We start from the raw sequence: 57,671 nt of genomic DNA on the forward strand, positions 1-57,671 counted from the left end.
ATATGAACAAAACAAAATCTTCATAGGTTCTCCTATGTTAATCCACCCCGGGACGTGCGTAGCTATTGAAACGGCCTTCGAATTCGATTTTGAACCCGTTATCTTATCGCTCCTGCTATCGGGCTTGAGGCTGAGGCGTAGAGGCGTTTTGGCATGCGGCCCGAAAGGTAAGCGAGGCGGCCGGCCTCTACGGCGAGTTTCATTGCGGTAGCCATCTGTGCCGCGTCTCCGGCTTCGGCGATGGCGGTGTTCATCAGGATCGCGTCGGCGCCGAGCTCCATCGCGATCGCCGCGTCCGAAGGCACACCGACCCCGGCATCGACGATGATCGTCGCGTCCGGCAGTTGTTCGCGCATTATTCGCAGATTTGCCGGGTTCTGCACGCCCAATCCCGAACCGATCGGCGCCGCCAGCGGCATCACCGCCGGGCAGCCCGCATCAAGCAGCTTTTTCGCCATAATCAGGTCGTCGGAAAAATACGGCAGCACGATGAAGCCCTCTTTGACCAAGACCCGAGCCGCCTCGAGCGTCTGCTCGTTGTCCGGCAGGAGCGTTACGGGGTCGCCGATCACCTCAAGCTTTATCCAGTCGGTTTCGAGAGCCTCGCGGGCCAAACGCGAAGTCCGAATCGCGTGCTCGGCGTCGTAACAGCCGGCCGTATTCGGCAGGATCTGCATCGCCGGGTCAAGGTGGTCGAGAAACGATTCCGTCTTCCGGTCGAGCGGAACGCGGTTGACCGCGACCGTGACCATCTCAGCCCCCGAAGCCCGGTGCGCCGCCTTCATCTCATCGAACGACCGATACTTTCCCGTCCCGATGATCAGCCGAGACCCGAAGGTCTTACCCGCAAGAGTGAATCCACAGTCCATAGCGCAATGTTATCAGAGAAAAGGAGAAGAGGAGAAAATGAGAGTACCCGATCTACGTTTCCGGAGTCATCTACGGGGAGCCGGCTTGTTGGCAAAAACCCATTGCTTTGAATTGGCAGCCATAGACACCAACATCGCAATTACTTCATCAAACGACCTGTACAGTTCCGTGGCGATATCTCTCTCTATGTATTCGCATTTGACGGCAAACTCAAGCCATGTCTGCGTCTCGGCCGCTTCGCCTTCGGCATCATTCAGTTTTGCGATGAAGGCTGCTTCATAACGCCGCTTCCGCCAAGCCTCAGCGAGATTTGCACAGACTGAACGCGATGAACGCCGGATCTGGTCCGTCATCGAATATGTTTCCTCTTTCGGAAACCGTTTCGTCAGTTCGAAAATGAGCATTGCGGCCGCAAATGCTTTTCGATACACCTCAAGTTCCTGATGCCGCGTGATCTTCATCGTCCGAACCTGAGCTCTGTTCTCCCCTTCTCCTCTTCCCCTTTTCTCCTCTTCTCTCCACTAGCCGCCGCCGACGAAGTGAACGACTTCGATCCGATCCTCGGAGCTGACTGTCGTCTGTTTCCAGTCCTTTCTGCTAATTACCTCTTTGTTGAGCTCGACCGCTACACGCTGCCGCGGCAATGAAAAAAGATCGAGAAGCCGGTCAAGCGTGACCTCGCTCTCGATCTCTTTCTTTTCACCGTTCAAAATTATCGTAACCATGCGTTACGACAATTTTCGCTTATCTGCCCGCGAATTCAAACCTTGCGGCATTCTAGCCGTGCTCGATCGGCCGGCGGACCTCCGCTTCCTCGCCCTCGCTCATCGCCCTGACCATGAACGCGGCCCGGCCCGTGTTGAACCGCGGGAATTGGACATTTATCCGGGCGATGCCGTTCGTGTCGGTGCTGGCGTGAAAGATCAGCGGCCGAAACGCGGTCCCAAGCACCTTGACCATTATCTGTGCGTTGCCGACGACGCGCCGCTCGCCGCTGCGGAGCACCATTATCGTCACCGAACGGCGGTCGCCGCCTTTGAATTTCGCGTCGCCGACCAGTTCGATGGTTAGCCGATCGGTTTGGGCCCGATCGCGCCTGCAAGGTCGCTAACAACCGCAACAGCATGTTCGGGTGCGACAATCGGTTCCTCTATGACCTCGACCGCATCTACCAGCAGTTCTTCTATCTCGATCAGCGGATCGGCAAAAACGTCGGCCTCGGCCTCGGGCATCGGTATCGGGATACCGTTGTCGCGGGTCTCGAACGGGTCAAAGGGCTTTGCGATCGGCTCGGGAATCACCCTGGTTCAGCAACCGCCACCGTTCCGTTGCGCTATCGCCGGTTCGCCGGCGGACATTCGCTTCAGGTCCTCGATCCTACCGGCCTTTATTGCCGCGCAGATCAGCCTGTGCTGACGGTTCAGCCGCTCCTCGAGCGCCTTTTCGTCAAAGCCATTCTTTAATAGGTCGTCGTAGGGCGACCGCTTGGCGGCAAGTATCGTCCCGCGGTCATAGACCAGCGAGAGAATTATCGGCCGCTCAAGGCCTTTATCTTCGGTCTGAACGTGATACGTAACACCTTCAAACTCGATATCTGTATTGAATCCTGAGATCACTTGGGTTAATCGGCAGCGGAGCGGAAAGGAAAATGTGTGAGGCGGCTCCTCGAAACCATTTTGAAATTAGCACGAAAAACACTTATGGGTCAATATTTTTTGATGCATTCGGCGCGCTTCGCAACGTCGGCGATGGCGTCGAATGTCCGCAAACGCCGCGGAACGCCGAAATCTATGTGCCTTGACACTATCAAGGGGTTAACATACGATTTACTTTGAATCGAAGACAAGGGATCAGCACAGCGAAGCGTTGAGGTTTGATCTTCGATGCGTTTCCGGTCCCTGCTCCAAGGACGAAAATGGCCACATTCAACCTAATGGATTACGCCCCGATCGGCTTGATGTTCATCGTCGCGCTCGGGTTTGGACTTAGCCAGCTTCTCGTAACTCAGCTCATCGGCCCGCGAAAGCGGACCGCGACCAAGCTGATGCCCTACGAGTGCGGTAAGGACCCGGTCGGCTCCGCCCGCGACCGCTTCTCGATCAAGTTTTATGTGGTCGCCGTCACCTTTCTTCTCTTCGACCTCGAAATTCTTTTCATGATCCCGTTCGCCGTCGCGTTCAAATCGCTGCTCGGCATTGAGAAGATGACCGGCGTAATGTATGGCACCATTGCCTTTATCGGGATTATGATCTTCTTGGCAACGGTCGTTATCGGATTGGTTTACGACTGGAAGAAAGGAGCATTTGACTGGAGTTCGCAGGCTCGGGCCTCGGCAAGGCTCAGGCGATCGCGATGCGAAAATCGCGGTCAGAGAGGTTGATGGCCACGGCGACCTTCAGCGTGCGGCCTAATAAGAACAAGTATGGGTTTAGAGAACAAAATCTTCGAGTCGCTCCCGGACGTCCTGACCGTCAAGCTTGATGCCGTCGTCAATTGGGCACGCAAATCGAGCCTCTGGCCGGCGACCTTCGGCCTCGCCTGCTGTGCCATCGAGATGATGAACACGGTCTCGGCCCGCAACGACCTTTCGCGCTTCGGTGCGGAAACCTTCCGGGCAAGCCCGCGGCAGGCGGACGTAATGATCGTCTCGGGCCGCGTTTCGCGTAAGATGGCCCCGGTGCTCCGCCGCATCTATGACCAGATGCCCGAGCCGAAATGGGTCATCTCAATGGGCGCTTGTGCGACCTCGGGCGGCGTTTTTGATAACTACGCCATCGTTCAGGGCGTTGACAAGATCGTGCCGGTCGATGTTTACGTGCCGGGCTGCCCGCCGCGGCCCGAAATGCTCGTCCATGCCATCACGATGCTGCAGGACAAGATAATGAAGGAATCGGTCAAGGATCGGACCGATACCATTGAGTCAGAATCCCGCGAGTCCTTGGTCCCGGGCACGCTTCCCGTCACGGAAGGCACTGCCCTCGAACGCGAGACCGAGGTCGAGGTTGCTCAGAATAATGTTTCGCGGCCCTATACGATCCCGTCGCGGCACGAACGCCGCCGGTCGTTCTAGGCTGCATTTGTTTCGAGGTCCTTAATTTATTGGGTTCGGCACGCCTTGCGAGGTGTGCCTTTTATCGGATTATGACCGAAAAACTCCACGAATTCGTGGAAACACTCAAAATTGCAAACCCCGAATGGGTCGGTGATGTAAAGGACGCCCTCGGCGAAGTGACCGTTACCGTTCCGCGTGAACATATCTTTGCCGCCTGCGAGTTTCTTCGCGATTCGCTTGGCTTTGATCTGCTTGCGGATCTTTGCGGTTGCGACCGCGGGCCGGAGGAGGAGCCGAGGTTCGAGGTGAACTATCACCTTTTCTCGACAACGCACCACAAACGGCTTCGGCTCAAGGTACTCCTCAGCGAGGACGACCCAAATGTCGAGAGCGTTGTGCCGATATGGAAAACGGCCGATTGGCATGAACGCGAGACCTTCGACCTGGTCGGCGTTATTTTTGAGAATCACCCGGACTTGAGAAGGATCCTGCTGCCGTCCGACTTCGACGGCCATGCATTGAGAAAAGATTACCCGCTGCGCGGCTATGAGCCAATGACATCAGCAGTTGAAACCATTGCCGCAGATTTCGACGCGATCGACGAGCCCGTTTGAAACGCAGATGACGCTTTCAATGGGCCCGCAGCACCCCTCGACCCACGGCGTGCTCCGGCTTGATCTGCGGCTTGACGGCGAGCTTGTCGTCAAGGCCATTCCGGACATCGGTTATCTCCATACCGGAATGGAGAAGCTCTTCGAATACAAGAAATATCAGCAGGGCATCGTCATCACCGACCGGATGGATTACCTCAATCCGCTCGGCAATAACCTTGTTTATGTGATGGCGGCGGAGAAGTTGCGCGATCGAGATCCCCGAACGGGCTCAGGTCGTCCGCGTGCTGATGTGCGAACTCCAGCGGATCGCCTCGCACATGGTCTGGCTCGGTACGCACTGCCTTGATATCGGTGCGATGTCGGTGTTTTTCTATTGCTTCCGCCAGCGTGAAAAGATCCTTAACTTGATCGAGGCAGCCTCGGGCGGGCGAATGACGCCGAGCTATTTCCGAATCGGCGGGCTGATGATGGACCTTCCCGCGGGGTTTGACAGGCGAGTTCGGCAATTTCTGGAAGATTTTCCGGAAGGGATGCAAACTTTCGACACGCTCGTGACCGGAAACCGCATTTGGCAGAGCCGGACCAAGGATATTGCTACATCAGCAAAGAAGATGCCATTTCATGGGGCCTCACCGGTCCGTGCCTCCGGGCAAGCGGTGTCGACCTCGACCTTCGCCGCGATAATCCTTACACGGGTTACGAGACCTACGATTTCGATGTCCCGGTGGAAACGGGCGGCGACGTTTGGGGCCCGCTTTATGGTCCGGATGCGTGAGCTCGAAGAAAGCTACAAGATCGTTCGGCAGGCACCCTGACCGGCCCAAACCCGGCCCGATCAAGGCCGATGCCCTGAAGGTGGTTTTGCCCGACCGCGACGATATGCGGAAGCATATGGACTCGCTGATCCACCACTTCCTGATCGTCGCCGAGGGCTTTAATGTACCTCCCGGCGAAGTATATTTTCCGATCGAGGCTTCAAAAGGCGAGCTCGGCGTTTATATGAAATCCAACGGCGGGCCGAAGCCCGAACGCGTGCACTTCCGCGGCCCGAGCTTCGTAAACCTCGCCGCTTTGCCCGTAATGAGCGAAGGCGAAATGGTCGCGGACGTAGTAGCGATCATCGGCAGTTTGGATATCGTTTTGGGAGAGATCGATAGATGAAATCCCCAGTCTTACAAGCTTTCGGACTGAATCTATTGTTTTCCGCAGCTGTCCTTCTTCTTTTGTTTGATGTGGCGGCAGCGGGACAGAATAAGACTTGCGGTTTATCGTTAAAAGTGGTTGATGCAGTCGGAAAAAAAGAGATAGCTGAAGCATATGCCGAAGCATATGCTTCAGAGCTCTCAAGAGCGTTCTACGCCTACCCCGAGGGCTCGAACCATACTTTTGAAAACCTGGAATCGGGCTATTATCTGTTTACGGTGCAGAAACGAGGCTACAAGGTCAGCAGGTATTTCAAGCATCTCGACTGCTCTGATTTAGAATTAGATCGAAAGGAGTCGATTTTGATTCCTCTTCATGAAGGAAACATAAGCGAGCAAGAGGATGTAACCCCAAGACCCAACGCCACCACGAGTGGTTCGAGCCGATTCACCGATGTTGGAAAAAAACCCTCTCTCGAGGACCTGGCTCGCCTAGCTAATTATTTAAACTTTCTCGCCGCCGAACTGGGTAGGCCAAACTATCCGCCCGCAGCGAGGGCAGTTAAGGCCGCGGGTCTCGTGACAGTTCACGTAATAGTGAATGAAAAAGGAGAGATAGAATCGGCTGAAGCATGGACGGGACACCCGCTTCTGCGAGCGGCCGCCAAACAGGCAGCACAGAAATCGAGGTTTGATCCCGTATTGGTCAGGAACAAACCGATTAAGATACAAGGTTTCATTGTATATAATTTTGTCCCCTAGCGAATGAGATGGCAACAGCAACACCTACAAGTTATACCGACCAAATAGTTTACACGGACGAGGTGGCTGAGTTCTCGCCCGAGGTCGTCGATGAGATGCGGTCGCATCTTGCCAAGTATCCGTCCGACCGGACCCGCTCGGCGCTGATCCCGCTGCTGTTCGTCATTCAGCGGGAACGCGGCTATGTCGATAATCCGGGCGTCAACTTTCTGGCCAAGTTCCTGAACCTCGAAGTTACCGACGTTTGGGAGACGGCGACGTTTTATTCGATGTTCAATCTTCGAAAGGTCGGCCGCCACCACATCCAGATATGTAAGACGCTCTCGTGCAAGATAATGGGCGAGCCCGACATAACCGACCATATCTGCTCAAAGCTCGGCATTCATCCCGGCGAAACGACCGCGGACGGCAAGTTTACCGTCTCGCTTGTCGAATGCCTCGGCAGCTGCGGCACGGCTCCGATGATGCAGATCGGTTTCGATTACCACGAAGATTTAACGGTGGAGAAAGTGGACGGCATTCTTGCTTCGTTGAAGTAAGCTTTACTAATGAGCAACATTTACAAATTGCCGCTTGTACTTGAACCGCAGCCCGAAGGAGGGTGGACGATCACCTGCCCGATCCTTCCCGGTTTGATCACAGAGGCCGATACCGTGGAAGAGATAGATGTAAATGTTCACGATGCTCTTGAAGCTTTGATCGAAGGTTATCACGATCTAGGGCAGCCGTTACCCGAAGTATTGCGGCCGCTTTCGACGAATGTGCCGGTCATGACCGATGCTCTTCTAGAGCTTAAGGCCGCATGAGATATCGTGAGGTCACGAAGAAATTGAGCAAGTTAGGCTGCCTTGAAACGAGTAGCAGTGGCAGAAGCGGCGGTTCGCATCGGAAGTGGTACAACCCATTTCAGTCGCCGATCGTTGTAGTTTCGGTCCCCGACTGGGGGAGTAAGGACCTCAAGACCGGAACGCTTCGGCGGATCGTTAAAGATTTGGGTTTCGATTGGGAAGAGTTTACGAGTGCGTAGCTTCGATGGATCGGAACGAATAGTTCAAGGATCATTTATGACCAACGGTGAACTCATAAAAGGCGTTTACGATGCATTTGCGACCGGCGATGTCCCGGGCGTTTTGGGAGCGTTCGACCCGAATATCTCATGGACCGAGGCCGCGGGGTTTATGTATGCCGGCACTTATGAAGGTCCGCAGGCCGTTCTTAAGAATGTATTTATGCGGCTCGGGACCGAATGGGAAGGCTTTGCCGCCGTCCCGGAAAAGATAGTGGACGGCGGCGATGGGAACGTCATCGCGACCGGCACATATTCGGGCAAGTTCAATGAAACGGGCAAAACGACAAAGGTCCCGTTCGCCCATGAGTGGGAGATCCGCGACGGAAAGGTCGTCCGCTTTCGTCAGCACACGGATACGCTGATGATACATCGCGATCTTGGGTTGTAGATTGCTCCGGCTGCGTCGTTGATTGAGGATCTGGCGCAGTAATGATCGCCAACAGGAAGCGAAAATGCGACTTGTTTTTGCTCTCATTCTTTTGATCTTTGTTTGTTGTCTGGTTGGGTGTAGTGGGGTGGCTTATCGTTTGCCCGGTTCGAACATGGCTCCGACGATCACTCCCGACGACATGGCGGTCGTAAACCCGGTTCACTATACGTTCAACGACGTCGAGCGGTTTGACATTGTTGTTTTCGAGGCCCCGGAGGAGATCAAGTTGATTTCACGCGAGCCTGGTATGCGTCTGATGATGCGTGTTATTGGCCTTCCGGGTGAAGTTGTTGAGCTTAGTGATGGAGAGGTGTTGATTAACGGGAAGAAGTTGATTCAGGAATTTGATGTAACGATTGAAAGAAAGAACTTTTGGGCCGATAACCGTTGAACCGAATAAGTACTTTCTGCTGGTGACAATCGACCAGAAAGCTTAGATAGCCGACAATGGAAAGATCCGACGATTGAACGAAGCCAGATCTATTCAAAAGTAGTTCAGATAAAAAGGGCTTCTACAACGGAAACTAAGATGGAAATCAAAGCAATAGGCTGCGAACCTCTCTCGCTAAAGCGTGTCTATATCGAAAATGGCCACACGCTCAAGGTTTATCGCGAGACGGGCGGTTATAGATCGCTGGAGAAGGCGATCGGAATGACGCAGGACGCGATCATTCAGGAAGTGAAAGATTCAGCGCTCCGCGGACGCGGCGGTGCCGGCTTCCCTACCGGGATGAAATGGTCCTTCGTCCCCCGCGATTCGCCAAAGCCGAAGTACATCGTCTGCAATGCTGATGAATCCGAGCCGGGCTCGTTCAAGGACCGCTATCTGCTCGAGTTCGACCCGCATTCGCTGATCGAAGGGATGATCATCGCCGGCTTCGCCCTCGGAGCCGCAACCGGTTACATCTACTACCGCGGCGAGTATAACTATCTTATCCACGTGATGGATGAGGCGTTAAAAGAAGCCCGTGAGGCCGGTCTGCTCGGCGACAACATTTTGGGCTCAGGCTTTTCGATGGACATCCACACCCACACCGGTGCGGGTGCTTACATCTGCGGCGAAGAAACGGCCCTGCTCAGTTCGCTCGAGGGCTTCCGCGGCCATCCGCGGATGAAGCCGCCCTTCCCGGCGGTCGAGGGGCTCTATGCATGTCCGACCATCGTCAATAACGTCGAGACGCTGACCTCCGTCCCGCAGATCATCGAAATGGGCGGCATTGCCTGGCGCGACCTCGGCACAGAAAAGAGCGGCGGGACAAAGCTCTGGTCCATCAGCGGTCACGTCAAGAAACCGGGCGTCTATGAACTTCCGATGGGCTATGCCGATATGGAAAAGTTCATTATGGAAGACTGCGGCGGCATGCTCCGGAGCGATAAAAAGCTTAAGGCAGTTATCCCGGGCGGATCGAGCGTTTACATAATGAACGCCGGCCAGATCCTTGGCCAGGGCGTCACGCTCGACTACGAAGGCCTCGTCGAGGCCGGATCCATGCTCGGCACCGGCGGGATGATGGTGATGGATGAAACGGTCGACATAATGGAGACGACCAAGAATCTCTCGGAGTTTTACAAACACGAATCTTGCGGTTGGTGCACACCCTGCCGCGAGGGCACGGATTGGATCGTCAAGATATTCGACCGCATTGCGGCCGGAGGCGGAAAGCCGAGTGACGCTCAGCTTTTGCTCGATATCTGCGACAACATTGAGGGCAAGTCATTCTGTCCGCTCGGCGATGCGGCCGCGTGGCCGGTCCAGAGCGCGATAAAACAGTTTCCGGATGATTTCAAGAGGTGGATCGCCGGGAAGACCAATGGAAACGGTACTCAGCCGAACAACTGAGAGAGGTAATTATGGGAAAAGGCGATAAACGAACACGGAAAGGAAAGATCTCAGCCGGAAGCTACGGAAAGACCCGCCCGAAAGGCGGCAAGAAAAAGACCGGCGGCCAACCGAAGACCGGCGAATAGGCCTGATTTTGATAATGCCCGGCCGCGGCCGGATGTAAACTCTTAATGTCACAAGAGAAAGTAAAAGTAGTCTTGAACGGAGTGGAGGTCGAGGCCGATAAAGGTGCGGTCCTGATAGATGTTTGTCGTGAGAACGACGAGAACATCCCTTCCTTCTGTTATTACAAGGACCTCGAGCCGCAGGCCTCATGCCGGATGTGCCTTGTCCGCATCGACAAGATGCCGAAGCTCCAAACCTCCTGCACCATAAAGTGTTCGGACGGAATGGTCGTAACGACCGAGAGCCCTGAGATCGAAAAGGCACAGCGGGCGATGGGCGAGTTTCTGCTTGCCAACCATCCGCTCGATTGCCCTGTCTGCGACCGCGGCGGCGAGTGCGAACTGCAAGAGGTCATCTTCGATTGGGGCGACGTCGAAGAGCGTTTTACTGAACGCAAGAACGTCCAGCCCGAGAAATACCTCTCGCCGATCGTTGCTAACGACCCGCAGCGGTGCATTCTCTGCAAACGCTGCACCCGCGTTTGTAACGAATGGATGGGCGAGGACGCCATTGAGGCCGGCAACCGCGGCGTCAATACCGTTATCGGCACCTACGGCGGGTGGCTCAATTGCTCGCAGTGCGGAAACTGCATCGAGGTCTGCCCGACCGGGACGCTTCTCGACGCCGTTTACCGGCATGAAACACGCCCTTGGGAGCTAGACCAGACCGTCTCGACCGATGTTTACAGCTCGGACGGAATGCAGATCTCTATCGGGTCACGTGGCGGCAAGGTGCATCGCATCGTCGCCCGCGACCGTTACGTCAACGGGCTCAACGGCGAGTTCCTCGATGTAAAGGCCCGCTTTGCACACGAATTCATCAATCACCCCGACCGCATCAAGACGCCGATGATCCGCTACTCAAAGGGCGGAAAGCTGATTCCCGCAACCTGGGACGCGGCCATCACGATGATCGCCGATCGGTTTGCCGAGTACGGTTCCGCAGTCGGTGTTATCGCCAGCCCACGGCTGACAAATGAATCGCTCTTCACGCTCGGCCGCTTTGCAAAGGAAGTCGTCAATAGCGACAACCTCGCCGTTGCCGACCCGCTGAGCATGGCCGCCTTTATGGCCAATCTGAGTGCTCCGCTCGCGACGCATAACGATATTCGCTACGCCTCGGCGATCGTCATCATCGGCGGCGAGCCGGAAGAAGAACAGACCTTTACCGCAAAGCAGGTTCGGCAGGCCGTCCGGAACGATGGAGCGAAACTCGTCATGGTCAACGACACGCCGATCAGGCTCCGGGCACAGGCCTCGCAGTTCGTTCACATCAACCCCGCAAGCTACGATGCTTTCGCTCTAGCCTTTGCGGGCGGCGACAGCTCGGCCCTCGATAATGCCGGCGTCGGTTCGGACGAGATCGAAGCGATCCGCACCGTCATCAGCGAAGCCTCGGGCGACGTTGTGATAATGGCCGGGAACCAGCTCTCCGAGGCGGCCCAAGCGGCGATCGCGGCCTCGGCCGGAAGCTTTGCAGGCGAGGGCCGTCGCGTTCTTCTGCATCCGCTTCTGCTTCACAATAATTCAATGGGCGGCGTGGACATACTGCCGTGGGCAAAGCCGGTCGAGGACGTCGTCTCTGCCTCAAAGGCGTTGCTCATCGGCGGCAGCCTATCTGATGCCTCCGTGCTTACGGGCAAGGAATTCGTCGTCGTTCAAGAGCTTTTCGAAACCGAAACGACCGATCATGCCGATGTCGTCCTTCCGGCTGCATCATTTGCCGAGGCGGACGGCACATTCACCAACAACGCCGGCAACGTCCAGCGTGTCCGTAAGTCGATCGACCCCGTCCATCAATCAAAACCCGATTGGATGATCACCTCGCTAATCGCCGCGGAAATGGGCGTCGATCTCGGCTACAACTTCTCTGCCCCGGCCGTGTTTCGGGCTCTAGCTGATGCAGTCCCGGCTTATGAAGGGCTCCGCTATCCGGCGCTCAAGGACGAATCGAACCCGGTCCAGGCAAAATACTCGATCGAGACCGGCCGCGATATCTCAGCGAGCATCGACAAACTAAAAGCGTCTGCGGCGTCGCTGGAGCCCGGCGAAAAGATCACGGAGACGCCGCGAATCGGACATAAACTCCATCGGTTGACGACCATGACGAGCAAGACGGCCCAGTTCCACCTGCTCGCCCACGGCAACCCGAAACCGGATAACCTGCTTGTCGCTCCGCTCGTACAGTTCAACCCAGACGGGACGCCGCGTGAAGAGGCGGAATCGGCCACGGTCGGTATTGCGGACCGTGCTCAAGTTGGAGGGACGAAGTAAATTTTCTATATGGAAACTGCTTTCAAAACGGCTTTTCCGTTGATCGTTTATTCGCTCGGCATTGTTGCGGCGTTTGGCGGCGTGATGATGATCGTCGCGTACACCGTTCTTGCCGAACGCAAGGTGCTCGGCTGGATCCAGGGCCGCATCGGGCCGAACCGCGTTGGCCCTTGGGGCGTGCTCCAGCCATTTGCCGATCTGCTCAAGTTCATCCTTAAGGAAGACCTTACCCCGGATAAATCGACCAAGTTCGTATATTTTCTAGCTCCGATCGTAGCTTTGACGGCGGCATTTCTGCCGATGGTGGTTTATCCCTTCGGCCCGCCGCTCAGCGATCCGCTCAGTTGGTTGGTTCCCTATCTGCCGGTCGTTCCGCTTGGTGCGGAACCGAACATCGTCGCATGGATCGCCGAGCAGGCCAAAAACATGCCGCTGACCATCGCCCGGATCGATATCGGTGTGCTTTTCGTTCTGGCGGTCACCTCGGTCGGTGTTTACGGCATCGCTCTGGCGGGATGGTCGTCCAACAACAAATATTCGCTGATGGGCGGACTTCGCTCTTCGGCCCAGATGATCTCTTACGAGCTTGCGATGGGAGCCTCGGTGCTCGGCGTCGTAATGCTCGCCGGAACGCTCGACCTCAACGGCATCATCAACGCCCAGGCAAATTCGCCGTGGTACATGCGTTGGTTCATCATCCCGCAGTTCATTGGCTTTATCGTGTTTTTGATCTCCGCATTTGCGGAAACGAACCGGGTGCCGTTTGACCTGCCCGAGGCTGAGACCGAACTCGTCGCCGGTTTCCATACCGAGTATTCGGCACTCAAGTTCGCGCTGTTCTTCATGGCAGAGTACGTAAACATGTTCACCGTTTCGGTGATGTGCGTCGTGCTCTTCCTGGGCGGTTGGTACATTCCGCGACTCGATTACCCAGCCCGTGCGGCCGGCATGGAGGGGCTCTTTGGGGTCGGAACCATTGGCTACGCACTGGTCAGCCATGTCGGGTTCTTGCTCAAGATCTTTCTCTTCCTGTTCCTTTATATCTGGATCCGCGGAACTCTTCCGCGTTTCCGCTTTGACCAACTGATGGCATTCGGCTGGAAGTTCCTGCTGCCGGTCGCCATCGGCAATGTGATCGTTACGACCGTCGTGGTCTTTTTGATGAATCGGTAATTGACCGGCCGGCGTCAACTCCGGCCGTCCGCACGTTTGCGGTAACAAGTTATGGCAGGCACTGTCCTTTTCTTTTTGTTTGCGGGATTCGCGATCGCTTGTGCGATCTCAATGGTCTATCACCGCAACCCGCTTTACTCGGCGATCTCGCTGATCGGCGTTTTTCTGGCTCTCTCGGCTCTTTATTTGACGCTGGCGGCGCCGTTCATCGCCATCACGCAGATCCTCGTCTATGCAGGAGCGATCATGGTCCTTGTCATCTTTGTGATCATGCTGCTCAACTTGGATGAGGACAAGCCGCTCAATCGGCTTAAGTATCTTTACGCCGTCGGCGGCGGGCTCGGGGTTGCGTTGCTTGCTCAGACATTCTTTATTTTTTATGCGGTGCTCAAAGCGCCGAAGGCCGAGGTTGACCCGAATACGACGGTTGGCAAAACAATGTCCATTGGCCGGGCGATGTACACAGAATATCTGCTGCCGGTCGAGATCGTCGGCGTAATGCTCCTGATGGCGATCATCGGCGCTGTCATTCTTGTCCGCAAGCTGGAGCACCCGCATCTTGAATTGGTCGGCGAAGACGAGGACGAGAAGGAATAGAAAACGTCGGTTGAGATAGATTTTAGGGCGGCGAGCCGCCTAGTACGAGATAAGAAAATGCAGCCAGGACTGGAAAGCTATTTGGCACTCTCGGGCATCCTCTTCACCATCGGGGCGGTCGGGGTCATCTATAAGCGCAACGCGATCGGTATGTTCATGTGCATCGAGCTGATGCTCAATGCCGTTAACCTGACCTTCGTCGCCTTCTCGCGTTACTACGGAGATGTCTCGGGGCAGTTGTTCGTCTTTATGGTGATGAGCGTCGCCGCGGCAGAAGCTGCCGTCGGCCTCGGCATCATCATCGCGTTTTTCCGCAACCGGCTATCGGTCGATGTGGACGACGCAAGTATTTTGAAGTTTTAGGGCGCTTTTAACGAATGAACTGGCGTGTTCGACAAATTGCAGTAATTGGGTGTCTGGCTTTTGCCGCGGCTTCCTCATCGGCGCTTGGACAGACGGCCAGCCAGTGCTTGCCGCCCGCAGAATCGGCATTCAGGTCGATGAGCCGTGCCGAAATGGAGGCCGTGATCGCGGACGTCGCCGAAACAAACCCGGCGTTGATCGAACGGCTACGCGACGAGCCTGAACTGCGAAAAGCCCAGGTCGAGAATATTCGCGAGCTACTCGCGTTTGCGTCTGCGGCGGTAAAGGATGGCCTTGCCGCCGAAAGCGTCAATTGTGCCGAACTCGCAAACATTCGCGATGAGTTGGTCGCCGGCCACTTCTCGCTTGGGGCGGGCGAGGCGAAGACCCTCTTCCGCGACACCGTAAGCGAGGAGCAGGTCGCTGCCTATTGGAAAGGAAGCAGTGCCCAGGAATCGGCCGAACGAAAAGCTAGTTTCGAGCGGTTCATCGCCGTGAAACTTGCTTTGCTCGCCCGCGACTCCGCCGATGGCGAAGAACCGTCAGTCACCCAAGAGGAGCGCAAGCAGGCAGAGGACTTTTTCGCTCGAACAAAGATCGCCGTAAGCGAGTTTGAGTCACGGAAAACTCAGGTCTCGGACCGGACCAAAGGCTTGATCGAGATCAACATCAAGCTTCAACAGGCTCAGTTCCTTGCTCGTCGTTATTCTGAAACGATCGGAAGCAAGACCTCTGCTACCGATGATGAGATTGCCAAGTTCATTGCCGCGCGGCCGGAATTCGACAATTCTGCAAAAAAGGCCAAAGCCGAACAGATCTTGGTGCGTGCAAAAAAGGGCGAGGACTTTGCGGTATTAGCGAATGAATTCTCGCAGGATCCGGGAAACCGCGATGAGAGCGGCAAGTTGGCGGGCGGGCTTTATAAAGGTGTAGGCCGCGGCGTCTTTCTTCCCGCGTTCGAGCAAGCAGCACTTTCGCTCAAACCCGGGGAAATCTTCCCGACGTTGGTCGAGACCGACTTCGGTTTCCATGTGGTCAAACTCGAGCGAAAGGATTCGTCTGCCGATGGAACGTTCGACGTGCGGCATATTCTGATCGATACGACCGTCGCCGACCCGAAGGCCCCCGAAGGACGCGGACTGCCGGTTGGCGAATATGCTCGGCAGCAGATTGAAACTGAGAAAGAGCGAAAGCTTTTGGCCTTGCTTATCCAGACACACCAGATCACGGTGGCCGATGATTTTGTGCTGCCCGCAGCGGCTGAAAAGCCGCAACCGAGAGATCGGAATTAAGGGTTCTTTGAGGTTTTGCAGTTGTGTTTTTCCGGAAGGCGATCGATGGGGACGAGCAGCGGATAGAAGAGTTCGCTACTGCTCTTGTCGAGCAGCACGTTGGTTACGACGGCAAGCGGTTCACGAATATGCTCGTCGCGGGCAAGACGGCCGCGTTCTACCGAAGCCGTTTCAACGACCCGAACTCGTGTGTGCTGGTCGCCGAGGTTGACGGTGAGATCGCAGGTTTTGCGTACCTCGAGTTTGATGAGTACAACTTCGAGGAAATGCTCCGAAAGGGCGTTTGGCTGCACGACATTTACGTTGACGCCGCCTTTCGCGGACGCGGCATCGCAAAGGAGTTGCTCAGGGCCTCGGCGGAAGAGGCGAAAAGATTTGGAGCCGAAAAGCTGCTTCTGACTGTTGCGGCGGCAAACAGCGAAGCTCAAAGGATTTTTGCGAAAGCTGGATTCCGTCAAACGATGATGGAAATGACACTGGATATACCCGGTGAAATGTAATGATCGAGAATAATCTCTTAAGCATAATCATCTTCGCCCCGCTTGCGGGTGCGTTGATCAACTGGCTCGTCGGCGGAAGGCTCAAGAACGAAATGTTCAGCGGCTTGGTCGCCTGCGGCTCTATCGCCATTTCGACCGTCGTCGCGTTCTATCTCGCTTTTTTTGCGAATGGCGGGGCATTGTTCATCGAGAAGCCGATCCTTGACCATATCTGGACTTGGGTAAACGTCGCCGGCTTCCGTGCCGATTTCGCCTTGGGCATGGATCCGCTCTCGGGCATTTATGCCTGCTTCATTACCTTCGTAGGGCTCTTGATCCACATCTTCGCCACCGGCTATATGCACGGCGACAACGGATTCTACCGCTTTTTCGCTTACCTGAACCTTTTCATGTTCGCGATGCTGACGCTTGTGCTTGCAGATAACTATCTGCTGATGTTCGTCGGCTGGGAAGGCGTCGGTCTTTGCTCATATCTGCTCATCGGTTACTACGTTAAAAAGAACGAAGCCCGCGAAGCGGCCAAGAAGGCGTTCGTGATGAACCGCATCGGCGACTGGGGCGTGCTGATGGGCATCTTTCTTATCTTTACGCTTACGGGTTCGATCTCGTTCTTCGATAAGACCGTTGATGGCGTCGAGGTCCAAAGCGTTTTCACCTACGTGCTTGCCAATATGCAGGCTGAGCCCTTCACCTGGGGAGCGATCATCGCCGGCGGGCTGACCTCGATCGGTGTTTTGCTCTTCATCGGTGCCACCGGCAAATCGGCACAGATACCGCTCCTGACCTGGCTTCCGGATGCGATGGCCGGCCCGACGCCCGTCTCGGCCCTCATCCACGCCGCGACGATGGTCACCGCCGGCGTCTATCTCGTCGTCCGCTCGAACGCCATCTATCAGCTTTCGCCGACCGCGATGTGGATCATCGCCGTAATCGGTGCCGCGACCGCTATATTTGCCGCGACCATCGCCATCGCCCAGAACGACATCAAGAAAGTGCTCGCCTATTCGACCGTTTCGCAGCTCGGCTTTATGTTCCTTGCCGCGGGCGTCGGGGCTTTCGTTGTTGCCATTTTCCACGTGATGACCCACGCCTTCTTTAAGGCACTTCTCTTCCTCGGTTCGGGTTCGGTCATCCACGGAATGCACCACGAGCAGGACATGCGCAAGATGGGCAATCTGCGCAAATATATGCCGATCACCTTCATAACGATGGTGATGGGCTGGCTCGCCATCGCCGGCATCCCGATCTGGGCCGGCTTTTTCTCAAAGGACGAGATACTTTACAAGACCTTTGCCGCCGACAAATATTTCCAGAACGGCTACTTCCCCGGCAATGAAATGCTCTGGGGCGTCGCGGTCGTAACTGCCATCCTGACCGCCATCTATATGACGCGGATGATGGTGATGACGTTCTGGGGCGAAGAGCGTTTCCATGCGGTGCTGCCGGGCGAAGAGCATCACGGCCACGACGATGAAACTCACGCGGACGCTCACGGTGCCGAGAATCACGACGCTCATGCCGACGATGACGACGAGCACCACGCACTTCCGCCAGACTTTAAGCCGCACGAATCGCCGTGGGTGATGACCGTTCCGCTGATCATTCTTGCATTTCTCTCGACCGTCGGAGGATTGGTCGGAATACCGTATGCGATGAGCTCGCTTGTCGGCGTTAAGGACGCGAACGTTTTTGAACACACGCTTGAGCCCGTCGTCGCCGAGGTACAAACACCGGCCGCGGAAAAGGCCCGTGAAAATGCCAAGGCACATTCGCCCGAGGCCGTCAGCACAGAGCGTTGGCTCGCTCTGCTCTCGACCGTTCTTGCAGTTGTCGGAATCGCTATCGGCTTTGCCCTCTTCCGCAACAATCCGCTCCGGACGATGCCGAAGATACTCGAGGACAAGTGGCGGCTCGACGAGCTTTACAACGGTTACATTGTTGATCCACTGACGCGGCTCTCGACCAACACTTTGTGGAAAGGCTTTGACCTCGGCTTTATTGACGGCATAGTCAATGGCATCGGCAGCTTCGTCTCCGAGCTCGGCGGCATAGCGCGAAACATACAGGGCGGATTTGTCCGCTCCTATGCGGCGTTCATCATCGGCGGTGCGGTTCTGGTGCTCGGCTATTTCGTTTATTACGGCTATAAGCTGATCGGTTAGTTTTTGACGTATGTTTTTCCTTCGGTCGATCTTTGCAGTGTTATTGCTCACCGTCGCAGCGTCTGCGGGCTCGCAAGCGATCAAGAGCGGCGAATACGGCAGCCTGCTTATCGGTGTTGCCGCCGATGGAACGCTGACCGGCCACTTCCGCGAAACGACCGGAATGGACGAAAATGGCCGACCGCGTTTTACCTGCTCGTTCGTTATCCGCGGCGAATCCGGCGACGATGGATTCTACCGGATCAAAACATGGCATCCGGAGTTTCGCGAGGACGTGATCGAGGGCGAACTCTCTTTCGTTGAAATGGACGGGCGTTCCGGCCTTCGGCTTAAGCTCGGAGGCGAGCACGGCGGCTGCTGGAATGTAGCTCCGATGCTGAAAGAAGACGAGGGCGTCGAGTTTGAACTGACCACGCCCGGCGATTGGACCGAGATCAGAATGGCCAAGGCCGCGAAGGCTTATTTTCATAGCTCTGCCGATGCGAAAACGAAGGGCCGAGCGTTCGTTGTAAAGAACGACGTCGTCCGCATTTCGGAAATTCGGGCCGGTTGGGCAGAGGCGACATTTAAGAATGACTCCGGCCGCACGACCCGCGGTTGGCTGAAAACAGATGACCTTTATCCGGCCGCACCGTAGGCTCCGGATAGAAGAACAAAAATGGACTTTGTATCTGAAAATCTTTTGACCCTGCTTATCCTGCTGCCGGTTTTCGGCGCGGTGGGCCTCGTCGCCCATCAGATGTTCTGGAAGCAGGAAGAGCATCTCAAGTGGGTCACACTCGCCATCACAGTGGTGATCTTCCTGCTTTCGCTTCTGCTGCTCGGCGAGGGCGGAACGAAGGCGGGCGGTTTCTCGTTCGTCAAGAATGTCCCGTGGATCGAGGCGATCAATACGAATTACCACGTCGGCATCGATGGGCTGAGCCTCTGGCTGGTCATTCTTACGACGTTCATAATGCCGATCGCTATCCTCTCGACCTGGCACGCCGTCGAGAAGCGGCCGCTGGCGTTTTATGCGTTTCTACTTCTGCTCCAGAGCGCAATGATCGGCGTTTTTGTCTCGCTTGACCTGCTGGTCTTCTATTTGTTCTTTGAGGCCTCGCTGGTCCCGATGTTCTTTCTCATCGGCATCTGGGGCGGAGCGAACCGTATCTACGCCGCGGTCAAGTTCTTTATCTTTACGGCCGTCGGCAGCCTTCTGATGCTCGTCGCGATCATCGCGCTTTACTTCATGCATCAGCAGGCGACCGGTGTCGGGACGTTCGATTTCGTAACGCTTCTCGGATCTATCGAATCCGGAACGCTCGTCCTTACCGGCTCGGCCGGGCTGCTGCTCTTCATCGCGTTCGCCCTTGCGTTCTCGATCAAGGTGCCGCTCTTCCCGTTCCACACATGGCTTCCGGATGCACACACCGAGGCACCGACGGCCGGCTCCGTGATCCTTGCCGCCGTTCTGCTCAAGATGGGAACCTACGGGCTGATGCGGTTCAATTTTCCGCTCTTTCCCGAAGCGGCCCGCGAGCTTGCCCCGATCTTCATCATTCTTGCGATCATCGGCATTATCTACGGTGCCCTCGTCGCGATGGTCCAGCCGGACGTAAAGCGGCTCGTCGCTTATTCATCGGTTGCCCACATGGGCTTTGTCATCCTCGGGATGTTCTCGTTCACCGAATGGGGAATGCAGGGCGCACTTTACCAGATGCTCAACCACGGCATCTCGACCGGTGCACTCTTCCTGCTCGTCGGCTTTATTTACGAACGCCGGCATACCCGCGAGATCAGCGAATTCGGCGGGCTCGCGAACGTGATGCCGATCTACGCGACCTTTTTCGTCATTACGGCGATGTCGTCGATCGGCCTGCCGTTCCTTAATGGTTTCGTCGGTGAGTTCCTGATCATGGTCGGGATGTGGAAGTCGTCGATCCTCGCCGTCACCGCAACCGCCAACTGGAACTACATCGCCACCATGGCAGCCGGAACCGGCGTTATCTTCGCCGCCGTCTATCTGCTCTGGATGATCCAGCGGGTCTTCTTCGGCAAGGTGACCAACGAAAAGAATCGCATTTTGACGGACCTGACTCCGCGTGAGATCGGCATCATGATCCCGCTTCTTTTCCTTATGGTCTTCATGGGTGTTTATCCGCGTCCGTTCCTTGATCGCTCGCGTGACGCGGTCGTCGCCATTCAGGAACGCGTTGTGAAACAGGCCGGCGGAACGGTCGAGGTGGTTGAGACCTTCGAAAAGGAATAGCGGCCCGAGAAAGTTTGTATGCAATTGTCTGACCCGAACGTAAATCTTTTGATCATAATGCCGGAGATCATCATCGCCCTGACCGGCGTTATCGTGATGCTCTACGATTGCTTTTTCCCGAAGAACCGCGGGATAACCGGCACGATGTCGCTCCTCGGCATTGCGGCGGCTGCCATCTCAATCGCCCTTATATGGCCCGGCGGCTCGGTGCCGGACTCGGCATGGGGCGGAATGATCGTCCATGACAGCCTTAGGCTGAGTTTCTCGGTCGTATTTTTGCTCGTCGCGGCTCTTACGATCTTGGTCTCGAGCGTCTGGATCGAACGCGAGGATGTGCCCGGCGGCGAGTACCACGCACTGCTGCTCTTCGCGACATTCGGAATGCTCCTTATGTCCTCGGGAAATGACCTGGTCATCATTTTTCTCGGGCTCGAGACGCTTTCCATCGCCACTTACGTAATGGCCGGACTCCGCAAATCCGACCTCAAGTCGAACGAATCAGCGATGAAGTATTTCATCCTCGGCTCGCTCGCCTCGGCGTTTTTGCTTTACGGAATGGCGTTGATCTATGGAGCGACCGGTACGATGAATATCACCGAGATCGCCGCGAAGGTGGCCGACCCGAACTTCCCTGCCCTTCTGCTCGTTGGTGCGGCGATGCTTATTGTCGGCTTCGGTTTCAAGGTCGCGGCCGCTCCATTCCACGTTTGGGCACCGGACGTTTATGAAGGTGCTCCTTCGCCCGTTACCGGCTTTATGGCCGCCGGGCCGAAAGCCGCCGCGTTCGCCTCGTTCCTTCGCATCTTTGTCATCGGCTTCCCGGTGGTCGGCGGGCTTGAGGCAGCGGGCTATCTCAACTATTCCTGGACGACCGCCCTCGCCGTAATGGCGATCGCAACGATGACCGTCGGAAACGTCGCGGCGATAATGCAGAACAACGTCAAGCGTATGCTTGCGTATTCTTCGATCTCGCACGCGGGCTATGCACTCGTCGGATTTGTCGGAGCGGGCGTTGCTCTAACCCAATCGAACCGCGACGCCGCCATCGCTGCCGTGGCGTTCTATATGCTTTCTTACGCTGTGGCGAACATTGGCTCATTTGCCATCATCACCTTGCTGGGACAAAAGAACGACCGCCGAACCGAGTTTGAGGACTTCAACGGCATCGGCTTTAAATCACCCGTGCTCGCCTTTACGCTTTCGCTCTTTATGCTCAGCCTCCTCGGGCTTCCGCTGACCGCGGGCTTTATCGGCAAAGTGCTCGTCTTCCGCCCGGCTCTCGAGGCCAACAACCTGCTGCTGACGATAATGGTCGTCGCCGCCGTTATCAATACAGCGATCTCCGCTTACTATTACCTGCGTATTATCGTCGTGATGTTCTTCAAGGAGCGTGCGACCGATTGGGTCGAGCCGCGAATCCCCTCGGCACTTGCCGCGGCGATCCTGGTTACGGTCATCGGCACATTCTATTTCGGCATATTTGGTAATCGTGTCATCGAGCGTTTCAGCACGCAGCCGATCGCCGAAGCCGTTTCACAAAGGTAATTCCGACATGCCGGATGCCGTCGCGTTTGCGGCTGCATCCGGCTTTTCTATTTTAAATTCAGGTGCCCGGACGGGATGATGACAGGAGCTGCAGAGATACGAAATGCCATCGGCGAAAACTGGATACCGCACATCTACGCGGACCGCGTTCGCCCGCTGCGGACCCGAGCCTTTGAGATGGACATCGCCGAACGCGAGACGTCGCCCGTAATAATGGACACTCTGCTCGGCTGCGAGTTGAAGGTCGGCCGTGTCCGCCTGCAATGCCCAACACGTCCCGTCGCACGCTATCTGGCTGTTTTCGCCCGCGTCGGCTGCCGGAAAGTCGCCGTTCCTTACGACATAACCCGCATACCAGAGCTCGCCGAAGAATTCGAGGCCGCCTGGGCAAATACCGAGTCACAGATCGTCTCCACAAGTGCGGGGCTTTCGCCGCAAGCGGCCGGCCGAGTGCGGGCCGCCGTCGTCCGCGAGATGCGTGATGAGATCGCAAAGATCGGCTCGGGCGAGATGATGCCGCTCTTTGAGACCTCGACCAAGCAAAGGAAAGACTGATATAATCATCAAATTGTTCTTTACCCGGTATTACGGGTTAAGGAACAGTTCACTTTGGGATAAAGATTATGTTCGATGCCGTTCGCCAGTCCGCCGTCCGAGAAGAGTTGCCGTTCCCCCATGGAAACCGAACCTTCTGTCTTTACGAGCCGATCGAAAAGACCATCGACAGCGCCCGCGTCCTGATCGTCAATAATCTGCTGCGTTACGAAACCGACCTCTCGCCGCTGGCGTTTGAGGACTGGCAGGACTCGATCCCGTCGCGGCTTCGCTTCGAACGCAAGGTCGCCGGAATGGCGACGGACAACATCGCACAGAACCTCAACCGGCTAGTGCGTTCGCCAAAATCGACCACCGTCCATCTTTCCGAGATCGCTCGTGCCGTCGCTGATTTTCGCCCGGAGGCTGTCGTCTTAAGCGGCACCTTTAGCGATTTTGATTACTACAATCCCGAGCACATCGAGAGCTTCAAGGAGTTTATTCACCAGACAAAGCTACCCGTGCTCGCCATCTGCGGAGCACATCAGCTCGTCGGCGTCGCCTATGGTTCGGAGCTCAAAACGCTCGATGGTCTTGAGCTGCACGAAAAGCGAGCGGACCGGCTCGTCGAATATCAATATCGATTCGTCAAAATAACCGACCGTTCGGACCCGATCTTCGATGGGATCGACGATACGATGTCCGGCGTTTGGCAGGATTACACGAAAGAAAGCGACGTACTCCGCGTTTGGCAGAACCATGGCGTCCAGGTGATGGGCGTGCCCGAAGGTTTTCACCTTCTCGCAACCTCGTATCTTTGCCGGAACCAGATGATGGTCAAGCGGTCTGATGGCCAGTTGATCTATTGCGTTCAGTTTCACCTCGAAAAGTCGTTCGAGGATTGGTCAAAGAATCCGACCCGCTGGGAACACCCGAACGAGTCCCGCGATGGCCGCATCCTCTTCGAAAATTTCCTCAAGCTCGCAAAGCAACACCGATAGTTGGAGACTAAAATTGAAAAGGTGGCGGCCCCGAGATCCGAGGCCGCCTTTTTCGTTGCTTCTACGAAACCGTCGTCAATTCAGTCGAAACAGTGCTCGGGGACGTTTTCGAGCGTGTCTTCGATTAACATATCGACTACGGCCTTGAAATCACCGCCTGTCTCTTCGTAAACCTTAAGCTGTTTGTCGGCCGAAGTTCCCCGCTCAAGGATCGTGTGGATGTGCTCGACCTCTTTCCGCGAGTCAAGCGGGTCAAGGACGTCGTCTACGAAATCGAGTAGTTCACGGATCAGGTCCTTGACCGGCACTTCTTTCTGCTTCCCGAGGTCGAGCAGTTTGCCGTCAAGCCCGTATCGAACCGCACGCCATTTATTTTCCTGGATGAGCCGCCGGTGATATAGACGGAAACCCAGATTCTTGTCTATCAGCACGTTCAGCTTGGCAACGATGGCCTGGAATAGGGCCGCCACGGCGATCGTATCGTCTACCCTGGTCGGGATGTCGCATATCCTGAACTCGAGCGTCGGGAATTTGCAGTGCGGCCGGACGTCCCACCAGATCTTTGTCCCGTCCTGAATGCAGTTCATCTTGACGAGCAGATCGACGTAACTCTGATACTGTTGAAACGACTCGAAATGATCGGGAATATCCGTTCGCGGGAACTTCTTGAAAACCTCCGAGCGGTATGACTTCAGGCCGGTATTAAAGCCAAGCCAGAACGGCGACGAGGTCGTCATCGCGAGGACGTGCGGAAGGAAATAGCGGGCCGCGTTCATAATGTTGATCCGCCGGTCCAAGTCCTCGACCGCAACGTGGACATGGACACCGAAGATCAGCAGGCTTCTCGCTACCATCTGAAGCTCGTCCACGAGCAGCTTGTAGCGGTCGCCTTCGTAGATCTCCTGCTCCGACCACTTTGAGAAGGGATGCGTTGAGGCCGCAGCGATCGCCATTCCCTTTCTGCGGGCGAGCCCAGAGATGATGCAGCGAAGTTTCGTGATATCTTCGCGAGCTTCCTGAATATTGGCGCAAACGCCGGTGCCGACCTCGATCATCGACTGGATCATCTCCGGCTTGATCTTTTCGCCAAGCAGGAGCTTGCCCTCATCGAGGATCTCGGACACGTGTGACTTTAATTCCCGTGTGTGCGGATCGACGATCTGGAACTCCTCTTCGATGCCGAGTGTAAATTGTTCAAACATTCGTTGTTTCGTCCTTCCCCTACAATATGCTGCCAGTGTTTCTATTCTGTTACCTTGTTTATGCCGCTGTTCCTTCAGCAGCCGGCTCGCCTGGACGTGCCATTTCCTCGGCAAGTTCGAGGAACGCCTTGGCCGCGTGTGAGAGCGGCGAATTTCGGCGGTACACAATATGGAGCCGCCGTTCGAGCCTCATTTCCTTGACCGAGATCCCAAGCAGTCGTCCACTCGCGATCTCAGCAGCGGCCGTCAGCCTCGGTACAAGTGCAACTCCTGCATTTTGCTCGACCATCCTCTTGATCGCTTCGAGTGACGGCAGCTCAACAGTGATCCGAAGCGGAGTGCGGTGGCTTGCAAAACACTCTATCACTTTTTCGCGATAAGGCGATTTCGCATTGTGTGCGATAAAGGTCTCGTCGGCCAGTTCTCTGATCGGGACCGAAGCCCGGCCCGAAAATCTATGGCCCGGAGCAACGATCAGGACCAGCTCGTCCGTCAACACCTGCATCGCCCGAAGCCCCGGATCGGCCGGCTTGAATGAAAGCACGCCGAGTTCCACTTCCCGCGAAGCGATCTCTTTCGGTATCCGGCTCGCAACGCCCCGCTTTACCTCGACCTTGATCTGCGGATGCCGCTGGCGAAACTCGATTATCAACGGCAGGAGGTAAAAGACGGTGTGCTCGTTCGCGCTGATCGTTACCTTTCCGCGGTGGAGTTCCGAAAGTTCCTTTACCGCAAGCTCCGCATTGCGGCGGAGATTGAGTATCTGCCGCGCGTATTCGACCAGCACCTCGCCGGCATCGGTCAGTGTACCGTCCTTTGATGAACGGTCGAAGAGCCGCTGTCCGAGGTCCTGCTCGAGCCGGCTGATCGCCTGGCTGACGGCCGGTTGCGTGCGGTCGAGTATCTCGGCGGCCCTTGAAAAGCTCCGCTCATTGGCCACCGTTATAAGAACTTCAAGCTGGTTAATGTCCATCTTTTATTCACGATTGTGAGATTATCCTATCCGATAGTTGTATAACTTTCAATTATAAACAGAGTGAATTTCAACCCTCTCGAAGCGGCCCGAGATGCACTTACAATTCGCACTTTTCCGGAGTCCTTGTTTCGGCCTTAACTTGTTTGACATACAAGACTTCGACCGATACCATTTCGGTTGGTGATCAAAGTCCCGCCGGGTTGGTCAATTTCCTCAAAAGCAGTTAAAATGGCTGATTATTAAGTTCAGCGTTTCTGCTCTACCAAGTATGGGATTTTCAACAATTGCGATCCACGCCGGTAACGAGCCCGATCCGGCAACCGGCGCGGTATCGGTACCCATCTACCAGACCTCGACCTATGCCCAAGACGGCCTCGGCCGCCATAAGGGTTACGAATACGCTCGAACGCAAAATCCGACCCGCACCGCTCTCGAGAAAAATATTGCAGCACTTGAAAATGCACGCTTCGGCTTTGCCTTCGCCTCCGGGATGTCGGCGATCGATTCGGTGCTCAAGCTCGTGAAAGCTGGCGAGCACGTCCTGCTCGGCGATAACACCTACGGCGGAACGTTCCGGCTCTTCGACCGAGTGCTCAGAAACTACGGCGTCGAGTTCGATCTGGTTGACAGCTCCGACCTCTCAGCGTTCGAAAATGCCTTTAAGCCGAACACCAAGATGGTCTTCGTTGAGACGCCGACGAATCCGGTGATGACGGTTACGGATCTCGCCGCCGTCGCCGAGCTTTCGCATGCCCGCGGGGCCAAGGTCGTTTGCGACAACACGTTCATGTCGCCGTATTTCCAGCGGCCGCTCGATCTTGGATGCGATATCGTAGTTCATTCGACCACCAAATATCTTAACGGCCACTCGGACAGCGTCGGCGGCTTCGCGGCTTTGAACGACGAGAAGGACGCCGAATGGATCGGCTTTATTCAGAACAGCATTGGTGCCATACTTTCGCCGATGGATTCGTTTCTCGTCCTTCGCGGAACCAAGACGCTCGCCGTCCGAATGGAGGCACACGACCGCAACGGGCGGCAGGTCGCGAACTTTCTGGCCGAGCATCCGCGGGTAGAAAAGGTCTATTATCCTGGGCTCGCTTCGCACCCGCAGCACGAACTTGCAAAGCGGCAGCAGTCCGGCTTTGGCGGGATGGTCGCGTTCGAAACCGGTTCGCTTGAGAATGCAAAAAAGGTGCTTGAGGGCGTCAAACTGTGTACACTTGGAGAGAGCCTCGGGGGCGTTGAATCTTTGATCTCGCACCCGGCGTCGATGACACACGCATCGGTGCCCGAGGAGCGGCGTAGCCAGCTCGGCATCACCGACGGGCTCGTCAGGATCTCCGTCGGCATTGAGGATGCGGAAGATATCATTGCGGACCTCGATCAGGCACTTGCCTGAAGCGTCCGATGAAATTGCGGAGGCAACGTCTCCGCCGTAATGGCTACCCGCGGCCGTGCTCACTGATCGTATATGCTAAATGTTGAGGTTCATGCCACGTCCCACGTCGGACGCGTAAGGAAAGGCAATGAGGATAATTACCTCATGCTGCACATCTCGCGTTCGCTCGCCTGGACGGGCACACAGGAAGATTCTGAGTTCATCATTGAAAGCCAAGCTTTCGAAGTTGACGACAACGGTGTGGTGCTTGCCGTCTCGGACGGAATGGGCGGAGCGATGGCGGGTGAGGTCGCGAGCACGATGGCGGTCGAATGCGTCTGCGAAAAGCTGCTCGAAGAGGACCTTGAAGAGACGCTTACACCAGAGGCTTACGACTACAATCTCATCGCAAAGCTCTACAACGCAACAGTTTACGCAAATTACCTCATCCATCAGCAAGGCCGCTCGGACACCCAGTTTCAGGGAATGGGCGCGACCTTTACCGGGCTTGGCGTAACGTCTCGCGGCGTCGATCTCGTTCAGGTTGGCGACAGCCGAGCATATCTCGTCCGCAACGGAAAGATCTATCAGGTAACCAAGGACCAGTCGCTCGTTCAGCAGCTCATTGATGCTCAGCAGATCTCGCCCGAGGAAGCGGAGACGCACACGCTGAAGAACGTCATCCTGCAAGCCCTCGGCGCCCAGAACGAGATATTCCCCGTTGCCGCCCGCTTAAAGCCCTGCGATGGCGATGTATTGCTGCTTTGCAGCGACGGCCTTTCAAACAAGGTGACTGCAGCCGGGATCCAGCGGATCGTTACGGAAAATTACGAAACGCTCGCCCAGGCCGCAGCCCAACTCGTTACCGAAGCCAACAACAACGGCGGCGAAGATAACATCACGCTCGTCGTCGCAAAGCTGACCGGCGATAATCTGCCCGCTCCGAACGGCGACGATGTTCAATTGGAATTGCTTGATCTGGGGAATGTTCACGACACCGCCGAGCAGGACACGGCGGAGATACTCGAGGACGAGGTCTAGTCTTGCTTCCAGCCCGGAATTTCCTTTCGCGAGGGGCGGACAAAGATCTTCGCTCCTTCGACCCGGACAACCTCTACTTTTTCGCCGGCCACGAGCACGGTCTCTTCATCGGCAGGGATCGCAGTCCATTCCGAGCCCTGCACGTTGACCGAAGCTGCGTTCAGCGCTCCTTTGCTTCCCTCGAGAACCGTACCGACCTTCCCCGGCAAGGCATCTACGCCAAACTTTGATTCCCGATCGCCCTTGCCCCACATATAATTTGAAAAGATGGTCCGCGACATCGCCGTCAGAGCACCGGAAACGGCAATGAACGCGATGAACTGCCAGAGGTAGCCAAAGCCCATCAGCCCGACGAGCGCCGCCGCCAACGCACCGAGCCCGAACCAAAAAAGCACGAAGCCGAGCGTAAAGACCTCCGCCACGATCAGCGAAACCCCGAGCACCACCCACACTATCCAAGCGTACTGTTCCATCAGCCAAGAACCTCGAACCCTGCCCAAATGATAGCATATCGCCGCCCGGCCTCACTCCTTCAAGCAGCCGCCGCCGGCCCGTGCATTTCTTTAACCTCGGAGTCGGTTGTGCTAATCTCATCATCGTGCTGGGGTGGCGGAATTGGTAGACGCCCAGGACTTAAAATCCTGTGACCTTAGGGGCGTACGGGTTCGATTCCCGTCCCCAGTACCAACCAAAGTTCGGTATTGCTCCGAGGGCGATCTGGGTCGGTTGCAGGCGTGAGTTGAACGCGGTCGATTCCCAGCGGCCGTTGCCGAGTTGCATTGAGGTGACGGCACCGGCGGGGTTGTAGGTGAAGTTCTTTGCGTAGTTCCAGAGGCTGGCCTGTGCGGTGCAGTCGGCGTCGGTGCCCGCCGCGGCGTCCCTGCACCGGGCACTCTGCACCATCGAGAGATCGCCGCTTGCGTCGAGCACGTTCTTCACCACCCGCCCGCTCGGGTACCGCTGCTCCACCATCGTCCCCGAAAGGTTATACGCATACTCCGTCTCATACCCGACCCCATCCGTCGTCTGCCGATGCCCCTTCACACGACCTAAAATGTCCCAGTCAGTTCCCACAAGCGAGCGAGAAATTATTCACCGATCATAAATTCCTTACCATTCCAGTAAATGTGAACTCCTGTACCACCTTCAAAAATGAATGTAATAGACTCCCCTTTTGCATTGGGTGAAATCTTATTTCCAAGAATATTAACTTGCGATCTAGTTTCTTCTTTTGATGAAATTTCCCATTGATTTGTTATGAAATTGTCATCATCAAAGCTCGAAACGGATAGCTTAGATTTAGCTAACGCTGCAAAAAGAAATGGCCGTTGTGCATCCTTGCATACCACGACTCCCCGTTTCCGAGTCGTCTGACCTTTAACAAGAATTGCATAGTCCATGTGCTTATTCCCGTCAAAATCCGCCCTCAAGTAGAATGGGTTGAAATCAGTCTCGAAATTAAACGGCTCGCCAACATCTACCTTTGAGATACACTCTTCAATTTCAGTAGGAATCCAAATCTCCTCGTTTCCATTAGCTGAGCGCGATGATTTTTCGTCTTCAGATTTTATTGAGATGTTACTTGGGAATTCCTTTGAATTCAGAATCGGACTTTGACAAGCCAGCAACAGAACGATAACAAACACCGTAAGTAAGAGTGTATATTTCATAATCATGTCTCGTAAATTTGCCCTCTATTTCCTCCTAGGAGCAGTCTTCCCAATATGAAGATGATGGCGATGAACCTTTTCAGTTGGACTACGCGATTTAGGGGTATTGTCTGGACGCCCAAACCTAGTTTCGTCGCCGGTATACGAGTAAGGAAACCCAAACGCTTTTCCGGCATCGATGAGCCAATTAGTTCTTCCGACATCGGCATTTTTGTACGCGTTATCTCCTTGTAATGGCTTCCCGCTCGAATCCATGTACCTCAAATCAATATCATTGCCCTTGTGTCCACCGTGGCATGGTTTTCCGTTACAATTGCCGGGTTTACCATCACTTGCATTACCAGCGGTGAATACGAGCTTTTCATCGTTAGAATATTTTTGGTGATTTAGCTCCGCGATGTTGAATAGGCTCCCGGCAGCGTTTACTGACAAATATTCTTCTGGAACCTTCTGTCCATCTGCGACGATAAATTGGGCGTCATGATGTTGCGATAGCTTTCTGACATCAATCTGACCATCTTTGTTCGCGTTGTACTCCGTTATATCGCTTGCATTTTTCGATCCATAAACATTAAGTCCCTTCTTTTCATTTTCCAGCGCTAGGGCTGTAAAACATGTTGTGTTCTTGGGACATTTATCTACCCATTGTGGATTTTGCTGCCCTTTCACGATGATCCACAACTCGCCATTTGGGTCTACAAAGAATAGTGGATTATTAAGCACATATAAGTACCGGTTCATGCTTTGGGGCAATGCCGTGTCCATACTTTCAAATATCGGATCGACCGCGTTGAATCTGCCGTGCTGGAAGCTGTACATTCTGGCCTGAGCAAAGTCTAAAGAAGCCTCATTATCCCGTTCATAGCCGGTGAATTTCTGGCGGATGGTGTCGGAGCCGTAGTTTTGTCGGGCGATCTCTTCGCCGTAGGGCATGAAGTCGCGGCGGGAGATGGTTGCGCCGTTTTCGTCGGTTAGGATACGCGGGCTGCCGAGGTGGTCGGCGGTGGTGTAGCTGACCTTTGGTGCTTGGGGGGCGGCGATGGTTGAATATTCGCCGATGAGTTTCCCGCCGGCGTCATAGACGAACACCGTCAACTCGCCGGTCGAGGGCACGTGCTTCTTCACCCGCTTGCCGTCGCCGTCGTATTCGTACTCGCCGACTGTAGAGACCGGGTTGCCGTTCGCGTCGAGCGTTTCCACCTTCACCTGCTTGTTCTCGCCGTCATACGTAAAGCGTCGGCCCTGCGGGTCGCGGACGGCGTTGCCCGGGATTCTTACGCCGTTAGGTTGTCAAAGAACTGATCTGGGGACGAGTATTTGTTTGAGTCGGGTAACCCGCCCCAAGTTGCCCGGGGGCATTATAGACCGCCCGGCCGGGAAATGCGTCACCAAATTGGTGTAGGTCGGTGCATGCGATGGCCGAACCTGAAACGTTGCTGATCTGTGCCGCTTCGGTCTGTGCTTTCTGTGCGGCTTCATTCTGTGCCTTCAGTGGTTCTAGGGTTTGCTTTTGGTCGAACACAGAATTCACAGACGAAAGCCACAGAAGGCTCATACGAGCTTCCGGTTTTCTTCTTTTCTTGTTTCGTGGTTAAAAATCAGCACGGAATATGCCGCCGTCCTCAACGGTTCAGATTCGGTTTAAGAAACGCGACCCACATCTCGCGATGTGGGCTAGACCAAACCCGTCGTCTCCGACGACTCCGCGGGCCGGTCTGTGCGGTTCGGATCTGGTTCTGTGCATTCTGTGGTAATGGCTTTTTTTTTGAACACAGAAGACACAGACGAAAGACACAGAAGGCACAGGCTCAGAACCTCCTACCACCCCGTCCGCCGAAGCGGCGTCCACCCCTCCTAAACAAGGAGGGGAGCTATAGGAATGCGGAATCTACGATTCCAAACTTCGCAACTCTGCAACTCTGTAACTCTGCAACTCACAACTATCCATTTCATCCATATCTTCCATATCTCACGGATCGCCATTCACTTGTGGGCGGAGAGTGGTGACAATGGAGGGCAGCGACCAATTGCGAATGGATAATGGAAAGTGGACAACGGAAAATGATCAAAAGACAAGTATGCGGCTTTTCGGGGAAGCGGATCTTAACGCGGAGCCCGCCGCGAGCGCAGAAGCCGTTTGGCCGAAGTCAAATATTTGTAGCGATCAGCTTTTAGCTGTTAGCCATTAGCCGTTAGCCATTGATCGAAAAGCAATGACGACGAATCAAAGACCAAAAACCAAAGACCAAAGACCAAAGACCCAAGCCCGGCCACGCGTTCCATGTTGCCGGGTTCGGAAAAGGGGGAGAGAGGGGGGGGGGGGGGGGGGGGGGGGGGGGGGGGGGGGGGGGGGGGGGGGGCGGGGGGGGGGCGGGGGGGGGGGGGGGGGCGGGGGGGGGGGGGGGGGGGGGGGGGGGGGGGGGGGGGGCGCCGGGGGGGGGGGGGGGGGGGGGGGGGGGGGGGGGGGGGGGGGGGGGGGGGGGGGGGGGGGGGGCGCGGGGCGGGGGGGGGGGGGGGGGGGGGGGGGGGGGGGGGCGGGGGGGGGGGGGAAGAGGGGGGGGGGGGGGGGGGGGGGGGGGGGGGGGGGGGGGGGGGGGGGGGGGGGAGGGGGGGGGGGGGGGGGGGGGGGGGGGGGGGGGGGGGGGGGGGGGGGGGGGGGGGGGGGGGGGGGGGGGGGGGGGGGGGGGGGGAGGGGGGGGGGGGGGGGGGGGGGGGGGGGGGGGGGGGGGGGGGGGGGGGGGGGGGGGGGGGGGCCGCGGGGGGGGGGGGGGGGGGGGGGGGGGGGGGGGGGGGGGGGGGGGGGGGGCGGGGGCGGGGGGGGGGCGGGGGGGGGCCGGGCGGCGGGCGGGGGGGGGGGGGGGGGGGGGGGGGGGGGGGGGGGGGGGTGGGGGGGCCGGGGGGGGGGGGGGGGGGGGCCGGCCGGGGGGGGGGGGGGGGGGGGGGGGGGGGGGGCGCGGGGGGGGCGGGGGGGGGGGGGGGGGGGGGGGGGGGGGGGGGGGGGGGGGGGGCGGGGGGGGGGGGGGGGGGGGGGGGGGGGGGGGGGGGGGGGGGGGGGGGGGGGGGAGGCGGGGGGGGCCGGGGCGGGGGGCGGGGGCGGAAGGGGGGGGGGCCCGCGGGCCCCGGGGGGGCCCCGGGGGGGGGGGGGGGGGGGGCCGGGGGGCGCCCGCGGGGGCGGGGGGGGGGCCCGGCGCGGGCGGGGGGCGGGCGGGGGGGCGGGGGGGGGGGGGGGGGGGCGGGGGGGGCCCGGGGCGGGCCGCCGGGGGCGGGGGGGGGGGGGGGACAAACCTATACCAGGTTTACCACCAAAATGTGTCAACTTTTTTCAGGACGACACAGTTGTTTCATCTGTTTCAGTTGTTTCATCTGTTTCACTTTGTTTCAGAAACATAAGGCCTTTTTAAAAAATGAAACGCTCGGGACGCGGAAAAGCGAGGGCTCAGGTTTTTTGGCACGGCGGTTGTTATTATGTTTGCGGGGGAAATTATGTTGAACAAGCTGATCTTGATCGTTGCGTTGACGGCCGTTGCCGGGGCGACGGGTGTGTTTGGGCAGAACCGGCAGGTGCTGGCCGAGGCTGAAAGGGTGACGCAGGACCGGTTCACGGTTGCGGTCCGAACGCGGAAAGGTGCGAATGTTTACGCCGTCCGCCAGCCGAATGCCCGGATGCTGGCCGCGATAGACAAGGGGCTCGACGACCTTTTCGCCGTCGCCCGGAAGAACGGCTATAGCCGGCGCCTCAGCCACCGCGATTACTCCGTCTTTATAGGAAAAGCGGACCGCGTTCGCGACGCGGCGGGCAAGTATTCGCCGGACATCGCCGTCGGAGCGGCCCAATATGCCGGCACGGATTACGACCAGGGCGGCTTCATCTACGCTGCGGGAATGGTCATCGCCTTTAACCCGATGGCGTTCGTCATCGCCGAGCACGAACGCGACTACGCAAGGGTCTCTGACCTGGTTCGGTTCGAGGGCGAGCACCTCGTGCTTTTCCACAACGACCGCCGCCGTTATCAGCAGACCGCCGACCACAGCCAGGGCGGCGGCCACCCGATCTTGCAATGAGCCAGCGACCGATTTCGTATAGGATGCAACCGAAAATGTCGAAAGGGCCGCTCGGCTGCGGCCCCTCGGTAAGATGGAAGCCCCGTGATTTGGAGCTTTATTTCCCGGCAACTCGCTGGCACACGCGTTGCATCCTAGAAAGCGAAAACTTGGTGGAGCGGTTTATCCGCAAAGCCAGTCAAGAGAAGTCCGGTGTGAAGGGGAGAGCGCACCGGGCTTTTCTATTTAGCGGCGGCGTTTCGCTTTGCCGCGGCGACCATGTCGCGAACCTCGGCGGCAAGCGTCGGGGCATGGTACGGAATGCCGTCCATGATCGTCCATTCGATACCACCGGTCTTCACCGCCTTGCCGTCACGGATCTCCTCGACCCCAAGCGGCGAAAGCACCTTGAAATTCTCAAGCGGGTTTCCGTTTACGACGATCAGGTCGGCCTTGTAGCCGACGCGGATGCGGCCGAGTTCGCTCTCCTTGCCGAGAATGCGGGCGCCGTTGCTGGTCGCGTGCTTGACGACCGTAAGCGGATGAAAGCCGGCCTCCTGATGCAATTCAAGCTCGCGGATCAGCCCAATGCCATAGATCTGGTAGATGAAACCCGCGTCCTCGCCGGTGCCGATCGTCCCGCCGCGTTTGCCGAACTCGTGCAGGGCGTCCATCCAGATCCGGTAGTTCTCTTTCCAATAGGTCTCATCGGTCGTCGACCATCCGATGAAATACGAACCATGGTTCGCCGGATTGGGCCGGAAGAAGTCCTCAAGCACCGGATGAAGATACTCTGCAAATGCCGGGTTGGTCTGCGCCCGCTGAAGGTCTCGCGAGGCTTCGTAGATAACAAGCGTCGGGTTCCAGGCGACGCCCGCTTCGATCATACCGTCAAGCACCTTCGAGAGCCGCTCGCGGTCAGCCTCTCGCCAGAGCCTTCCGGCGTAGCGAAAGCGGTCAATTTCGTCGTTGTAGTTATAATCCGGCGGGAAATTCTGCCGCCCGCCGATGATCGCCGCGTCCGGAATTCCGTACCAATGCTCGATCGTCGTCGTGCCGAACTTGATGTCGTCCCAGGCGTTCGTCTCCTCGACGCCGGTATGGTGCATCACCCGCATTCCCTGCTTCTTCGCCTCGTCCATCATCGCCGCCATCAGGTCGCGGTCGATGGTGTAAAGCTTTATGCCGTCGTAACCGGCGGCCTTCAGGTCGCGGACGCGTTGGCGGGCCTGCTCGGGCGTGTTGATGTTCGGAGCGGGAAACCCGCCATAGGGGAATATCCGCGGACCGACCAGGGTGCCGGCATTGATGCGTTTGCTGTATTCGAGGATCTTCGCGTTTGCCCAGGCATCGCGGACCGTCGTGATGCCGCAGGCGAGCCAGAGCTTGGTCACATATTCGACCGGCATCGGCACACCGCCGCGTTCGTCCTGCGTGTGGCCGTGAAGATTGATGAGCCCGGGCAGAACGTATTTGCCCGCCGCGTCGATCTCAACGTCGCCCTTCGCCGGCCGGCGGGCCCGGTTTTCCTTCGCCGCGACCGGGTCAAAGGAAGCGATCTGCGCGATGCGGTCGTTCTCAACCACGATGTCATAAGGCCCCGCCGCCGGCTTCCCGCTCCCATCCACCATCATCGCCCCGCGAATAACGATCCGCTTCGCCCGCTTGCCCGATACGCTCGGCGGTGCGTCCTGCGGAAATGCACTTATAGCGAACACCGAAACCGCAGCGAGCCACAAACTCGCCGCCCGAATTGCCGCTTTTCTCATAATCTTTCTCTAACACGTTTGCGGGATGTTTTCTCACATCATAGAATAGTTCCTTTAACAAAACACGCTTATAAATCAACTATTTGGAGAAACTAAGAAATGGCTGGAAGAAACAAGGTTACGGTTGTTGGGGCAGGAAACGTTGGTGCGACGGCGGCTCATTGGATCGCGAGCAAGGAGCTGGCGGACGTCGTTTTGGTTGACATCGTTGAGGGCACGCCGCAGGGCAAGGCCCTTGATTTGGCGCAGGCTGCCCCGATCGACGGCTTTGACGTAAAGCTCGTCGGTGCAAATTCCTACGAGGAAACGGCAGATTCGGACATCGTCATCATCACCGCCGGACTTCCCCGCAAGCCCGGAATGAGCCGCGACGACCTCTTGAAGACAAACTCGGATATCGTTGGCCAGGTCACCGACCAGGTCGCGAAGTACAGCCCGAATTCGTTCATCATCGTCGTCTCAAACCCGCTCGACGCGATGACGCAGGTCGCATTCCGCCGTTCGGGCTTCCCGAAGAACCGCGTGATGGGAATGGCCGGCGTGCTTGATGCCGCCCGCATGCGCTGCTTCCTGGCTGAGGCGCTGAACGTCTCGGTCGAGAACGTTACTGCGTTCGTCCTTGGCGGCCACGGTGATACGATGGTGCCGCTTCCGCGTTACTCGACCTGTGCCGGAATCCCGATCACCGAACTTCTGCCGAAGGAGCAGATCGATGCCATCGTTGACCGCACGGCTAACGGCGGTGCCGAGATCGTCGGCCTGCTCAAGACCGGCTCGGCATTCTACGCCCCGTCGCTCGGTGCGGTCGAAATGGCCGAAGCGATTCTCAAAGATAAGAAGAAGATACTTCCTTGTGCCGTTTTCCTCGAAGGCGAATACGGCGTCTCGAACCTCTTCGTCGGCGTCCCGGTCAAGCTCGGCAAGAACGGCGTCGAGCAGATCATCGAGATCAACCTGACCAACGACGAGCGTGTTGCCCTCCAAAAGAGTGCCGCTTCCGTACAGGAATTGATCGACGTGCTTCAGATCTGATCCAGACCTCAAACTGCTTTTTTCTAAAGGACGCCCTCGGGCGTTCTTTTTTTTCGGTCAACTTGACCGAGCAATTCATTCAACCTGCCAGAGCATTTTGCATCATCTGCACCCATCTCTCACGCTAACTCATTCTATTTCTTCACTTAGCTTAGTGGCACATCCCTTGTATTTAGAAACGGCGGCAGAAATGCCCCTTCTCCCACGATTTAGGGTATTGCAGGAGCTAATAGAGATGATTATCGAGAGCCGAATAAAAGGAACGTTCAGAGCAGCAGTCGGGGCATTTGCCCTCGCCTCGCTGCTCTTCTCGAACGTCCTTATGATCACCGCCGCACCCGCGGCCGGGAACGCCGAACGAAGTTTGACCAGTGCCGAATTTACCGTTGACCTTACGCAGCTTGGCCGTCAAGGAAGCCTGCGAGAGGACCTAAGCTTTGATCGCGAGGCTCTTGACCTCATCAATGCGTTAGTTGGTAAGTCCGGCCGTCAGCTTCTTCTCATCGACGAATTCAACAGCGCACAGCGACCCGTTGTTGAACAGCTCGCGATCCGCATTGCAAAGGGCAGCGTACCGGCACCGCTTCAGGGCAAGGCGGTCGTTGTTCTTGACGACGCGAATCTCTTCTCGAACGCCCGCTCGCAGGCTGACCTCGCACATCGGCTCACCACCGTTATAGAGGACGCCGCCGCACAGGAAGGCGAAGTCATTCTTTTCATCAACAATATCAAGGGGTTTGTTCAGGAATCATCGCTCAGGTCCGTGCTTTGGGAAGCTATTACCGAAGGTGACGTCCGGCTCATCGCCGGTGCCTCTGCTTCGGTTTACGGTGAACTCATCGCCGCCCACCCGGAACTCAGCGAAGTATTTGACGTGATCGAGATCGCTTCGATCGCCGGAGCAAACGTAGCCGATGCCTCGGCCGCTTCGCCTAATGAATACCGCGGCGACAACGTCTCGGCCGACCTCCGCGACATGATCGCCTCGCAGCCCGCCAACAAGCGGATCAACGCGATCATGCAGGCGAAAAACGCCAATTCACCCGTGCTTCGCGAGACGTTCGACCGACACGGGATCCTTGTTCACGACCGCATCGGAACCTCAAACACGCTCGTCGTCGAGCTTCCGATAGGTTCGCTCGAAGAGCTTTCGCGAAGCGGACTCATCAACTACATTTCGCCGGATCGCAAGACCGCACGCACGGGCCACGTGGAAGATACGATCGGCGCGACCGGCAGCCGGATTCAGCAGATCGGCGGCCAGTCGATGAACCTGACCGGTACAGGCGTTGGCATTGCTGTTGTCGATTCAGGAATTTTCACCGGACACGCGGGTTGGCTTGATGCGAACGGCCAGTCAAGGGTCAAGGCAAATGTTGATTTTACCGGCGACGGAACCGGCGATGCCTATGGACACGGATCTCACGTAGCCGGGCTCGCCGCCGGCAATTCGGCAAAGAACAATGGCGCCTATCGCGGCGTAGCTCCGAACGCGAACATCATTAGTGTCAAGGTTCTCAACAACAACGGTGTCGGCCAGACCTCGTGGCTGCTGAACGGACTTAATTGGATCCTTCAGAACCGCACCCAGCACAACATCCGGGTCGTTAACCTCAGCCTCGGCACGGTCGCGGTCGATACCTATACCAACGACCCGATCGGCCTCAAGGTCAAGGAACTTGTAAATAACGGCATAGTTGTAGTTGCTGCAGCTGGTAATCTCGGCCGAGCTCCTGCCGGAGGAAAGCTCTATGGCTCGATCCACTCGCCCGGCAACAGCCCGTGGGTGATCACGGTTGGCGCAAGCAACAGCTACGGCACCACAAATCGCAGCGACGACCGCGTTACGACCTATAGCTCACGCGGCCCGACCCGCAGCTTCTATACAAATTCGCTCGGCCAGCGCGTTTTCGATAACGTGATGAAGCCGGACCTCGTTGCCCCGGGCAACCAGTTGATCTCGTATCGGGCACCGAACAACCTGCGCTCCACCTCAGCCCCTGAACTCGATGTTCCTCTTGCCTCAGGTGAGACTGCCGCAGACGCTCTGATGTACCAGAGCGGAACTTCGATGTCCGCCCCCATCGTCGCCGGTGCAGCAGCATTGCTGCTCCAGGCGAACCCGAACCTGACCCCCGGAATGGTTCGGATGATCCTTCAATATACCGCTCAGCCGCTGGCCGGTTCGGATATGTTCGAGCAAGGAGCAGGACAGCTCAACCTTGACGGTGCCTTGGCTCTTGTCGGCGGTTTCCGTGGCGATCTCAATTATTCATCGGGAGTCGGCCGCGCTTCATGGATGATGGTCTCCGGATGGTCGATGCCTGCAACATCCTCGACCATCGGCGGAAACACCTTCCCGTGGTCGCAGGTGATGACAACGAGCCATTCCTTCATTACGGGTTCAAATCTCGTAACGCGGTTCCAGGTCGTTTACCGGCCGGCCTTTACGCCCGATAGTGGCATCGCGAACTCACTTGGCTTGTTCACCCTAAATACGACCTCGTATTACTCGGGAGGACTTTCGCTCAATACTAACGTGATGACCAGCAACGGCGGAGCTTCAGGTTCAGGAACAGTCCTGATGCCTTCCGGCGTGCTTGTCGGAGACGGAGTGCTGGTCGGCGACGGCGTTCTCATCGGCGACGGCGTTTTGATCGGAGATGGTGTCCTCATCGGAGATGGTGTTCTTATCGGAGACGGTGTTCTTATCGGCGACCGTACGCCGAGAATGGAGCCTGTGCTTACTTTCTAAGAATACCTGAGACCGAGAATACCTTTAGGAGGAGGATCACCGTCATGCTGAACGCGTATGTTGCCGCAACGCCAGAAGTGTATCCGGACATCGAACCGGTCACAGCGAGCATTGCTTACGATCTTTCAAACCTACGATCACTGAACGCCGAAGACCTTGAAGCGGTTACCGAGTTCCTCGCAAGGCGGCCGGTCCACACCGTCGTGATGAGCAGCTTCATTACCGACAACGGCATTGAAGGCAAATTGAATCGAGGCGTGTTCTACGGCTACTTCGACGAGAAGTGCGAGCTTGAAGGTGTCGCACTGATCGGCCATTCGACGCTGATCGAGGCCCGGTCGGATCGCTCCCTGCGGGCATTTGCCCTGAAGGCACGCCAGTCGCGAATCCCGATCAACTTGATCATGTCCGACGACGACGTAGCCGAACGGTTCTTTGAACTCTATGCCATCGGGACAATGACCCCGCGGCTGAAATGCACCGAACTTCTGTTCCAGACGGATTTCCCGTTTCCGGTGCAGCGATGCGACTGGCATATCCGCGAGGCTCGGCTTGAGGATCTGGACCAGATCGCGAGGGCACAGGCAGAGGTCGCCTTTATCGAATCCGGCATCGACCCGATGAGCCGCGACCGCGAAGGCTTCATGAAGCGGTGTGCACGGCGAATAGAACAAGGCCGGGTTTTCGTGGTCTTCGATGGTGACCGGCTCGTTTTCAAAGCCGACATCATCGCCGAGGCATCGGATGTTATCTACCTCGAAGGCATTTATGTTGCTCCGGGGTACCGCGGACGGGGGATCGGTGCAACCTGTTTGGCAGAGGTTTGCCGGCGGCTTTTGGGCCGGGCGATGTATGTTTGCCTGCTGAGCAACGATGAGGCAAAACACGCCCACCGCAGCTTCGCCAACGCAGGACTCCGGAATACCGGGAAATGCACGACATTGTTCGTGTAAAAACTTGTTTATTTTTAGTGTGGGAATGGGTTATACTTCTCTTTGGGTCTAACCCGTCCCATCTTCCTCCCTCGCTATTTCACCCCCCGGCTCCTTTACAGAACAAGTGGTAATCTTATGCCCGAGAGCTCAACCGAGCAGTTCCCCGCTTCGAACGCAATCAACTACTATGTTGGTTTGACCATCTTGGTCGGCGCCGCGGTCTTCGCCTATGCAGCCGCGACGCTCCCTGTCAATTCGCTGGACACCCGGTTTCTTATACTCGCCGGTTGCACGATACTGCTCGCCTCGCGAGTACTGATCCGCATCCCAACGATCAAATCGCACATAGCCGTCTCTGACATCTTCGTTTATCTGACGTTACTAATGTTTGGCGGTGAGGCGGCGATCCTGCTTTCGGCTGTCGATACTTTCTTTTCGGCCTGGCGATTCTGCAAAAAATACCGGACGATTCTTTTCAACACCGCGGCCCTCACAATCTCGACTGCCGCAGTCTATGGCGTCTTGGTCATCTCCGGGCTTTATTCGGAACCGCAGCTCCACGGACAGGCACCGTATTTCCGCGATTTTCTCCTGGCGCTTTCGCTGATGGCCTTGACGCAGTTTGCCGTCAATACCGTCCTCGCTTCACTCTACGATTCGATCAATCAAGGTGCCCCGCTGCTTGAGACCTGGACATCCAGATACCTCTGGAGCTTTATAACTTATCTGGTCGGCGCCGCCGGGGCGGGCCTTCTGGTGCAGTTGGTCGATTACGCAGGCTTCGTCGTTGCCCTCCTCGCATTCCCTATATTGCTCTTCATTTACTTTTCGTATCGTATGTACATGCGGAACGTCGAGATGAGTGCCGAACAAGCCGAAAAGGCGCAAGAGTATGCCAAGATGATCGAAGAGCGCTCTGAAGCCCTTACCGAATCCGAAGAGCGGTTTCGTAGTGCTTTCGATAATGCTCCGATCGGCATCGCACTGGTCAAACCAGGCGGCAAATTGCTCAAGGTGAACACGGCTCTCTGCGATATGCTTGGCTATCCGAATGACGAACTGCGCGAACTTTCTGTCCGTCACATCTTTTTCAAGGAAGACCTTCCAAATGTCTTTTTCCGCGTTGGCGAAGTCGCCTCGGGCACTGTCGCATCGCATCAGATGGAACAGCGTTGCCGAAATCGAAACAATGAGGCGGTTTGGACGCTTTGGAGTATGTCGCTCGCTGCAGCGGATGTCTCAAAGGGCCGCGAAATAATATTTCAGATGCAGGACATAACTGCCCGCAAGATCGCAGAAGAAAAGCTTGTGCACGAGGCGACGCACGATCTGCTGACCGGCCTCCCGAACAGAAACTGTTTTCAACAGAAACTCACCGAGGCCCTCGAACGCTCGCATAGGGAAAAGAACCACCGCACCAGTGTCCTTTTTATCGATCTCGACCGCTTCAAGTACGTCAATGACAGCCTCGGGCACATGGTCGGCGATCAGCTCCTGATCAGTATCTCGAACCGGTTAAAGAATTCGATCCGTCCACACGATCTCGTCGCCAGGCTCGGCGGCGACGAGTTTACCGTCTTGGTCGAAGGAACCTACGACGACGTTGAGATCGCCGGCATGGCCGAGCGAATCCAGCGAAACCTGGCCAATCCCTTCAACCTACGCGGACACATAGTTTACAGCTCGGCGAGCATCGGTATCCTTCATGCATCGGAGCGGCACGAGCGGGCCGAGGACATGATGCGCGATGCCGACACCGCAATGTACCACGCGAAGCGGTCAGGAAAGGCGAGATACGAGATCTTTGATGACTCAATGCACGCGGAAGCCAGCGAAACACTTCGGCTCGAGACCGATCTGCGGCAAGCGATAAAGGAAGGAAAGATCGAGGTCTGCTTCCAGCCGCTCTTCTCGCTGACTGACCGCGAGTTGACCGGCTTTGAAGCCCTTGCCCGCTGGCATCATCCGGAACTTGGCGAGATTTCGCCGGGCCGTTTCATTCCGCTTGCCGAGGAGATCGGCTGGATAGATACGCTTGGCGAAAACATTCTTCGAGCCGCCTGCACCCACGTTCGCAATATACATCGCAAGTTCCCTCGCTATGCTCATACGAAGGTGAACGTAAATCTTTCGTCGCAGCAGTTTCGCAGCACGGGCCTCGTCGGCCGCATCCAGTTGATACTCTCGCAGGCCGGCTTTTCGCCCGAAAATCTTCGGCTTGAGATAACCGAGTCGGTTTTCTTTGAACACCAGGACCGTGCCATCGCGATGCTTGCCCAACTGCGCGACCTCGGAGTTGAGATAGACATTGACGATTTCGGCACCGGCTACTCAAACCTCAGTTATTTGGTGCGGCTGCCGATCTCGCGGCTGAAGATCGACAAGTCGTTTGTCCAAATGATCCGAGAGGATGGCTCGAACACCGAGATCGTCCGGACGATCATCGCCTTGGCACGCAACCTCGATCTGGGCCTGGTTGCCGAAGGCATAGAGCACGAATATCAGATATCGGCTCTGCGGACACTCGGCTGCGACTCCGGCCAGGGTTACCTTTTTAGCGCGCCGCTACGGCCTGACAAGCTCGAGGAGTTTGTCGCCGATTGCGACCGCGGTCTCATCGGCAGTACCGACGTGCCGGAATACGCACACATCCTTACCGTCCAATAGAAAACGGCCGCATCGGCAGCGGCCGCTGAGTCCTAAAATTACCCTAAGCTTACTTCTTTAGCCAGCCAAAAAGCGCGTTGACAGTGATGTCGCGGTTCGTTTCGTAGATCGCCTTTGTCAGAGGCACAGACATCGGGCAGACCTGAACGCAATTCTGCGCATTGCCGCAATTGGTGATGCCATCTTCGCCCATCAGCCCATTGAGCCGTTCATCAATATCGGTCTTGCCGACGGGATGCATATTGAACAGCCGAGCCTGAGCGATCGCCTGTGGGCCGATGTAATTGTCGTCGCCGTACTGCGGGCACGCCTCAAGACAGCAGCCGCACGTCATGCACCGCGAGAGAGCGTAACGCTCCTGTGCGACCTCGTTCGAGATCGCGGGCCCCGGCCCGAGGCTATGGCTGCCATCGAGTTCGACCCAAGCGTGGACCTGTTTCAAGTGATCAAACATCTTCGTCCGGTCAACCTTAAGGTCGCGGACATTTGGGAACTTCGACATCGGCTGAAGCGTCACCGTGTCCGAGCCCGAAGCAAGCAACAGATCATCGATCAGCGCCGAACACGATTGCCGCACCGTCCCGTCGATCACCATCGTACAGATGCCGCAGACCTGCTCAAGACAGCTCATGTCCCAAACCGGCGGCGTTGTCGCTTTGCCCTCTATGGTTACCGGCTCTTTGCGCACGTCCATCAATGCCGAGATGACGTTCAGGTTTCGCCGATACGGCAGCTCAAACGTGTCCCAGCTCACCGGTGCGCCCTCTTTCTCACGCCGCTGTATCTTCAGCTTGAACTTCGCCGGCGGCGTCTCCAGCCGCTTTTTTTCTATATGGTTGCTTTCACTCATTTTCTGCTTTTTTCACCGTGTTGTAACGAACGGAATGACAACCAAAGCTCTCTGGTCCGTGATCAAAAATCGACAGCACGACCCATGCCCTTTGCTTACACTCTCATTCAGCTATACTCTACCGGACGAGTTCCCAAATATAGCCCATGTCGACTTTGGGATCATCAGTTGAAATACCGCCTGTAATCAAGTATCTGCCATCGTGACTAAACTGCATCGGCATGCTGGAATTAGCCAGAGTCTGAAGTCGTTCTCCTTTGATATTCCAAACTGATATCCTGGTCTTGATACCTTCAGTCACCGCAATCATCGAGTCATCGGCACTCCATTTGATAAAAGATGCTGATTTCTCCCCCGTTCGTCGAGGAACACTCGCCAAAAGCTTGCCCGTATCGGTTTCCCATAGATGAAAGAGTACGGAATTATCATTCTTAGGTTTAGTTAAGAGCATCTCTGAAGTATTTCCTATAGACGTCTCGCCGGATGAAGAATCAGGAAAGTCAAAAAGGAATTTGCCGGAAGTTGAGTCATAACCGCCGATACCTTTACCGTCTTTGGCCTGAATTAGAACTTTCGTTCCTGCCCTATTCCATCCGACTACAATGCCTTTGGACTTCTTGGATCCGATAGAAGTAACTAATTCCAGTCCTTCCGTCTTGAAAACTCTCGTAACTCCCTCATCGTCCGAAATCGCTAGGTAGCTGTCGTCCCAACTGAATCGGCAAGCTACAATTTTTTTCTTAAACGCGACTTCCTTTTCGAGTGCGCCGGATCCCAAATTCCACAGCGAAACTTTCTTCAAAGTCGGAACAGCCACAAGCATAAATTTTTCGAAATTGCTTATAATGCTGTGTGAACTCGGACCAATAAGAAGAAATCGGGAATCCGACTTATCTGACCGCCTTGATGCGCTTTCACCTTCGTTTCTGTCAGTTTTGTCTGAAACGTTGTCGGCGAGAATGGTTTGCCAGTCAGCGTTAAGATAAACGCTTTCCATTTCTGGATTGGCCGGCGGCGAGATTCCACCCCTTTGGTGGACAATACCGCCGGTCAGAAAAATAAGGAATCTTCCGAAGTTACTTACCCCCTTCACCTTTTTTACGACGGAGCCGTTCGAGAGGTCAAAAATGGAATGAGAAAGATCGCGAGCATGATGGCCAACCGCATACTCGCCGTCAGGACTAAACGAAAACCCGGCTAACGAACGCCCCGAGAGTCGGCTCTGAATTTTGCCTGTCTCGATATTGTAAACAATGATTTCTTTCGCATTGCCGTTGATCGCAGCGAACTTTCCATCTTGGCTAAAACGGGCTAAACCTAATCGCCCCTTCCATACCGAAATGTCACGAAAGTCAGGCAGCTCATGCTTCACAACAAACGGTCCGTCTTGCTGTCCAAAAATAGATACATGAAGGCAACTACGGTGATCAAGACCCACGTTAATTTTCAGATGAATCGTTTCGTCACTTTTTCTCAGCCGAACGTTGGTCTCCGGAACTTTCCGTCGATTACTACCTTGCGTCTCTCGCCTCTTCAAAGTCTGCTCTTTTTTAGCGTCCGGATCACGCGGCCGCGTTTCTTCCCTGATTCTTCGGCGTTTCTTCCCGAGCTTCGGTTTTGTTCGGCCGCGGCGGCGGACGCTTGCCTGATGAGTAGTCCCGCTTTCGCGGTTCTACGATAGAAACGTCGATCGCTTCGTAGCTGAAGACCGGTGCCTCGGCGGAATATTCTGCGACGGTCGTCTTCATATACTCGTCGTCGTTGCGATCCGGAAACTCCGGCTTGTAATGTGCACCGCGTGATTCGTTCCGGTTCAGGGCACCGAGTGTAATAACCCGGGCAAGCTCGAGCATATTCTTAAGCTGCCGGGCATGTGGCACCGCTTGAGTCGCCCAAAGGTTTGAGTCGTTGATCGAGATCCGCTTCAGCCTTTCCTGTAGCTCGACCAGCTTTTCGTCCGTGGCCTTGAGTTTGTCGTTATAGCGGACGACCGTTACGTTGTCGGTCATCCACTTGCCCATCTCTTCGTGAAGTTTGTATTGATTTTCGCCGCCTTCGCTCTTGATTATCGAGTCGTTGATCTCCTGCTGACGCTTCAGTTCCGCATCGTAGATACCATTCGTTTCGGTCTCGCCACGCTCGACGTTCTTGGCGTATTCCATCGCCGCCGGAGCCGCTACAAAACCGCCGTAAACGCACGAAAGAAGCGAGTTTGCCCCGAGCCGGTTGGCACCGTGAATGGAGTAATCGCACTCGCCCGCGGCTAGCAGCCCGGGCACGTTCGTCCGCTGTTCGAAATCCACCCAAAGGCCGCCCATCGAGTAGTGAACGCCCGGGAAAATTCGCATCGGAACATATCGCGGGTCGTCGCCGACGAACATCTCATAGATCTCAAGGATCGCCCCGAGCTTCCGCGTCAGCGTTTCGGCCGGCACGTGCGTCAGGTCGAGAAATACCTGATTCTCACCGCCGACGCCGAATCCATCCAGGCAGACCTGAAAGATCTCGCGGGTCGCAATATCGCGGGGCACAAGGTTCCCGTAGGCCGGATATTTTTCTTCGAGGAAGTACCAGCGTTCGCCCGTCGGAATGTCTTGCGGCTTCCGCTTGTCGCCCGGATCACGCGGCACCCAAACTCGCCCGCCCTCACCGCGAGCAGATTCGCTCATCAGCCGCAGCTTGTCCTCGCCGGGTATCGATGTCGGGTGAACCTGAATGAACTCGCCATTCGCATATCGCGCACCTTGCTGATATGCAGCCGAAACGGCCGACCCGGTGCACGTCTGCGAGTTGGTCGATTTTCCAAAAACTAGTCCCGGCCCGCCTGTCGCCATTATCACCGCGTCGGCCTTAAAAGCCTTTAGTTCAAGCGTTTGCAGGTTCATCGCGATCAGCCCGCGGCAGACCTGATGGTCGTCCATCACAAGCGAGAGCATCTCCCAGCCCTCAAACTTGCGGACCTTTCCGGTTACCTCAAACTTGCGAACCTGTTCATCGAGCGCGTAAAGAAGCTGCTGGCCGGTCGAGGCACCTGCAAACGCCGTTCGGTGGTGAAGCGTACCGCCAAACCGGCGAAAATCGAGCAGGCCTTCCTTTGTTCGAGAGAACGGCACGCCCATCCGATCAAAGAGGTAAATGATCTCCGGCGCCATGTCGGTCATTCGTTGGACCGGCGGTTGGTTAGCGAGAAAATCGCCGCCATAGACCGTATCGTCGAGGTGCTTCGCCGGCGAATCACCCTCGCCTTTTGTGTTTACGGCTCCATTGATGCCGCCCTGGGCACATACCGAGTGCGACCGTTTGACCGGCACGACCGAGATCAGATCGACCTCGTGCCCGGCTTCCGCGATCTTCAACGCCGCGGCAAGCCCCGCAAGGCCGCCGCCGACGATCGCAATCTTTATCCCGTTTGATGACATATCTTTATGTTCGCGTCTGAACCGCGGACGCATCGCAAACCAATTTCGCTAAACACGTTTCGGAGCCGATGAATTTGCCTTTGCAGGCTGCTCGCAGAGTGCTGCCGGAAGCAAACCGCACGGCCTGAGGAACGAAACAGCCGCGTTCGTCCCGACCGCAAACAGCCCAAATGCCAGTGCCGCACAACCGTAAAGAGCATATCGCTGGGCATTTGTGCCGATCAGAATTCCCCAATCGACCGCAAAGAGCCAAAAGCCATAGGCCAGATGCCACGCGGTCGCGGCAACACCGAGAATGTAAATGGCAAGTACCCACGGGATCGCAAGGTCGTTCGCAACAATATCAAACGAGCCAACGGCATTTCCCGCCACCGCGATGTCCGTTAATCCCGGAACTAAGCCAAATCGATAGTGCAGCAAGTGGAAAACGATGAAAAAGAAAAGAAACACCCCGGTTATCCGCTGGAACAGGTAGAACCAGTTTCGGCCGTAGCCGTAGTTCATCACATTCGACCGCGCTTCGGACGAAATAATAATGCCGTAGATCGAGTGAAAGGCAAGCGGAAGAAATATCCCGAAGATCTCTAGAAACAGCAGAAACGGCAGGTCGTGGATGTCCTGTACGGCCTTTTCAAACACTTTTTCGCCGTTCATCGCCTTCGCGTTCGTGAACATATGGACAAAAAAGAAAAGCCCGAGCGGCACGATACCCGTCAACTGGTGCAGCTTTCTCAATAGGAAGTTTCTGCTATATGTAACAGCCATTTAGTTCCCCGTTAAATTCTGACGTTAAATTCTTCGACTTCAGAATTTTACGTTCATCTTCGTTTTTCGGCAATTCTCCCGCAACGGATTTAAGAATACAGGCGAATATAGCTACGATAGTTATAAGCGAAGATGAATTCGCATGAACGGTTAGTTAAGCATTCTTAATCAATACAATGCATATCGAATCATTAAAAATATTCAGCGACCTGGTCGATCTGCAGAGCTTTTCTTTGGCAGCCGAGCGAAATTTTGTTACGCAGTCTGCCGTCAGCCAGCAGATCAAGGCCCTTGAGGAACGCTTCGATCGCCAGTTGCTTGAGCGCGTCCGCGGTCGACGTGAAGTAAGGCTTACGGCCGCCGGCGAGGTGTTTTACCGCGAAGCTCGGGTCGTTCTTGACGCCTATGACCAACTACAGGAGAGCCTTCGCGGCGTTGTCGGCAAGATCGGTGGAACAGTCAAGGTCTCATGCGTTTACAGCGTCGGGCTCCACGAAATGCCGGACAAGGTCGGCGAATATATGTCGAAATTCCCGGCCGCTCGGATCGATCTCGAGTATTCCCGCACGACCAAAGTGGTCCGCGACGTCCTGAACGGCAACGCAGAGCTAGGCGTTATCGCGTTTCCTGAGCCTAAACGAGGACTCAAGATCGTTCAAATGCCGGCGAATAAGCTCGTCGTCATTTGCCCGCCGGATCATAAATTCGCCAAACGCTCGTCGCTCAAGGCAAAAGACCTGGCCGGCCAGGACTTCGTCCACTTCGAACGCGATACACCGACCCGCAAGGCGATCGATAAGATACTGAAAGCAAAGGGTGTTGAGGTCACAAAGGTCGCCGAATTCGACAACATCGAAACAATTAAACGAGCCGTCGAGGTCGGTTTTGGTATCGCGATAATGCCATTGCCCTCTGTGCTTGATGAACAGCGGCTCGGCACACTCGCTATCGTGGAGCTCCCCGAAAAAGAGTGGGTTCGCCCCGTCGGCGTCCTTTATAGAACAGACCGAAGCCTCGGCCTCGCCGCCAAAAAATTCGTACAGATCCTCGAGAATAAATAGGTTCTGCATCTCTTACATTTCCGCCCGCCGCGTATGCTCTTGCCGCCCAAAAGTGGCACATACTCGGCGGGCGATCGTTTTGTCTGGTGCAAAACCGGATTTTCGGTGTATCATACGTCCAACCACGAACCGAAGAAAAACAAGGAACAGCCCGAATGGACTTTCTTACAAGTATCAATCTGATCACGCTCTTCGCGATCATCGGCGGCATTGGGTTCATCTTTTTGCTCGCATCGCTCGTGCTCGGCGACATTTTTGAGATGTTTGGCGGCGAGGCGGACCTCGGCGGTGAAGGCCCCGATTTCGGCCTTTTTGATAGCCGAGTCATCGCAGTTTTTGTAACTGCGTTCGGCGGTTTTGGCACGATCGCCGCATGGTCCGGTTATGGAGCGATAGCGAGTTCAATGGCCGGCCTGCTTGGCGGGCTCATTTTTGGCGGCGTTGTTTCAGCCTTCGGGCGATTTCTCGTCAGCCAGCAAGCGTCTTCGACCGTCACCGACGACGATCTCATCGGGAGGACCGCTCAAGTTACAGTCGCCATCAAACCCGGCACGCTTGGGCAGATCACCGCTCGGGTCGGCGACGAACGCGTCGAGCGTCTCGCCCGCGCCAGCGCCGATGCCGAGATCGCGGCGGGCTCGATCGTCACCATCAAATCCATCGCCGGCGACTCCGTTATCGTTGTGCCGGAAGGTTAGCGTCCGGATCGTCGGATCCGCTTTTTGCCAGATAGAACGAATTGACCAGTATTAAGAGGAAGCCCAATGTTTGAAATTTCAAACCTGATAATCCCCATCGTTATTCTTGTAGTCGTTATCGGAATGCTGATCGCGATAATGCTGATCAGCCGAAACTACATCAAGGTTTCGCCCAACCAGGCGGCAGTTATTTCGGGCCGCAGCCGAAAGCTCGCAGACGGGACCAAGGTCGGCTATCGCCTCGTCCGCGGCGGTGCGACGCTCGTTTTCCCGTTCCTTGAAAAGGTTGAATATCTCGATCTCAACGTGATCACCGTGCCGCTCGCGACGACGCGAGCCTATACGGTGCAGGGCGTTCCCGTTTCGGTCAAGGCCGTCGCCAACGTCAAGATCAAGGGCGACGATACTTCTCTCCGTTCCGCCGCCGAGCGCTTTCTCGGCATGCCGCAGGAACAGTTTCACCGGCTTGTCTTCCAAACGCTCGAGGGCCACCTTCGTGCAATTCTCGGCACGCTGACGGTCGAAGAGATCAACAATGACCGCCAAAGTTTCGCGATGAAGCTTACGACCGAAGCTGCGGGCGACCTTGAGAAAATGGGAATCGGGCTCGACGCCCTGACGATTCAGGAGATCTCGGACGAAGAAGGCTACCTCGACGCTCTCGGTAAACGGCGAACGGCCGAAGTAAAACGCGACGCCGAGATCGGCCAGGCCGAAGCCAATCGCGATTCAAAGATAAAGGCTTCGCTCGCGTTACAGGAAGGCGAGAAGGTCCGCCTCGAGACAGAAGCATTGATCGCCCAATCGAACCGCGAAACCGAGATCCAGAAAGCCCAGGTCCAAGCCGAGATCGAAGCCGAACGAGCAAAGGCAAATCAGGCCGGCCCGCTTGCCGATGCACAGGCCCAGCAGAAGGTCACCGCGGAAGAGGTCCGCATCGAACGCATCCGCACGCAGGAGCAGATCTCGGTTCAGGAACAAGAGGTTCTCCGTAAGGAAAAGGAACTCGAAGCAACGGTCGTCAAACAGGCCGAAGCCGACCGACGGGCCGCCGTTCTTCGTGCGCAAGGCTTGCAGGAATCAGCCATTCTCGAGGCCGAAGGCCGCAAACAGGCACAGATCGCGATCGCCGAAGCTGACGCTCAAACCCTTGAACGCGAGGGCCAGGGCCGAGCCGCTGCCGTTGCCGCCGAGGGAAAGGCGGAGGCCGAGAAGATCCGTGCCGTCGGTCTCGCAGAGGCAGAAAAGCTTGAGGCGAAAGGTCTTGCAGAGGCGAAAGCGATCGAAGCCCAAGGCCTCGCCGAAGCAAAGGCGATCATGGAAAAGGCCGCCGCATGGCGCGAATTCAATGATGCCGCCCGCTTGCAGACAATACTCGAAAAACTTCCGTCGATCATCGAATCGTCGGCCCCGGTCTTCCGTGCCGTATCAGAACCGCTCAGTAATATCGACAAGGTCGTGATGATCGACCAGGGCGGAAACGGCAACGGCGACGGCCACACAAGCGGCGTCAACCGCTTTGCTCAAACCGGGCCGACCGTCATCTTTTCGATGCTCCAGCAACTCCAGGCCCTCGGCCTGAACTGGCCCGAGATTCTCGCCCAACTCGGCATCGACCAGAACGGCGAACCGAAGGAAAAGACGGTCACACCGGCCGTCAAGCCGCAACCGCAGCCGCCGTCACAGCCACCGACAAACCCTGAATAGTGATTTTTTCCGGTCGGCGAAGAAACTACCTTTGTGAACTTCGTGAATGGCTTAGCGCACTTTGTGTTTAGGGTTTCTGAACACAAAGTGCGTTCGCTTTTCAAGTTGAGTTAGCTGCCGGCTGTCGCTTCGTTTCGCATAAAACGAAGCCGAGGAACGCCCGGTCATCAGCTTCGTCCGATTGACTTGCCCGCTCCTGAAATCCGATAATTACGCCGACTTATGAGATCGCAAATTTTCCTTCTAGCTCTTTTTGCACTGTCTCTTTCGGGCTGCGGCGGGATGAACGTCGCCGAGAACCGGGCTCCGGCTCCAGCAAATTCCGCGGCAAATACCGCACCCGCAGCATCCGTCCGCGCCGAACCGCCGGCCGAGGCCGATGGGCTCATGGCACCGAACACGCTCGGTTCAAAGGCCGCCCGCGAGCTCTGCTTTGAAACGAACACCGGCGACACCGATATCGTCCGCGAGCAGACCTTTGCCATCGAGTTCGAGCCCTTCAAAGGCACTTGCTTCATCACGATGCACAATCCGGAATACGACGACCCGCCGCTCGAATCCGAGTTTGCAATCTATCGCGGCAACCGTCGCGTGGCTGAGTTTCCCGAGCAGTTCAACGGCGTTAATTTCGGCTGCTGGATAGAAGGTGTCGGCTTTCAGGACCTCAACGACGACCAAAAGATCGATGCCGTCATCGTCGCCAAGTGCTCCGGTAAATCCGGCGAGTATTACGAAAACATGGTCTATGCCAATGACGGCCGCGGTTTTACGACTAATCTCGACGCGAACTACAAGCTCGCTGAGTTCAAGACAGTGAAGCAGATCGCTGAATATGCCCGCGAGCATCGGTCCGCGTTCTTTAAGTAACCGATGCTTCCTCTCGTCATCGTTAATCCAAAATCCGCCGGCGGCTCAACGCGCGAGAAATGGACGGCCATCGCCTCCGACCTCCGCGCCCATTTCGGCGCATTTCGTGTCGTGTTCACCAAAGGCCCGGGCGATGCGATCGGCCTCGCCCGTAGCCACTCTGAAGAAGGTGCCGGCCTGATCATCGCCTGCGGCGGCGACGGCACTATAAACGAGGTCGCGAACGGAATTCTGCTTTCCAAAAAGGACTGCGAACTTGGCATTTTTCCATCAGGAACCGGCGGCGACTTCCGCCGGACGATCGGCCTTCCGACCGAGCCGCGTGAGATCGCCCGTGCTCTCCGCGAAGGCGAAACGCGAAAGATCGACGTCGGCCGCGTTTCATTTATCGATAACAACGGCGAGCCCACCGAGCGCTATTTTCTCAACGAATCGTCGATCGGCCTTGCTCCGTCAATAATCGAACGCGTCAAGGGTTCTTCTTCGCTTGATTGGCTACCGCTCGATACCGTCCGCGGGCGGGCGAGCTTTGCTCTCTCGACCTTGCAAGAGGTCGTCGGGCTCGCCTCGATCGCAGTGCGAGTAAAGATAGACGACGGAGACGAAAAGCGTCTTCAAACCGTAAATCTTTGCATCGCAAATGCCCGCTACTTCGGCGGCGGAATGATGATCGCTCCCGACGCAAAACTCGCGGACGGCCTACTGGATGTCGTTAATGTCGGCGACATCAATACCGCAAAGATCATCCTCAATGCCTACACGCTCTATATGGGCTCGCACCTCGAGCTTCCTGAGGTCAAAAGCAAGCTCGCCCGCCGCATCGAGGTCCTTCCGGAACCGCATGAGGCCCTCACGCTGATCTCCATTGATGGCGAACTCCCCGGCCGCCTTCCCGCAACGTTTGAGGTCGTGCCCTCGGCCCTTTCACTCCGCGTACCGAAACACCGGTAGCGGCCCGTTCCGAAGATTGCCAAAATCGAGTTTCCTGCTATCCTTACTCAAAGTCGCTTAATACTCTGTTTACACGCTATTTATGACCGGGTCGTACCTTGAAAGGCTTGTTCGCTCATTCGAATCGCGGAGCGAACGCACCGCGATGCGGATCGTCGGCGATGACTCGCACGTTTACACGTTTGGCGAATCGCTTCGCATGATCCGCTCGGTCGCTTACAGGATCGGGCAAGAGAATGTCGAGTTCGGCGACCGCGTCGTCGTAATGGGCGAGAATCATCCCTCGTGGGCCGTCGCTTACCTTGCCACGCTCTATCGCGGCTCGGTGTGTGTGCCGGTCGACCCGCACGGCGAGATCGAGACGGTCACCAATTTCCTCGAAAACTCCGAGGCAAAGCTCGCCTTTATCGATTCAGGTCAGGTCGACCGCTTCAAACAGATCGAAGAGAAGCTCGGGCGACACATACCCGCCGTCGTCTGGCAAACGAATGGGACCGAGCCCGACGTCAGTTCAAACGGATTCCAGCCCTTTTCCGAGTGGGCCGCGACCGATTATCCCGAGAGCTTCGCTGCTGAAAGCCCAAAGGCCGCCGGCGAAGACATCGCGCTCCTTATCTACACCAGCGGCACGACCGGCACCCCTAAGGGCGTTCCGCTCACGCATGCCAACATCATCGCCGAACTCGACGGCATCAATAAGGTCCTCGAACTTTCCGAGCGCGAGCGAATATTGAGCTTGCTCCCGCTCTTTCACGCCTATTTGCAGATCGTAAATCTCTGGGTTGCAACGACTTATGGCTGCGAGGTCGGCTATCTTAAAGAGCTCTCGCCCGCCGAACTCGGCAACGCGATGAAAGAGTTCAAGCCGACGATCCTGACGACGGTCCCGCGGCTTTGGTATTTATTTCACAGCAAGATATTTGACGCGGTCGAGGCGAAACCGGCCGCTGTTCAGGCCCTTTTCCGCACAATGCTCGCGACCAACGGAGCACTCCGCGATACGCTCGGCGTAAACCTAGGAAAAAAGCTTTTCGGCAAGGTGCACGAGTCCTTCGGCGGCGAACTCCGCATCGCGATCTCAGCTGGTTCACGGTTTGACGAAGATGTCGCCCGCGATTTTCACAAGCTTGGATTTACCATCTTGCAGGGCTACGGCCTGACCGAAACGAGCGGGGCCGCGACCGCGACATATGTCGACGACAATCGCATCGGTTCGGTCGGCAAGCCGATGTTCAATGCAGAGATCAAGATCGCCGACCCGGATAAAGACGGCGTCGGCGAGGTGCTGATCCGCGGCGAGATGGTCTTCGCGGGCTACTACAAAAACCCTACCGCAACCGCTGATGCCTTTACCGACGACGGCTGGTTCCGTTCCGGCGACCTCGGCCGGATCGACAAGGACGGCCATCTGTTTATCGTCGGCCGCGGAAAAGATGTGATCGTCCTGCCGTCCGGCAAGAATGTGCACCCCGAAGACCTTGAGGTCCATTACCTGAAAGCTCCGGAGGTCGAAGAACTTGCGATAATCGGAGTCGAAGATAAGACCGAAAAGCGTGCCGGAGCTGAAAAGCTCGTCGCCGTTGTCATTCCTAATTTCGAATACCTGAAACAGGCAAAGCTCCCGAACTCGAAAGAAGCGGTCCGCTACGCTCTCGACAACCTCGGCCGTTCGCTGCCGGAGTATCAGCGCGTCCGCGAATACATCGTGCGGTCTGAACCATTGCCGCGTACGGCGACAAGAAAGATCAAACGTTTTGAGCTTCGAAAAGAGGTCGAGACCGGTACACTTGCAAGCGGCTTAGCGGAAAAGAAAACTTGGCAGCTTACCGAAGGCGATCAAGTGCTTTTGAGTACCAATGTCGCCTCGACCGTGATCGCTTCGCTCCGCAAACACGCCAAAGATGCCGAGACGGTGTTTCATCCGCAGATGAATCTCGAGATCGACCTAGGACTTGATTCGCTAGCCCGTGCCGAGGTTTTTGCCGCCCTCGAACAGGCATTCGAGACCGAATTTACTGCCGAGCAGGCGGCAAACGCACTGACCGTTGCGAATGTGATCGAGCTTGTCGGGCAGACGCCGAAAGGCCAGGCGGCGGCCAAAAATGATACAGCTATCAGCGCCGATCTCAATTGGTCAACGATCCTAAAAGGGGCGGACGATAATATTCCCGAGGTCGAAGCGATCCTCAAGAATCGTCCCGTGTTCATCGCGTTCGCTTTTATCTTCTATCGCTGTTTTAACCTTTTCTGCCGCGTTTTCATGCGGCTCGAGGTGACGGGCGTTGAGAACCTTCGGGCGATGCTGCCCGCCAATGGCGAAAAGCAGAAGCCGTTCCTGATCTGTCCGAACCACCAAAGCTTTCTCGACCCGTTCGTACTGTCGTCGAACTATCCATACGCGATCTTCAAGAATATTTTCCACGTTGGCGCCAGTATGTTCTTCGGCGGACGGATCATGAGCTTCGTCGCGGCAATGCTCAAGGTCGTCCCGATCGATCAGGACACGCAACTCTTGCGTGCAATGAAAGCCGGAGCCATCGGCCTAAAGAGCGGCCGCATCCTGAATATTTATCCGGAAGGCGAACGTGCCTTTGACGGCAAGCTCCACGACTTCAAGAAAGGTGCCGCCATCCTCGCCACCGAACTCGACCTGCCGATCATCCCGGTTGCGTTGGACGGCTTGCATAATGTTTGGGCCCGCAAATCGTGGCGGATCCGGCCGGCAAAGGTCAAGATTTTGATCGGTAAGCCATTTTATGCTCGCGACATTATCGGGAACGCAAAAGCGTTATCGACAGCTCCCGATGCAGATAACGCCACGCCCGCCGTCTCCGGTTCACCGCTGACCGGCGAGGTGGCCTATGCGGCCGTAACTGCACACCTAAAGGCCGAGATCACCCAAATGATCGGCACATTGCGAACCTCGGCGAATTGAGCCTTAGAAGCGAGCACTTAACAAATGGCCGTGTCGTTCGAAATGCTGCAACGAACGAACATGGGATCTTGATTCCTTCCGCTAGGCAATATTCGGAATACGCCTCCGCAAATGCAATGGCCAACGCATCAGGAACGCTCACACCGATCCAACCGGGCGATGTGCCGGTCCGCTCGGACGTTGTACTAGTGGTCGAGATAGCCCCCAACTAGCGACTTGTGAATAAGTGAAGATTCGGCGAGAATTCCGGTACCTGCTTTTATTTGGAACAACCGGAGGCCGACCATGCCAAAAACCGCAATTCTCGCCGCGATCCTTTTTTTCGCGTTCACATCATTCGCTCAGGCTCCGCAGCAGCAAACGGAGCTTGCTGCGTACATCAAAGCAAATTACACGAAGCGCGAAGTGATGGTGCCGGTCCGTGACGGCGTGAAGCTCTTCACGTCCATCTACGAACCAAAAGATCGCTCTCAGAAATACCCTATACTTCTGAACCGGACCCCGTATTCGGTGCGGCCGTATGGTCCGGATGAGTTCCGGGCAACGCTCGGCCCGAACCCGCTTTTCGCCCGCGAGGGCTACATTTTCGTTTATCAGGACGTCCGCGGCCGTTGGATGAGCGAGGGCGAGTTTGAGAATGCTCGGCCCGATATTGCAAATACAAAGCCGACCGAGATCGACGAATCGACCGACACCTACGACACGATCGAGTGGCTTATCAAGAACGTTGAGGGTAACAACGGCCGGGTCGGAACTTATGGGATCTCATATCCGGGCTTTTACGTTTCGGCCGGAATGATCGATTCTCATCCGGCACTCAAGGCATGCTCGCCGCAGGCACCGGTCTCCGCTTGGTTCAATGGCGACGATATGCACCACAACGGAGCTTTATACCTCGCTCAGAACTTCGCCTTCTTCAGCAACTTCGGCCAGCCGCGACCGAGACCGGTCTCGGACAACTCCTACCTGACGCCTTGGAAGGGCCCTCAGGTCGTCGATGCCTATAACTATTTTCTGCAGGTCGGTGGGCTTAAGGAAGTGGCTGACGAATATGAGAAGAACCTCGGCTTTCGCATCAAGTTTTGGGACGAAATGATGGCCCGGCCGAACTACGATAGTTGGTGGAAAGAACGCAATATTCTCTACAAACTTAGGAACGTCAAGTGCGCGGTAATGACGGTCGGCGGTTGGTACGACAACGAGAATCTTTACGGTGCCCTCAAGGTCTATGAAAATGTCGAACGGATGAATCCCGGCATCTTTAACGTGCTCGTCGTCGGCCCGTGGGACCACGGTGGTTGGTCGCGTGCC

Annotated in this window: 54 protein-coding genes, 1 tRNA gene and 1 pseudogene (1 of these 56 running past the window's edge); 39 read left to right on the plus strand and 17 right to left on the minus strand. The window is 56.4% G+C overall.

The annotated features are described in order from the left end of the window. Positions 1–98: 98 nt before the first annotated feature. The 6 genes from IPM21_09500 to IPM21_09525 all read right to left on the minus strand — a co-directional run bounded on the left by IPM21_09500 (position 99) and on the right by IPM21_09525 (position 2,486). Complete coding sequence (locus tag IPM21_09500) at positions 99–869, minus strand: thiazole synthase (protein MBK9164132.1); 771 nt, start codon at positions 867–869, stop codon at positions 99–101. Between the two features lie 66 nt (positions 870–935). Next, positions 936–1,331: a four helix bundle protein gene (locus IPM21_09505; protein ID MBK9164133.1), complete on the minus strand. Its 396-nt coding sequence runs from the start codon at positions 1,329–1,331 to the stop codon at positions 936–938. 60 nt (positions 1,332–1,391) lie between these two features. Continuing rightward, the gene (gene thiS, locus IPM21_09510) at positions 1,392–1,595 is read right to left on the minus strand and encodes a sulfur carrier protein ThiS (protein MBK9164134.1); all 204 of its coding nucleotides are present in this window, start codon (positions 1,593–1,595) and stop codon (positions 1,392–1,394) included. 52 nt (positions 1,596–1,647) lie between these two features. Then, complete coding sequence (locus IPM21_09515; protein ID MBK9164135.1) at positions 1,648–1,878, minus strand: hypothetical protein; 231 nt, start codon at positions 1,876–1,878, stop codon at positions 1,648–1,650. 59 nt (positions 1,879–1,937) lie between these two features. Further along, entirely contained in the window at positions 1,938–2,171 is a 234-nt protein-coding gene (locus IPM21_09520) for a hypothetical protein (GenBank protein MBK9164136.1), read from the minus strand. Positions 2,172–2,177: 6 nt separating this feature from the next. Further along, complete coding sequence (locus IPM21_09525; protein ID MBK9164137.1) at positions 2,178–2,486, minus strand: hypothetical protein; 309 nt, start codon at positions 2,484–2,486, stop codon at positions 2,178–2,180. Positions 2,487–2,785: 299 nt separating this feature from the next. On the opposite strand from IPM21_09525, the gene ndhC reads away from it, so the two are divergent. From ndhC to IPM21_09645, 24 genes and pseudogenes are all read left to right on the plus strand, one after another. Continuing rightward, on the plus strand, positions 2,786–3,250 hold the full coding sequence (gene ndhC, locus IPM21_09530; GenBank protein ID MBK9164138.1) for an NADH-quinone oxidoreductase subunit A: 465 nt from the start codon (positions 2,786–2,788) through the stop codon (positions 3,248–3,250). Positions 3,251–3,292: 42 nt separating this feature from the next. Then, positions 3,293–3,940 carry an NADH-quinone oxidoreductase subunit B gene (locus tag IPM21_09535; protein MBK9164139.1) on the plus strand — a complete coding sequence of 216 codons (648 nt, stop codon included), beginning with the start codon at positions 3,293–3,295 and terminating at the stop codon, positions 3,938–3,940. Between the two features lie 71 nt (positions 3,941–4,011). Further along, positions 4,012–4,536, plus strand: a complete 525-nt coding sequence (locus IPM21_09540; protein ID MBK9164140.1) for an NADH-quinone oxidoreductase subunit C — start codon at positions 4,012–4,014, stop codon at positions 4,534–4,536. A 7-nt stretch (positions 4,537–4,543) separates the two neighbouring features. After that, a pseudogene (gene nuoD, locus IPM21_09545) lies at positions 4,544–5,697 on the plus strand (NADH dehydrogenase (quinone) subunit D). After that, positions 5,694–6,440: a TonB family protein gene (locus IPM21_09550; GenBank protein MBK9164141.1), complete on the plus strand. Its 747-nt coding sequence runs from the start codon at positions 5,694–5,696 to the stop codon at positions 6,438–6,440. Before nuoD ends, IPM21_09550 begins: the two are co-directional and overlap by 4 nt. Positions 6,441–6,535: 95 nt before the next feature. Further along, positions 6,536–6,979, plus strand: a complete 444-nt coding sequence (locus IPM21_09555) for an NAD(P)H-dependent oxidoreductase subunit E (protein ID MBK9164142.1) — start codon at positions 6,536–6,538, stop codon at positions 6,977–6,979. A gap of 9 nt (positions 6,980–6,988) precedes the next feature. Further along, on the plus strand, positions 6,989–7,246 hold the full coding sequence (locus IPM21_09560; GenBank protein ID MBK9164143.1) for a type II toxin-antitoxin system HicB family antitoxin: 258 nt from the start codon (positions 6,989–6,991) through the stop codon (positions 7,244–7,246). Continuing rightward, positions 7,243–7,467, plus strand: coding sequence for a type II toxin-antitoxin system HicA family toxin (locus tag IPM21_09565; protein MBK9164144.1), 225 nt, complete (start codon positions 7,243–7,245; stop codon positions 7,465–7,467). The genes IPM21_09560 and IPM21_09565 overlap by 4 nt, the downstream gene beginning before the upstream one ends. A 37-nt stretch (positions 7,468–7,504) precedes the next feature. Further along, positions 7,505–7,897 (plus strand): nuclear transport factor 2 family protein, encoded by a 393-nt coding sequence (locus tag IPM21_09570; GenBank protein MBK9164145.1) that lies wholly within the window; start codon positions 7,505–7,507, stop codon positions 7,895–7,897. A gap of 22 nt (positions 7,898–7,919) precedes the next feature. Beyond that, positions 7,920–8,330 carry a signal peptidase I gene (gene lepB / locus IPM21_09575; protein MBK9164146.1) on the plus strand — a complete coding sequence of 137 codons (411 nt, stop codon included), beginning with the start codon at positions 7,920–7,922 and terminating at the stop codon, positions 8,328–8,330. A gap of 138 nt (positions 8,331–8,468) precedes the next feature. Further along, positions 8,469–9,779, plus strand: a complete 1,311-nt coding sequence (nuoF, locus tag IPM21_09580) for an NADH-quinone oxidoreductase subunit NuoF (protein ID MBK9164147.1) — start codon at positions 8,469–8,471, stop codon at positions 9,777–9,779. Between the two features lie 11 nt (positions 9,780–9,790). Further along, a complete protein-coding gene (locus tag IPM21_09585; protein MBK9164148.1) occupies positions 9,791–9,907 on the plus strand; it encodes a 30S ribosomal protein THX in 117 nt (38 codons plus the stop codon). 45 nt (positions 9,908–9,952) lie between these two features. Continuing rightward, positions 9,953–12,220 carry a molybdopterin-dependent oxidoreductase gene (locus IPM21_09590; protein ID MBK9164149.1) on the plus strand — a complete coding sequence of 756 codons (2,268 nt, stop codon included), beginning with the start codon at positions 9,953–9,955 and terminating at the stop codon, positions 12,218–12,220. 9 nt (positions 12,221–12,229) lie between these two features. Next, a complete protein-coding gene (nuoH, locus tag IPM21_09595) occupies positions 12,230–13,393 on the plus strand; it encodes an NADH-quinone oxidoreductase subunit NuoH (protein MBK9164150.1) in 1,164 nt (387 codons plus the stop codon). Between the two features lie 51 nt (positions 13,394–13,444). Next, on the plus strand, positions 13,445–13,990 hold the full coding sequence (locus tag IPM21_09600; protein ID MBK9164151.1) for an NADH-quinone oxidoreductase subunit J: 546 nt from the start codon (positions 13,445–13,447) through the stop codon (positions 13,988–13,990). A 57-nt stretch (positions 13,991–14,047) separates the two neighbouring features. Beyond that, the gene (gene nuoK / locus IPM21_09605; GenBank protein MBK9164152.1) at positions 14,048–14,353 is read left to right on the plus strand and encodes an NADH-quinone oxidoreductase subunit NuoK; all 306 of its coding nucleotides are present in this window, start codon (positions 14,048–14,050) and stop codon (positions 14,351–14,353) included. Positions 14,354–14,367: 14 nt separating this feature from the next. After that, positions 14,368–15,645, plus strand: coding sequence for a peptidylprolyl isomerase (locus IPM21_09610; GenBank protein MBK9164153.1), 1,278 nt, complete (start codon positions 14,368–14,370; stop codon positions 15,643–15,645). Between the two features lie 23 nt (positions 15,646–15,668). Further along, a complete protein-coding gene (locus IPM21_09615; GenBank protein MBK9164154.1) occupies positions 15,669–16,145 on the plus strand; it encodes a GNAT family N-acetyltransferase in 477 nt (158 codons plus the stop codon). Then, a complete protein-coding gene (gene nuoL, locus IPM21_09620; protein MBK9164155.1) occupies positions 16,145–18,307 on the plus strand; it encodes an NADH-quinone oxidoreductase subunit L in 2,163 nt (720 codons plus the stop codon). Before IPM21_09615 ends, nuoL begins: the two co-directional genes overlap by 1 nt. A 10-nt stretch (positions 18,308–18,317) precedes the next feature. After that, positions 18,318–18,944, plus strand: coding sequence for a hypothetical protein (locus tag IPM21_09625; GenBank protein MBK9164156.1), 627 nt, complete (start codon positions 18,318–18,320; stop codon positions 18,942–18,944). 21 nt (positions 18,945–18,965) lie between these two features. After that, positions 18,966–20,558, plus strand: a complete 1,593-nt coding sequence (locus IPM21_09630; GenBank protein ID MBK9164157.1) for an NADH-quinone oxidoreductase subunit M — start codon at positions 18,966–18,968, stop codon at positions 20,556–20,558. An 18-nt stretch (positions 20,559–20,576) separates the two neighbouring features. Continuing rightward, entirely contained in the window at positions 20,577–22,103 is a 1,527-nt protein-coding gene (locus tag IPM21_09635; protein MBK9164158.1) for an NADH-quinone oxidoreductase subunit N, read from the plus strand. A 78-nt stretch (positions 22,104–22,181) separates the two neighbouring features. Continuing rightward, the gene (locus IPM21_09640; GenBank protein MBK9164159.1) at positions 22,182–22,658 is read left to right on the plus strand and encodes a hypothetical protein; all 477 of its coding nucleotides are present in this window, start codon (positions 22,182–22,184) and stop codon (positions 22,656–22,658) included. A 68-nt stretch (positions 22,659–22,726) separates the two neighbouring features. Next, a complete protein-coding gene (locus IPM21_09645) occupies positions 22,727–23,638 on the plus strand; it encodes a hypothetical protein (protein ID MBK9164160.1) in 912 nt (303 codons plus the stop codon). Positions 23,639–23,718: 80 nt separating this feature from the next. Here the strand turns inward: IPM21_09645 and IPM21_09650 are convergent, their stop codons facing one another. Then, on the minus strand, positions 23,719–24,840 hold the full coding sequence (locus IPM21_09650; GenBank protein MBK9164161.1) for a carboxylate-amine ligase: 1,122 nt from the start codon (positions 24,838–24,840) through the stop codon (positions 23,719–23,721). A gap of 58 nt (positions 24,841–24,898) precedes the next feature. Further along, on the minus strand, positions 24,899–25,813 hold the full coding sequence (locus IPM21_09655; GenBank protein ID MBK9164162.1) for a LysR family transcriptional regulator: 915 nt from the start codon (positions 25,811–25,813) through the stop codon (positions 24,899–24,901). A gap of 271 nt (positions 25,814–26,084) precedes the next feature. Here IPM21_09655 and IPM21_09660 point away from each other — a divergent pair, with 271 nt between their 5' ends. Next, complete coding sequence (locus tag IPM21_09660; GenBank protein MBK9164163.1) at positions 26,085–27,218, plus strand: cystathionine gamma-synthase; 1,134 nt, start codon at positions 26,085–26,087, stop codon at positions 27,216–27,218. A gap of 72 nt (positions 27,219–27,290) precedes the next feature. Continuing rightward, a complete protein-coding gene (locus IPM21_09665) occupies positions 27,291–28,238 on the plus strand; it encodes a serine/threonine-protein phosphatase (protein ID MBK9164164.1) in 948 nt (315 codons plus the stop codon). Here the strand turns inward: IPM21_09665 and IPM21_09670 are convergent. Next, positions 28,235–28,711 (minus strand): NfeD family protein, encoded by a 477-nt coding sequence (locus IPM21_09670; protein MBK9164165.1) that lies wholly within the window; start codon positions 28,709–28,711, stop codon positions 28,235–28,237. The two genes, IPM21_09665 and IPM21_09670, sit on opposite strands and share 4 nt — an antisense overlap. 127 nt (positions 28,712–28,838) lie before the next feature. Here IPM21_09670 and IPM21_09675 point away from each other — a divergent pair. Next, positions 28,839–28,925, plus strand: a tRNA-Leu gene (locus IPM21_09675). A 401-nt stretch (positions 28,926–29,326) separates the two neighbouring features. Here IPM21_09675 and IPM21_09680 read toward each other — a convergent pair. The 3 genes from IPM21_09680 to IPM21_09690 all read right to left on the minus strand — a co-directional run bounded on the left by IPM21_09680 (position 29,327) and on the right by IPM21_09690 (position 31,463). After that, positions 29,327–29,908, minus strand: a complete 582-nt coding sequence (locus IPM21_09680) for a hypothetical protein (protein ID MBK9164166.1) — start codon at positions 29,906–29,908, stop codon at positions 29,327–29,329. A 24-nt stretch (positions 29,909–29,932) separates the two neighbouring features. Then, positions 29,933–31,108, minus strand: coding sequence for an RHS repeat-associated core domain-containing protein (locus IPM21_09685; GenBank protein MBK9164167.1), 1,176 nt, complete (start codon positions 31,106–31,108; stop codon positions 29,933–29,935). Positions 31,109–31,190: 82 nt separating this feature from the next. Beyond that, a complete protein-coding gene (locus IPM21_09690) occupies positions 31,191–31,463 on the minus strand; it encodes a hypothetical protein (protein MBK9164168.1) in 273 nt (90 codons plus the stop codon). Between the two features lie 1,928 nt (positions 31,464–33,391). On the opposite strand from IPM21_09690, the gene IPM21_09695 reads away from it, so the two are divergent. Further along, positions 33,392–33,970 carry a hypothetical protein gene (locus tag IPM21_09695; GenBank protein MBK9164169.1) on the plus strand — a complete coding sequence of 193 codons (579 nt, stop codon included), beginning with the start codon at positions 33,392–33,394 and terminating at the stop codon, positions 33,968–33,970. Between the two features lie 221 nt (positions 33,971–34,191). On the opposite strand, the gene IPM21_09700 is transcribed toward IPM21_09695, so the two are convergent. Next, positions 34,192–35,718 (minus strand): amidohydrolase family protein, encoded by a 1,527-nt coding sequence (locus tag IPM21_09700; protein ID MBK9164170.1) that lies wholly within the window; start codon positions 35,716–35,718, stop codon positions 34,192–34,194. Positions 35,719–35,817: 99 nt separating this feature from the next. Here IPM21_09700 and mdh point away from each other — a divergent pair, with 99 nt between their 5' ends. The 4 genes from mdh to IPM21_09720 all read left to right on the plus strand — a co-directional run bounded on the left by mdh (position 35,818) and on the right by IPM21_09720 (position 43,107). Beyond that, positions 35,818–36,750, plus strand: coding sequence for a malate dehydrogenase (mdh, locus tag IPM21_09705; GenBank protein ID MBK9164171.1), 933 nt, complete (start codon positions 35,818–35,820; stop codon positions 36,748–36,750). Between the two features lie 235 nt (positions 36,751–36,985). Next, positions 36,986–39,505 carry a S8 family serine peptidase gene (locus IPM21_09710; GenBank protein ID MBK9164172.1) on the plus strand — a complete coding sequence of 840 codons (2,520 nt, stop codon included), beginning with the start codon at positions 36,986–36,988 and terminating at the stop codon, positions 39,503–39,505. 44 nt (positions 39,506–39,549) lie between these two features. Further along, the gene (locus IPM21_09715; protein ID MBK9164173.1) at positions 39,550–40,458 is read left to right on the plus strand and encodes a GNAT family N-acetyltransferase; all 909 of its coding nucleotides are present in this window, start codon (positions 39,550–39,552) and stop codon (positions 40,456–40,458) included. A gap of 117 nt (positions 40,459–40,575) precedes the next feature. Continuing rightward, a complete protein-coding gene (locus IPM21_09720) occupies positions 40,576–43,107 on the plus strand; it encodes an EAL domain-containing protein (protein MBK9164174.1) in 2,532 nt (843 codons plus the stop codon). A 49-nt stretch (positions 43,108–43,156) separates the two neighbouring features. On the opposite strand, the gene sdhB is transcribed toward IPM21_09720, so the two are convergent. The 4 genes from sdhB to IPM21_09740 form a co-directional block, all read right to left on the minus strand. Further along, on the minus strand, positions 43,157–43,957 hold the full coding sequence (sdhB, locus tag IPM21_09725) for a succinate dehydrogenase iron-sulfur subunit (GenBank protein ID MBK9164175.1): 801 nt from the start codon (positions 43,955–43,957) through the stop codon (positions 43,157–43,159). Between the two features lie 118 nt (positions 43,958–44,075). Beyond that, the gene (locus IPM21_09730; protein MBK9164176.1) at positions 44,076–45,329 is read right to left on the minus strand and encodes a hypothetical protein; all 1,254 of its coding nucleotides are present in this window, start codon (positions 45,327–45,329) and stop codon (positions 44,076–44,078) included. A 190-nt stretch (positions 45,330–45,519) separates the two neighbouring features. After that, positions 45,520–47,376, minus strand: coding sequence for a succinate dehydrogenase flavoprotein subunit (gene sdhA / locus IPM21_09735; protein MBK9164177.1), 1,857 nt, complete (start codon positions 47,374–47,376; stop codon positions 45,520–45,522). Between the two features lie 48 nt (positions 47,377–47,424). Further along, positions 47,425–48,141 (minus strand): succinate dehydrogenase, encoded by a 717-nt coding sequence (locus IPM21_09740; protein MBK9164178.1) that lies wholly within the window; start codon positions 48,139–48,141, stop codon positions 47,425–47,427. Positions 48,142–48,317: 176 nt separating this feature from the next. On the opposite strand from IPM21_09740, the gene IPM21_09745 reads away from it, so the two are divergent. From IPM21_09745 to IPM21_09775, 7 genes are all read left to right on the plus strand, one after another. Next, on the plus strand, positions 48,318–49,202 hold the full coding sequence (locus tag IPM21_09745; GenBank protein MBK9164179.1) for a LysR family transcriptional regulator: 885 nt from the start codon (positions 48,318–48,320) through the stop codon (positions 49,200–49,202). Between the two features lie 155 nt (positions 49,203–49,357). Further along, positions 49,358–49,900, plus strand: a complete 543-nt coding sequence (locus tag IPM21_09750) for a hypothetical protein (GenBank protein ID MBK9164180.1) — start codon at positions 49,358–49,360, stop codon at positions 49,898–49,900. A 66-nt stretch (positions 49,901–49,966) separates the two neighbouring features. Beyond that, positions 49,967–51,607 (plus strand): flotillin family protein, encoded by a 1,641-nt coding sequence (locus IPM21_09755; protein MBK9164181.1) that lies wholly within the window; start codon positions 49,967–49,969, stop codon positions 51,605–51,607. A 222-nt stretch (positions 51,608–51,829) separates the two neighbouring features. Continuing rightward, a complete protein-coding gene (locus tag IPM21_09760; protein MBK9164182.1) occupies positions 51,830–52,474 on the plus strand; it encodes a hypothetical protein in 645 nt (214 codons plus the stop codon). A 3-nt stretch (positions 52,475–52,477) separates the two neighbouring features. Further along, positions 52,478–53,425 carry a diacylglycerol kinase family lipid kinase gene (locus IPM21_09765; protein MBK9164183.1) on the plus strand — a complete coding sequence of 316 codons (948 nt, stop codon included), beginning with the start codon at positions 52,478–52,480 and terminating at the stop codon, positions 53,423–53,425. Between the two features lie 82 nt (positions 53,426–53,507). Then, positions 53,508–56,360, plus strand: coding sequence for an AMP-binding protein (locus IPM21_09770; GenBank protein ID MBK9164184.1), 2,853 nt, complete (start codon positions 53,508–53,510; stop codon positions 56,358–56,360). Positions 56,361–56,645: 285 nt separating this feature from the next. After that, positions 56,646–57,671: the 5' portion of a CocE/NonD family hydrolase gene (locus IPM21_09775; protein ID MBK9164185.1), read on the plus strand. The gene runs 888 nt beyond the window's last position; the window shows 1,026 of its 1,914 coding nt (coding positions 1–1,026); its start codon is at positions 56,646–56,648; the stop codon falls past the right edge of the window.

This window comes from Acidobacteriota bacterium, assembly GCA_016716435.1.
Taxonomy (GTDB): Bacteria; Acidobacteriota; Blastocatellia; order Pyrinomonadales; family Pyrinomonadaceae; genus OLB17.

Excerpts from the sequence above, each read along its gene's own strand:
- IPM21_09500 (MBK9164132.1), bottom strand. The coding sequence starts at position 869 with ATGGACTGTGGATTCACTCTTGCGGGTAAGACCTTCGGGTCTCGGCTG.
- IPM21_09505 (MBK9164133.1), bottom strand. The coding sequence starts at position 1,331 with ATGAAGATCACGCGGCATCAGGAACTTGAGGTGTATCGAAAAGCATTT.
- thiS (MBK9164134.1), bottom strand. The coding sequence starts at position 1,595 with ATGGTTACGATAATTTTGAACGGTGAAAAGAAAGAGATCGAGAGCGAG.
- IPM21_09515 (MBK9164135.1), bottom strand. The coding sequence starts at position 1,878 with ATGGTGCTCCGCAGCGGCGAGCGGCGCGTCGTCGGCAACGCACAGATA.
- ndhC (MBK9164138.1), top strand. The coding sequence starts at position 2,786 with ATGGCCACATTCAACCTAATGGATTACGCCCCGATCGGCTTGATGTTC.
- IPM21_09535 (MBK9164139.1), top strand. The coding sequence starts at position 3,293 with ATGGGTTTAGAGAACAAAATCTTCGAGTCGCTCCCGGACGTCCTGACC.
- IPM21_09540 (MBK9164140.1), top strand. The coding sequence starts at position 4,012 with ATGACCGAAAAACTCCACGAATTCGTGGAAACACTCAAAATTGCAAAC.
- IPM21_09550 (MBK9164141.1), top strand. The coding sequence starts at position 5,694 with ATGAAATCCCCAGTCTTACAAGCTTTCGGACTGAATCTATTGTTTTCC.
- IPM21_09555 (MBK9164142.1), top strand. The coding sequence starts at position 6,536 with ATGCGGTCGCATCTTGCCAAGTATCCGTCCGACCGGACCCGCTCGGCG.
- IPM21_09560 (MBK9164143.1), top strand. The coding sequence starts at position 6,989 with ATGAGCAACATTTACAAATTGCCGCTTGTACTTGAACCGCAGCCCGAA.
- IPM21_09565 (MBK9164144.1), top strand. The coding sequence starts at position 7,243 with ATGAGATATCGTGAGGTCACGAAGAAATTGAGCAAGTTAGGCTGCCTT.
- IPM21_09570 (MBK9164145.1), top strand. The coding sequence starts at position 7,505 with ATGACCAACGGTGAACTCATAAAAGGCGTTTACGATGCATTTGCGACC.
- nuoF (MBK9164147.1), top strand. The coding sequence starts at position 8,469 with ATGGAAATCAAAGCAATAGGCTGCGAACCTCTCTCGCTAAAGCGTGTC.
- IPM21_09585 (MBK9164148.1), top strand. The coding sequence starts at position 9,791 with ATGGGAAAAGGCGATAAACGAACACGGAAAGGAAAGATCTCAGCCGGA.
- IPM21_09590 (MBK9164149.1), top strand. The coding sequence starts at position 9,953 with ATGTCACAAGAGAAAGTAAAAGTAGTCTTGAACGGAGTGGAGGTCGAG.
- nuoH (MBK9164150.1), top strand. The coding sequence starts at position 12,230 with ATGGAAACTGCTTTCAAAACGGCTTTTCCGTTGATCGTTTATTCGCTC.
- IPM21_09600 (MBK9164151.1), top strand. The coding sequence starts at position 13,445 with ATGGCAGGCACTGTCCTTTTCTTTTTGTTTGCGGGATTCGCGATCGCT.
- nuoK (MBK9164152.1), top strand. The coding sequence starts at position 14,048 with ATGCAGCCAGGACTGGAAAGCTATTTGGCACTCTCGGGCATCCTCTTC.
- IPM21_09610 (MBK9164153.1), top strand. The coding sequence starts at position 14,368 with ATGAACTGGCGTGTTCGACAAATTGCAGTAATTGGGTGTCTGGCTTTT.
- nuoL (MBK9164155.1), top strand. The coding sequence starts at position 16,145 with ATGATCGAGAATAATCTCTTAAGCATAATCATCTTCGCCCCGCTTGCG.
- IPM21_09625 (MBK9164156.1), top strand. The coding sequence starts at position 18,318 with ATGTTTTTCCTTCGGTCGATCTTTGCAGTGTTATTGCTCACCGTCGCA.
- IPM21_09630 (MBK9164157.1), top strand. The coding sequence starts at position 18,966 with ATGGACTTTGTATCTGAAAATCTTTTGACCCTGCTTATCCTGCTGCCG.
- IPM21_09635 (MBK9164158.1), top strand. The coding sequence starts at position 20,577 with ATGCAATTGTCTGACCCGAACGTAAATCTTTTGATCATAATGCCGGAG.
- IPM21_09640 (MBK9164159.1), top strand. The coding sequence starts at position 22,182 with ATGACAGGAGCTGCAGAGATACGAAATGCCATCGGCGAAAACTGGATA.
- IPM21_09645 (MBK9164160.1), top strand. The coding sequence starts at position 22,727 with ATGTTCGATGCCGTTCGCCAGTCCGCCGTCCGAGAAGAGTTGCCGTTC.
- IPM21_09650 (MBK9164161.1), bottom strand. The coding sequence starts at position 24,840 with ATGTTTGAACAATTTACACTCGGCATCGAAGAGGAGTTCCAGATCGTC.
- IPM21_09655 (MBK9164162.1), bottom strand. The coding sequence starts at position 25,813 with ATGGACATTAACCAGCTTGAAGTTCTTATAACGGTGGCCAATGAGCGG.
- IPM21_09660 (MBK9164163.1), top strand. The coding sequence starts at position 26,085 with ATGGGATTTTCAACAATTGCGATCCACGCCGGTAACGAGCCCGATCCG.
- IPM21_09665 (MBK9164164.1), top strand. The coding sequence starts at position 27,291 with ATGCTAAATGTTGAGGTTCATGCCACGTCCCACGTCGGACGCGTAAGG.
- IPM21_09670 (MBK9164165.1), bottom strand. The coding sequence starts at position 28,711 with ATGGAACAGTACGCTTGGATAGTGTGGGTGGTGCTCGGGGTTTCGCTG.
- IPM21_09680 (MBK9164166.1), bottom strand. The coding sequence starts at position 29,908 with ATGAAATATACACTCTTACTTACGGTGTTTGTTATCGTTCTGTTGCTG.
- IPM21_09690 (MBK9164168.1), bottom strand. The coding sequence starts at position 31,463 with ATGAGCCTTCTGTGGCTTTCGTCTGTGAATTCTGTGTTCGACCAAAAG.
- IPM21_09695 (MBK9164169.1), top strand. The coding sequence starts at position 33,392 with ATGTTGAACAAGCTGATCTTGATCGTTGCGTTGACGGCCGTTGCCGGG.
- IPM21_09700 (MBK9164170.1), bottom strand. The coding sequence starts at position 35,718 with ATGAGAAAAGCGGCAATTCGGGCGGCGAGTTTGTGGCTCGCTGCGGTT.
- mdh (MBK9164171.1), top strand. The coding sequence starts at position 35,818 with ATGGCTGGAAGAAACAAGGTTACGGTTGTTGGGGCAGGAAACGTTGGT.
- IPM21_09710 (MBK9164172.1), top strand. The coding sequence starts at position 36,986 with ATGATTATCGAGAGCCGAATAAAAGGAACGTTCAGAGCAGCAGTCGGG.
- IPM21_09715 (MBK9164173.1), top strand. The coding sequence starts at position 39,550 with ATGCTGAACGCGTATGTTGCCGCAACGCCAGAAGTGTATCCGGACATC.
- IPM21_09720 (MBK9164174.1), top strand. The coding sequence starts at position 40,576 with ATGCCCGAGAGCTCAACCGAGCAGTTCCCCGCTTCGAACGCAATCAAC.
- sdhB (MBK9164175.1), bottom strand. The coding sequence starts at position 43,957 with ATGAGTGAAAGCAACCATATAGAAAAAAAGCGGCTGGAGACGCCGCCG.
- sdhA (MBK9164177.1), bottom strand. The coding sequence starts at position 47,376 with ATGTCATCAAACGGGATAAAGATTGCGATCGTCGGCGGCGGCCTTGCG.
- IPM21_09740 (MBK9164178.1), bottom strand. The coding sequence starts at position 48,141 with ATGGCTGTTACATATAGCAGAAACTTCCTATTGAGAAAGCTGCACCAG.
- IPM21_09745 (MBK9164179.1), top strand. The coding sequence starts at position 48,318 with ATGCATATCGAATCATTAAAAATATTCAGCGACCTGGTCGATCTGCAG.
- IPM21_09750 (MBK9164180.1), top strand. The coding sequence starts at position 49,358 with ATGGACTTTCTTACAAGTATCAATCTGATCACGCTCTTCGCGATCATC.
- IPM21_09755 (MBK9164181.1), top strand. The coding sequence starts at position 49,967 with ATGTTTGAAATTTCAAACCTGATAATCCCCATCGTTATTCTTGTAGTC.
- IPM21_09760 (MBK9164182.1), top strand. The coding sequence starts at position 51,830 with ATGAGATCGCAAATTTTCCTTCTAGCTCTTTTTGCACTGTCTCTTTCG.
- IPM21_09765 (MBK9164183.1), top strand. The coding sequence starts at position 52,478 with ATGCTTCCTCTCGTCATCGTTAATCCAAAATCCGCCGGCGGCTCAACG.
- IPM21_09770 (MBK9164184.1), top strand. The coding sequence starts at position 53,508 with ATGACCGGGTCGTACCTTGAAAGGCTTGTTCGCTCATTCGAATCGCGG.